This is a genomic window from Dechloromonas sp. CZR5 (assembly GCF_008711155.1).
In the GTDB taxonomy this organism is placed as follows: domain Bacteria; phylum Pseudomonadota; class Gammaproteobacteria; order Burkholderiales; family Rhodocyclaceae; genus Azonexus.
On the sequence record NZ_VUYQ01000005.1, the window covers coordinates 167,517 to 224,410 of the forward strand.

Consider the following 56,894-nt stretch of genomic DNA (forward strand, 5'->3'; position numbering starts at 1 on the left):
TGGCGGACGGCCGAGGCGGCGACCTTCCAGGCGTCGTCCAGCTTGCGGTTTTCCAGGAAGACCTCGTAGCCGAGCGTGTAGGTCTTGTCGTCAAAGGGCAGCTTCGGACCGCCGCCGGACTCGCTCCGCAGAGAGACCTTTTGCGGGAAGGCTTCGCCATGCGCTTCGGCGAAGCGCACCTGCTCCAGTTGGCGCAACAGGCTGAGGCGTAGCAGGCGGCGCACGTAGCGGTCGGCGAGATCGGGGCGGCCGGCGGCGCGAGCCAGCCGGGTGGCGAAATCGAGCATCTCGGGGTCGTTTTCCTGGTCGCCGATTTCGCGTTCGAGGAGGCGCACGGCATCGCCGAGCAGGTTGCCCGATTGCAGGGTGCGCAGGGCATCCAGGCGGTAGGCGTTGGCCTCCTTGCGTTCCGGGCTGCGGGCGCTGGCCAGCAGGGAGAGTTCGGCGCTGCTGCGATAGTCGCCATGCGCCAGGGCGATGGCCGCGCCGCGCGCGAAGTGGCTGGCCGCCTCGCGGTTGCCCAGCCCGCTCGCGCCCTTGCGGTAGAGGGCCAGGGCGCAGGTGGTGTCGCCGATCTCGAACGCCTGTTCGGCCATCGTCAGGAGACGCTCGTCCGGCCAATTTTCCTGGGCCAGGCGGTCGAGTTGCGCCGATAGTTCGCGCTTGCGCGCCTGGCGCTCGGTGCTGGCGCCGGGCGGCAGAGCGCGGAATTCGCGGGCGGCACCTTGCCAGAGTATCCATTGCGCTTCGCGCTGGAGTTCCTTGTCCTTGCTGGCGAGCACAGGTTGCAGCGTGGCTCGTAGCGACGCCGTGTCGCCATGGCGCAGCGCCTGGGCGGCGACCAGCAGGCGCAGCTTGGGGTCGTCGGGGTTGCTGCGCAGCAGGTTGCTGAGATAAGCGCTGCTCAACTCGCTCTCCGGTGCCCGGCCGATGCGTTCGAGCAGCGCCTTCTGGGGATAGACGAGCACCAGTGCGAGCAGGATCATTGCGGCCAGCACGAGCAGCACCCAGGGCGGGGCAAGGCTGGGGCGGTCAGCGCCCGGCGCAGGCGATTTCGATTTGCGCAGCGGCATGGTTCAGCTTGAAGCCGGAAACGGGCGTGCCGTCCAGGCTTTCCTTGCGGGCGACAACGGCCGGCTTGCCGTCGATCAGGGTCTGGCAGCCGGCGACATTGGCCAGGCGAAAGTCCAGCGCCTGATGTCCCTTGAGCGCAAAGCGCAGGCGCCCGGCGGCGCTCTCCCAGCTGACGATGCGGGCGTTGGCGTCGAGCAGGTAGGGTGCTGCCGACGTCCCGGCGGCTTCCCCGCTCAGCGCGAAGCGCGCGGTGGCGCCGGTCAGGTGGAGGTAGTTGCCGCTGCCATCCTTGTGGAAGCCGGCGACGCCGTCAGCGCCATCGAGCCGGGGCCGCCAGTCGTCGGGCAGGCGCAGGGTGCGGAGGTCGCCGTTGCCGCGGATGCGCCAGCCGTCGTCGTCGCGCCCGATGGCCAGGGTGTGGAAATCGTGGACCTTGGTGATGTATTCCGAGGCGAACACGGGGTGCAGGGCCTGGCGCTCCGTCCAGGCGAAAACCTTGTGCAGGGCGTTCAGGGCGGCGGGCTTGCTGGCCGAATAGGTATGGTAGTAGATGTTGACCGGCTTCAGGCGGCGGGGGAGTTCGGTCATCTCGAAGGTTTCGACGACACGCTCGTAGCCGTAGAAGGGGCCGTGCCACAGGTTGGTGTAGATGTTCTCGTTGGTGATCGGAGCGTAGACCTGCAGGAATTCCCCTTTCCGGATGCCCAGTGCCCCGACGGCGGTGAGCGACGGATTGCTGCGCGAAATCGAGGTGTCGCCGCCGTTCATGTTGAGGAAGCCGGCCTCGTTGGTGATTTTCAGCGCTTCCTCGCCGGGGGCGGTGTCTCCCGACCAGAGCAGGATGCGCACCGGCTTGTCCGGCGGCGCGAGGTGTTGCCGGATGTAGTCCATCGAGCCGACGATTTCACGGTTGAGGTCGAAGCGATAACCCGGAAGGTCGAGGTGGTAGGTTTCCTCCTTGCCGTCCTTGAAGATGCCGTGGCGCACCGAATGATCCCAGCGGAACGGGTGGGCATAGGTGTGGCTGGCGATTTCGACGTGGGGCAGCCGGAACATTTTTCGGGCGCTTTCTTCCAGCCGGGGGCTGAGCTTCGGGTGCAGCCCGCCGGCGGCAATCTCGCCCTCGATTACCGATACCGTGGTGGGGATGCGGTACTTGAGCAGCACCTTGTCGAGCAGTACCTCGGCCGCTGTCGGCGCGCCGGGGAATTCGGCGAGGGAGGGAAAGCCGTCGCCGTCGATGTGGGAGAAGAACAGACGGCGGCCGTTTTCGGTGGTCACGTCGGGCATCGGCATGCCGGGCAGGCGCAGGCTGGCCTGCAGGAAGGCAAAGGGATCGATCACCCAGCGGCTTTGGTCGTTGCCGGGAACCTCGTGCAGCGCGAATGGCTCGAAAATGAAACCGCCCCAAGACATCAGCGCGCCGCCGCTGTAACGCTCGCCGCTTTCGTCGCGCAGCTCGATAAGGGGGGCGGCGTCGTCGCCGATCGTGCGGATGGCGGGCGCCTCGCCCGGGCGAGGCTGGGCACGCGCCTCGAAGCCGATCATCGGGTGCTGGCGGGTGATGCGCAGGGTGCCGCGCGGTTTGGCCGGTACCGCCTCCAGGTTGAAGCGCCGGCCGAAGCTGCGATCGGCAATGAAGCCGAGTTCGCCGACGATGGCGATGGGCAGCTTGTCGTCCTGCCGGCCCGTCAGCCAGCGGCTTAGCGCCGTGCTGTGCGGGGCGGGCAGCCCGCCGGACAGCCAGACGACAACCCCCGCGTAGCGGTCGGGCGCGACATCGGGCAGGGGTTGGCGGACATCGGCGTAGTCCACCACATAACCGAGGTGGTTGAGCGGCATCTGCAGGTAGCGGTGGGCATTGCTGTAATTGAGTGCCGGCGATTCGGCGCTGTCATAAAGCATCATCACGCGTCGAGGCTGGGATTCGACGCTGCCGATGCCCATCGACTCGAGCTGGCTGTCGGTGACCCAGGGGATGAAACCGTGGCTTTTGATCTTGTTGGCGGTTTCGCGGCGGAGCGCGCGCTGGCCGGCGGCGACGTAGTCGATGACCAGAACCTCGATCCCGTGCTGTTCGCGGATGGCCTTGAGCTGTCCGAGCAGCCATGCGCGATCGTTTTCGCGGACAGCTTCGTAGCGCCGGGCCGAGGCGTTCCAGCCTTGGTAGAGCGATTCGGCGGCGACCATGAAGACCTTGTCGCGCACCCGGGGAACGATCTCGAAGCCGCGGTTGAGGATGAGCTGGATGCCCGGGAAACGGCGGTGCAGCGTTTCGATGACCCGGATCAGGCCTTGCTGCTGTGCCGCTTCGTCGAAATTCCTGGCTAGGCGATACGAGTCCAGGGTGTCGAGGAAAAAACCGCGGTATCCCTTTTCCCAGAGGGGGGCGACGACCCGGCTGGCGAAGAAATCGGGCCAGGCCTCCGGTGTCTGGTCGATGACTTCCGAACCCCAGTCGCCGTTGCGCGCCATTTTCCACAGGCTGGGGATGTCCTTGAAGTAGCTGCGCCCGGGGTGTGCCTCGGCTACCGAGACGTAGGCGAACAGGCGACTGTCAGGGCGCGCGTAGGTCTTCGGGTCATGGCCGTGGTCGGGCTCGACGACGACGATATCGAAAATACGGAATTCATGCAGGGCGGCTTGCTTGCCGTAGTACAGCGCAACGGCTGGCGAGGCGCAGGCCAGGCCGGCGGCGGCCCAGACGGCAAGGGCAGCGAAAATGCGGAGGAGTGCCACGCGCGGACATCTTGTTTTTCAGGATGACAAGATTAGACCGCAGGCACCGGCCGGGCAGAAAGGAAATATTGCGAAGAATTGTGAGCTAGGTCACGGTACCTGCGAGAAAGCCGGCGATGCCGCTGGGGGTGATGCGTTCGGCATGCTGCCGGGAGGGCGTGTTGTCTGGTAACACAGGCTATTCAGGAAATGGCCAGCATCCGGTCAAGCGCCAGCTTGGCCAGCTTGGCTTCATGTTCCGGCACGCGGATGGCGTTCACCACCTTGCCTTCGGCGAGGTTTTCGAGCGTCCAGGCCAGGTGCTGCGGGTCGATGCGCTGCATGGTCGAGCACATGCAGATGGTGGTCGCCATGAACTGCACAATCTTCTTTTGCGGCAGCACTTCCTTGGCCAGGCGGTCGACCAGATTCAGTTCGGTGCCGACCAGCCAGCGGGTGCCTTCCGGCGCTTCCTTGATGGTTTTGACGATGTGCTCGGTCGAGCCGACGTAATCGGACGCGGCGCACACCTCGAAATTGCATTCCGGGTGGGCGATGACCTTGCCGTCCGGATACTTGGCGCGGAAGGCATCGATGTGCGACTTCTGGAACATCTGGTGCACCGAGCAGTGGCCCTTCCAGAGCAGGATGCGCGCCTTCTTGATCTGCGCCGGGGTCAGGCCGCCGAGTTCGAGGTCGGGGTCCCAGACGACCATTTCATCCATGGCAAAGCCCATCTGGTGGCCGGTCCACCGGCCGAGATGCTGGTCGGGGAAGAACAGCACTTTCGGGCGACGCTCGAAGGCCCATTTGGCGATGGTGCCGGCATTCGAGGAGGTGCAGACGATGCCGCCGTGCTCGCCGCAGAACGCTTTCAGGTCGGCGGCCGAGTTGATGTAGGTGACCGGGGTGACTTCCTCTTCGGCATTCAGCACTTCGTTCAGTTCGCGCCAGCAGCGCTCGACCTTGGCCAGGTTCGCCATGTCGGCCATCGAGCAGCCGGCGGCGAGGTCAGGCAGGATGGCCGTCTGGTTCGGGGCGGTCATGATGTCGGCGACTTCGGCCATGAAATGCACGCCGCAGAAGACGACGTATTCGGAATCGGTCTGCGAGGCGAGGCGCGACAGCTTCAGCGAGTCACCGGTCAGGTCGGCGTACTGGTACACGTCGGCGCGCTGGTAATGGTGGCAGAGGATGACGGCCTTCTTGCCGAGCTTGGCACGGGCGGCGCGGATGCGCTCGTGGCAGGCCTCGTCGGACAGGGCGTTGAACGGGTCGAAAGAAATGGTGGCAGTCTGCATCGCTGATCTCTGAATGGCGCCGTTGAATTCGGACGCGCGGTATTATCCCTGAATCCACGGCAAGCCGGCTTTGCGCCAGCCGCCAATATTTCCACGATGCCCGTTGGCATCCTTGTCACCCTCGAAGCCCTCGAGGATGTTGTAGCTGTTGTTGTAGCCGACTTCCGCGGCAGCGTTCGCGGCGCCGATGGAGCGTACGCCGCTGCGGCACAGGAATAGCACCAGCGCTTCCGGATCGACCTGGCGCTTGAGTTCGGCGACGAAATTGGGGTTGCGCACGCCACCCGGGTACTGGTTCCACTCGATTTCGACAGCGCCGGGTACGCGGCCCACCCAGTCCCACTCGGCACGGGTGCGGACATCGACCAGCCTGGCACCGGGCGCCAGCTGCAACAGCGCGTGAGCCTCTGTAGGGGTCAGTTCCCCCTGGTAGGGGCGTTCGAGTGCGCGGCCCCGCTCGGCGGCGAGGGTCAGAATTTCCGTTAACTTTCCCATAATGTCCAACTGCTAGAATCTCAGGCCAATAGTATAGGGTACAGCACATGGCACAAGGGGATCACCCGGCAGCGGCATCGTTGGCGGAACGGGCTGCCGAGGCGCAGAAGGCAACCTGGGTCAGCGTCGCCGTCAATCTGGTGATGACCGTTGCCCAGCTTGTCGTCGGCTGGATGGCGCATTCTCAGTCGCTGGTGGCGCACGGCCTGCATTCCTTTTCCGATCTGCTTTCCGACTTTCTGGTCATCTACGCCAGCCGCCAAAGCGCCCATCCGGCCGATGAGGCCCACCCCTACGGTCACGCCCGCATGGAAACCGGCGCAACGCTGGTGCTCGGGGCGTCGCTGGCCCTGATCGGCGGCGGCATCCTCTGGGAATCGGGAATGCGGCTGCAGCATATCGAGTCCTTGCCGGTGGTCGAGTTGTCTGCCTTGTGGGTGGCGATCGCTACCGTGGTGTCGAAGGAAGGCCTGTATCGCTACCTGATCCGCGTTGCCGAACGCCAGCGCTCGCAATTGCTCACGGCGAATGCATTGCATACGCGGGCCGATGCGGCGTCGGCGCTGGTCGTGGTGGTCGGCATCGGGGGCGCGCTGATGGGCTGGTCTTTCCTCGATCTGCTGGCGGCCGCGCTGATGGGTTTCATGATCCTGCGCATGGGGGTGGAACTGTCGTGGGGCGCCTTCCAGGAGCTGATCGATACCGGACTCGATGCGACACAGGTCGAGGCTATCCGCCAGACGCTGGTGGCGACGCCGGGCGTTCTCGGCCTCCATCAGTTGCGCACGCGCCGCATGGCGCATCAGGCACTGGTCGATGCCCATGTCCAGGTCGATGCGCGGATCAGCGTTTCCGAGGGGCATCGCATTGCCGAGTCGGCGCGGGCGCGCGTCTTGCGCGAGCATCCCGAAGTGCTGGATGTGCTGGTTCATATCGATCCGGAAGATGATGGAGATCCCGATCTTGTGGTCCCGCGATTGCCGGCACGCGAGGTGTTGCTCCGCGAATTGCAGCCGTTGTTGGCGGATTTGCCGGTGCCGGAGAAAATCTTGCTGCATTACCTCAACGGCAAGGTCGAGGTCGAGATTTTCCTGAGGCATGCATTTTTCGAGAATGGCGAAGCGCTCAGACTGGCGGAAGAGGGAATTGCCGAGCGCCTGCGCAACCATGCCGTGGTGCGCAGTATTTCGCTGAATTGCATGATCGCACCAAAGTAGTGCGTGTTTTTGCTTCCTGGCACTGTTGTGGTGCGCCCATTCTCTGCTTATCGCGGGCATCTCGTTGTGGCAGAATAGAAAAATTGACTTCAGCGGCTGGCACGTAATCTGCTAAAAGCCTGGGGCTGAATTTTGATTGTCGCCGGTTTTGCCGGCACCTTGTTTTCTTTGGAGACTGACTCTTATGGCAACCCCGCAAGACGTGATGAAGATGGTCAAGGAAAACGACGCCAAGTTCGTCGATTTCCGTTTCACCGACACCCGTGGCAAGGAACAGCACGTCACCGTGCCGGTTTCCCATTTCGACGAAGACAAGTTCGAGAGCGGCCACGCTTTCGACGGTTCGTCCATCGCCGGCTGGAAGGGCATTCAGGCTTCCGACATGCTGCTGATGCCGGACCCGGCCACTGCCTACATCGACCCGTTCTTCGACGAAACCACCGTCGTCCTGACCTGTGACGTCGTCGATCCGACCGACGGCCGTGGTTACGACCGCGATCCGCGCTCCATCGCCAAGCGCGCCGAAGCCTACCTGAAGTCCTCCGGCCTGGGCGATACCGCCTACTTCGGTCCGGAACCCGAATTCTTCATCTTCGACGGCGTCGAATGGTCTGTCGACATGTCCGGCTGCCAATTGAAGATTCACTCTGCTGAAGCCTCCTGGGGTGCCGGCGAGAAGAACGAAGGCCAAGGTGCCACCGGTCACCGTCCGGCCGTCAAGGGCGGCTACTTCCCGGTTCCGCCGGTCGACAGCCTGCATGACATCCGTTCCGCCATGGTCCTGACCCTGGAAGCTCTGGGCGTGCCGGTCGAAGTTCACCACCACGAAGTGGCCAACGCCGGCCAGTGCGAAATCGGTACCAAGTTCAGCACGCTGGTTCAGCGCGCCGACTGGACCCAGGTCCAGAAGTACGTGACCCACAACGTGGCTCACCAGTACGGCAAGACCGCCACCTTCATGCCGAAGCCGATCGTTGGCGACAACGGTTCGGGCATGCACGTTCACCAGTCCGTCTGGAAGGACGGCAAGAACCTGTTCGCCGGTGACGGCTATGCTGGCCTGTCCGAATTCGCGATCTACTACATCGGCGGCATCATCAAGCATGCCAAGGCCCTGAACGCGATCACCAACCCGGGCACCAACTCCTACAAGCGTCTGGTCCCGCACTACGAAGCCCCGGTCAAGCTGGCTTACTCCGCCAAGAACCGTTCCGCTTCCATCCGTATCCCGTTCGTTGCCTCGACCAAGGGTCGTCGCGTCGAAGCCCGCTTCCCGGATCCCCTGTCCAACCCGTACCTGTGCTTCGCTGCCCTGCTGATGGCCGGCCTGGACGGTGTTCAGAACAAGATCCACCCGGGCGATCCGGCTTCCAAGAACCTGTACGACCTGCCGCCGGAAGAAGACGCACAGATCCCGACCGTCTGCGCTTCCCTCGAAGAAGCGCTGGAAAATCTGGACAAGGATCGCGAGTTCCTGACCCGTGGCGGCGTCTTCTCCAACGACTGGATCGATGCCTTCATCGCCCTGAAGATGGAAGAAGTGAACAAGGTTCGCATGACGACCCACCCGGTCGAATTCGACCTCTACTACAGCCTGTAATCGGCGCAGTTGAAAAAGGGCGGGTTTCCCGCCCTTTTTTTGTCCACTTTTTCCTGGCTCTGGCGTTAAGTCCGTTACACTGAAAAAGTTACAAGGATTGATGACGATGATGCGCAGTTCACTTGCCTTGCTGATTGCCTTGATTCCCTTTTCGGTTTCGGCGCAGAGCATTTATAAATGTACCGACGTCAACGGCAGCACGACCTATTCCAGTTCGCGGCTCGACAAGAACTGCAAGGTGATCTCCAGTGGTCCCGAGAATTCCCTGCCGGCCCCCAAGGCCAGGCCCGCCGGCGCGGCTGCAAATCCTTCGCCGAGTGGCTTTCCGCGCGTTGCCGAGGATGCCCAGAAGGCCCGCGACGGCGACCGTCGCCATATTCTCGAGCAGGAACTGGCGGGCGAGCAGCGCAGCCTTGAGCAGGCCAAAAAGGAACTGGCCGAGCAGGAAGCGACACGGGGTGGTTCCAGCGACCGGAGCGCACCGTATCGCGACCGTGTTGGACAGCATGAGCGGAACATCCAGGCCATCCAGAAGGAGCTGGGAAATCTGAAGTAGCTGTTTGGGTGAGGGTCGAGCGGTCAGTTTGAGATTTGAGGGCGCCGAGGCGCCCTCTGTCTTTTACTCAAGGCTAAGCGTGCGATTCGCTCCTGACTTTGTACCAGGCCGCATAAAGGGCTGGCAGGAAGAGCAGCGTCAGGGCGGTGGCAACGATCAGGCCGCCCATGATGGCGACGGCCATGGGGCCGAAAAAGTCGTTGCGCGACAGCGGAATCATCGCCAGCACGGCAGCCGCGGCAGTCAGGACGATGGGGCGGAAGCGCCGGACGGTCGATTCGATGATCGCTTCCCGCCTTGCCTTGCCGGCGGCCAGATCCTGTTCAATCTGGTCGACGAGAATGACCGAGTTGCGCATGATCATGCCAAACAATGCGATCGTGCCGAGTAGCGCCATGAAGCCGAAGGGCTTGTTGAAGACCAGCAGGAAGAGCGCGATGCCGATGATGCCGAGAGGAGCCGTCAGCAGCACCATGGCGACCCGCGAAACGCTTTGCAGCTGGATCATCAGGATGGTGACGACAGCCAGCACAAAGAGCGGGATGCCGGCCATGACCGAGTTGGAGCCCTTGGCCGATTCCTCCACGGAGCCGCCGGTGGCGATGCGGTAGCCGTCGGGCAGTGCCGCCTGGATGGCGTTGATATCCGGCTTGATGCGGTCGACAATGGTCGCCGGTTGCGTCTTGCCGTACAGGTTGCCGCGTACCGTGATCGTCGGCAAGCGGTCACGCCGCCAGATCAGCCCGGGCTCGAAGCCGTGCTTCAGGCGAGCGACCTGGCTGAGCGGCACGCTCTTTCCGGAGCGCGTCGGTAGCGAAAGGTCGGGCAGTGCCGAGAGAAAATGGCGCTCGTCCCGGTCGCCGCGCAGAACCACGTCGATGGTTTTCTCGCCTTCGCGGAAGCTGGTTATGACAAAGCCGTTCAGCGACATGTTCAGCAGCGCTGCGATGTCCTGGCTGGAAACACCCAGCACGCGCGCCTTGTCCTGGTCGATCTCGATTTCGATCGATTTCGACAATTCGCTCCAGTCCAGATTGATGTTGCTCAGTTCGGGGGCCTTGCTCATAACCGCAGCGATATCGTTCGCCGTCTTGCGCAGGATTTCCGTATCCTCCCCGGAGATGCGGTATTGCACCGGGTAGCCGACCGGCGGTCCGTTCTCGATGCGACTGATGCTGGCGCGGGCGCCGAAAGCTTCACTGTCGTACAGCCGGATCAGGCGCTCGCGCAAGGCTTCGCGGGATTCGACACTATTCGTCACAATGACGAACTGGCTGACGTTGTTGGATGCCAGTTGCTGGTCGAGACTCAGGTAGTAGCGCGGCGTGCCGGAGCCGATATAGGCGATGTAGTGCCCAAAATCGTCGTGTTCGGTCTTGTCCTGCTCCAGCCATTGCTCAAGGCGCCGGGTTTCGGCATCGATGGCCGTGAGCGAGGCGCCTTCCGGCAGGCGCAGCTCGACGTTGAGTTCGAGGCGGGTCGAGTTCGGGAAGAACTGTTTCTGTACCTTGCCCATGCCGACGATGGACAGCACGAACAGCAGGACGGTGATGCCGATGACCAGCCAGCGACGCCGTACGCACCAGGCGACGAGGGCGCGGAAGCGGGTATAGAACGGCGTGCCGTAGACGTCGTGGTCCTCGGCATGGGCCGGGCCGCTGAGGCCGATCCTGGCGATCAACCTGGCCAGGCCGGGTGCCTTGCGTTGCAGCATGCCGGGCGGGCGCGCGGCGCGCGGGTCGGGGAGCAGCTTGTAGCCAAGCCAGGGAATTGCGATCACGGCGGCCAGCCACGAAATGAGCAGGGCGACGGCGTTGATCTGGAAGAAGGCAAAAGCGTATTCGCCGGTCGACGACTTGGCCAGCGCAATGGGAATGAAGCCGGCGACGGTGACCAGGGTTCCCGAGAGCATCGGCCCGGCCGTGCTGGTGTAGGCAAAGGAAGCGGCCCGGGTGCGTTCCCACCCCTGTTCCATCTTCACCCACATCATTTCGACGGCAATGATGGCATCGTCCACCAGCAGGCCGAGTGCCAGGACCAGTGCGCCGAGCGATACCTTGTGCAGGCCGACGTTGAACCACGACATGGCGAGAAAGGTCGCGGCCAGCACCAGCGGAATGGAGATGGCGACGACGAGGCCGGTACGTATGCCCAGGCTGATGAAGGTGACCGCCATGACGACCAGAACCGCCTCGGCCAGCGACTGGACGAAAGCCTGCACCGAGCGCTTGACGGCGTCGGGCTGGCTGGCCGCCTCGCCGATCTCGACGCCGACCGGCAGGTTGGCCTGCAGGGCGGCGATCCGGGTTTTCAGGTCTTTGCCGAGCTGGATGATGTCGCCGCCCTTGACCATGGAAACCCCGATGGCCAGCGCCTGCTTGCCGCCAAAGCGGACCTGGGTGGCCGGCGGATCGCTGGTGCCGCGCCGGACGCTCGCGATGTCGCCGAGGCGGAAGCTGCGATTGTCGGCGCGTATCAGCGTGTCGGATACCGCCTGGACCGAATCGAATGCACCGCTCGGGCGAATCTGGATGCGTTCCTGCTGCGTTTCGAAAAACCCGCTGCCGATGACGGCATTCTGCTGGGCCAGCGCCTGGACGATGATCGACTGGTCGATGCCCAGTGTGGCCAGCTTGCTGTTCGACAGTTCGACGAATATCTTTTCCTCCTGCACGCCAAAGATGTCGACCTTGCCGACATTGGGGACGCGCAGCAGTTCATCGCGGATGCGTTCGGCACGATCCTTCAGTTGCGGATAGTCGAAGCCGTCGCCGGTCAGTGCGTAAATATTCCCATAGACATCGCCGTATTCGTCGTTGAAGAAAGGGCCTTGAACGCCGGCAGGCAGGGTGTGGCGGATATCGCCGATCTTCTTGCGTACCTGATAGAAGACATCGGGTACGCTGGCTGCCGGCGTGCTGTCCTTGGCAAAGAACAACACGGTCGATTCGCCGGGCCGGGAAAAGCTCGATACACGGTCGATGTAGGGGGTTTCCTGCAATTTCCGTTCGATCTTGTCGGTCAGCTGCTGTTCGACCTGGCGTGCCGTGGCGCCCGGCCAGAAGCTGCGTACGACCATGAGCTTGAACGTGAAGGGCGGATCCTCGGCCTGGCCCAGCTTGCCATAGGCCAGTGCGCCCATCAGCGCGATGGCCAGCAGGAAAAAACCGACCAGCGTACGGTGGTGAAGGGTCCAGTCGGACAGATTGAAGCGTTGGCTCACCGCAAAGCCCTAGCGTTGCCTGGCCGGTGGCGTGATGGCCCTGGCCTGCACCGCCTGCCCGTCGACCAGCTTGCCGGCGCCGCTGACGATCACTGCGTCGCCGCCGTCCAGTCCGCTGGCGACGACGGCGCCATCTTCGCGGAATGTCGCAATCTTGACCGGTCGGGACGCCACCTTGCCATCCTTGGCGAGCCGGACGAAGGGTCCCTGGCCGGTGTCGAGCACCGCACTCAGTGGAACAAGCAACTCGTTGCCGGCGCTACCGCCGAGACGTACGCGGGCGGTCATGCCCAGGCGCACCTCGGGCGGCGGGGCGATCAGGCGAATGCGTGCTGCATAGGTGCGGGTTGCCGGGTCGGCGGCCGGCGACAGTTCGCGCAGCTCGCCGCGCAACACCGTATCGGGGTCAGCCCAAAGGCCGACCTGGATGTTGCGTGCTGCACGCATCTCGGCGATTCGGCTTTCCGGAACGGCAATGGCCACTTCCTTTTCTTCGGGGCGGGCAATTCGCAACACCGGCTGTCCGGCGGAGACGACCTGTCCGGCATCGGCCAGCACCGCCATCACTACCGCCGGTGTCTCGCTGCTTAGCGTGCCGTAAGCCGCCTGATTGCTGCTGATCCGGTTCTGCGAGCGCGCTTGCTCCAGGCGAGCCTGGGCACCGTTGAAGGCATTGTCCTTGGCTTCGAAGGCCGTTTGGCTGACGAATTTCCTGGCGACCAGGCCGGCGTAGCGTTCGCGCTCGGCACGGGCGGTGGCCAGTTCACTCTCGGCGGCGGCCAGCTGGGCGCGCGCTCCGTCGGCGGCCAATTGCAGGTCGTTGGGGTCGAGTCGGGCCAGCGGCTGGCCGGCCTTGATTTCGCTGCCGGCATCGACGAGGCGGGCGGCAATCTTGCCGCCAACGCGGAAGGCCAGATCGACTTCGTGGCGGGCGCGGATTTCGCCGGTGTAGGCCGCAGCCTGGGCGGTGGCCGCGGCGGCCGGTTGCACGAGGACGATGGGCGGCGGAGGCGGGGACGGGTCGCCACCTTGGCAGCCACCCAGCGCCATGCCGGTCGCGAGTGGCAGCAGTGACAGAAGGGCGGGAGTTTTGTGCATCGTGACGGAGGCGGAATGGGAGCGAGGAGCGATTCGGCATGATAATGAACGATCGGTCATTAACGCAAGTTGTATGGGGCAAGGGGAGGCGAGTCGCTACAATGGCATCATGAACCTGACACATGCTTCCTTTGCCGGCCTCGATCTTCTGGCCTCGGCGGTGCTGCTGATCGATGAGGGCCAGATCGTCCGCTACATCAACGCAGCGGGGGAAAACCTGCTGGCGGTGAGCAGTCGCTCGGTCGTCGGCAAGACGCTGGCCTCGTTCTGTACCTGCTCGGCAACCCTGCAGGGGGCGCTGGACAACGGCCTCAACAACAATTGGGGTTACACCGGGCAGAACATCGAACTGCAGCGTTGCGACGGTGAGACTCTGCATATCAATTGCACGGTGACGCCCCTTCGCCCCGATGTGGCGGCCGGCGTGCGGTTGTTGCTCGAGCTGCAGCCCATCGAGCATCACCTGACGGCAACCCGCGAAGAGCGCCTCATCGAGCAGCAGCAGGCCAGCCGCGAATTGATCCGCAATCTGGCGCACGAGATCAAGAATCCGCTGGGCGGAATCCGCGGTGCCGCGCAACTGCTGGAGCACGAACTGGCGCATTTGGCCAATGCGCCGTCGCTCAAGGAATACACGCAGGTCATCATCAAGGAGGCGGACCGCCTGCAGGACCTGATGCAGCGCCTGCTGACCCCGCATCGGGCGATGCTGCCGGCAACGGTCAATATTCACGAGATACTCGAGCGGGTGCGCAGTTTGCTGCGGGCGGAGTTTCTGGGATCGTTGTCGGTCCGCCGGGACTACGACACCAGCCTGCCGGAGTTGGTCGGCGATCGCGAGCAATTGATCCAGGCCGTGCTGAATATCGCACGCAACGCGGCGCAGGCAATGAACGGCGAGGGCGAGATCATCCTGCGGACCCGTTCGCTGCGGCAGGTCACGCTGGCCAAGAAGCGCTATCGCCTGGCGATGGAGATCAAGGTCATCGACAACGGGCCGGGTATCCCGGATGCCATCCGCGAACGGATGTTCTATCCGCTGGTTTCGGGCCGGGAGGGCGGCAGTGGCCTGGGGCTGACCATCGCCCAGAATTTCATCCACCACCATCACGGCAGCATCGATTGTGCCAGTCGGCCGGGTAATACGGTCTTCACGCTGCGCCTCCCCATCGAACAGGCCTGAGTCTTGCTTCGGAAAAGGCCATTCTGACAACGAGATGAGCCAATCAAACATGAAACCGGTCTGGATCGTTGACGACGATCGTTCCATCCGCTGGGTCTTGGAAAAGACCCTCTCCCGCGAGGGCATTCCGTTCAAGAGCTACGCGTCGGCCACCGAGGCCATCTCGCAGCTGGAGCAGGGCATTGAGCCGCCGCAGGTGCTGCTGTCTGACATCCGCATGCCCGGCCAGTCGGGCCTGGAGTTGCTGCAGGAGGTGAAAACCCGCTTTCCGTCGGTGCCGGTCATCATCATGACCGCCTATTCGGATCTCGAAAGTGCCGTTGCCGCTTTTCAGGGCGGGGCCTTTGAATATCTGCCCAAGCCCTTTGACGTCGATCAGGCGGTCGAACTGATTCGCCGTGCCATCGACGAATCGATGCACCAGAACGGTGCGTCCGAAGAGGAAGGGTTGGTCCCAGAGATTCTTGGCCAGGCGCCGGCCATGCAGGAGGTTTTCCGGGCCATCGGCCGCCTGGCGCTGTCGCATGCGACGGTCCTGATCACCGGCGAATCCGGTTCCGGCAAGGAACTGGTCGCTCGCGCCCTGCACCGGCATAGCCCGCGCGCCGACAAGCCCTTCATCGCCATCAACACGGCGGCGATTCCCAAAGATCTGTTGGAGTCCGAACTGTTCGGCCATGAACGGGGAGCCTTTACCGGCGCCCAGGCGCAGCGGCGCGGTCGTTTCGAGCAGGCCGAGGGCGGGACGCTGTTCCTCGACGAAATCGGCGACATGCCGTCCGAGCTGCAGACCCGCCTGTTGCGGGTCCTGTCGGATGGACATTTTTACCGAGTTGGCGGGCATTCGCCGATCAAGGCCAACGTCCGCGTCATCGCGGCAACGCACCAGAATCTGGAAACCCGGGTCAAGGATGGCTTGTTCCGCGAGGATCTTTTCCATCGCCTCAACGTCATCCGCATCCGCCTGCCGGCCTTGCGCGAACGGCGCGAGGACATTCCGCTGCTGACCAGGCACTTCCTGCAGAAGAGTGCGCGCGAACTGGGGGTGGAAGCCAAGCGCCTGTCCGACGCCGCGATCAAGTACCTGGCCGGCTTGGAGTTTCAGGGTAACGTCCGCCAGCTGGAAAACCTGTGCCACTGGCTGACCGTGATGGCGCCGGGGCAGCAGGTGGAGATTGGCGATCTGCCGGCCGAGTTGCGGGAAACCGCCGCGGTGTCGCTGGCGACCGATTGGGAGAGTTCCTTGCAGGGCGAAGTCGAGCGATTGCTGGCGCGTGGCGTGCCGGATGTTCATGGCATGCTGTCGCAGGTCTTCGAGCGTATCCTCATTTCCCAGGCGCTGGCGCACACCGGCGGTCGGCGGATCGAGGCCGCCCAGGCGCTGGGCATTGGCCGCAACACCATTACCCGCAAGATCGCCGAACTGGGGATCGATGGCGGCAAGGAGCATCCGGCGGAGTAAAATCCGCGGCATGACCCTGATCGATCCTGTCTTGCTCAAATCCCGGCTCGGGCAACTGGCCGGGCGTTTCGACGTCGACGCAGTGCACGAATGCGATTCGACCAGCAGCGAACTGATGCGTCGTGCCGACCGCGGCGCACCGGCGGGTAGCGTGGTGGTCGCCGACCGTCAACATGCCGGACGTGGGCGACGCGGTCGCAGCTGGCTGTCCTCGCCGGAGGCCAGTCTGACCTTCTCCGTCCTGTGGCGGTTTCCGGGCGGCGCAACGCGCCTCAGCGGCCTGTCGCTGGCAGTCGGCGTGGCGCTGGCGAGAGCCCTGGAAAGTCTCGGGGCGACCGGCGTTCGCCTGAAGTGGCCGAATGATGTGCTGCTCGAGGCTGACGGTGATTTTGCCAAGCTGGCGGGCATCCTGATCGAGCTGTCGTCGGATCGCAGGGGTGTGCAGACCGTTATCGGCATCGGTCTCAACCTGCGGGCGCCGGCAGCGGCCGATTTGCCGCAGCCGGCTGCCGGATTGTCGTTGGCGGGCGTCAAAGCGGACCGGCACGAGATTCTGGCTGCCATCCTGCTGGAGCTGGCCGGCGTGCTGGATGGTTTTGGCGAGCAGGGTTTTGCCGGCCTGAAGGCTGCCTGGCAGGGCTATCACGCCTGGCAGGGGATGCCGGTGCAGATACTCGGCGATGCCGAAGCGCTCCACGGGCTCTGTCTGGGTGTCGATGACGACGGCTCGCTGCTGCTGGATACCGGCAAGGGCGTGGAGCGCATCATTTCAGGCGATGTCAGCCTTCGCCGGGCGGGGGAACTCCCGGGGGCGGGAACAGCGTGATCGTCTGTCTCGACAGCGGCAACTCCCGGATCAAGTGGGGGGTGCATGATGGAACTGGCTGGCTGGCGCAGGGCGCGGTGACGCATGACCAGCCGGAGTGTCTGACGCAATTGCTGATCGACTGGCCGCAACCGGAGCGGGTAATGCTGGCCAATGTTGCCGGCGCCGAAGCCTATGCGCGGATTCGCCGACAGCTGGCGCCCTGGCATGCCGTTTGGTGCGACGTGAAGTCCTCGCCGGCGGCACAGGGCGTGAGCAACCTTTATGATGCCCCGGAACGGCTGGGAGTCGACCGCTGGTGTGCCCTGATCGGGGCGTGGGCACTGCATCGCTCCCCAGCTGTCGTGGTCATGGCCGGGACGGCGACCACGATCGATACGCTGGATGCCGCCGGCCGTTTTGTCGGCGGTTGCATTCTGCCCGGCGTCGGTCTGATGTTGCGTTCCCTGGCCGGAGGAACGGCCGGACTTCCGTTTGCCGACGGTCAATATTCGCCCTATCCGCGCTGCACCGACGATGCCATTGTCTCCGGTGCGCTGGAGGCGCAGGCGGGCGCCATCGAGCGTGCCTTTGCCCGCTTGCCGGGCGATGCCGGTATCTGCCTGTTGTCTGGCGGCTATGGAAATCGAATATCGCCTTGTCTTGCGATTCCTCACCAACTGGCCGACAATCTGCCTCTCGAGGGTTTAAGACAGATCGCACGCCAAGTGTGACGAAAGAATGGGAAGAGCGTGGAAATCATTTCAGTCAGCGAACTGAAAATCGGGATGTTCGTCAGCGAGCCTGATTGTCCTTGGTCGGATTTTTCCTTCGCGCTGCAAGGCTTTGTCGTTTCGACACCGGATCAGATCGAGATTTTTCGCCGGAAATGCCGCTTCGTATCAATTGATCGCTCGCGCTCCCTCGATGAGCATTACGCGCCGACCAAGCACGGTCGGGACCGGCCGCTCAAGGCTGCGCCGCTGACTGTCGCCGCCAGCGAAGAGTCGGCAACGACAAGGCGGCGCTTCCTTCCTCCGCCCAACGCCGAGCCGCGTCAACTCCGTCGCGTGCGTTTCCTGAATTTCCTCCATGACCAGCAGGAAAGCGAACCCGCCATCGAGCTTGCCGGGGAAATCGCCTATATCGAGCCGCGCTACGAATTGCTGACCAATTCGCTCTTCGATGCCTTCGATGTCATTGCGCGGGGCAAGGAAATCGATCTGGTATCGATTCGCGCCGGTTTGCGCGATATTGCCGGTAGCCTGCAGCGCAATCCGGATGCAGTGCTCTGGCTGTTGCGTCTGAAGCGGCGTGATGAATACAGTTTCGACCATGCCATGGATGTGGCGGTGACGATGTTGATGCTGGGCTCCCACATCGGTTGGCGCGGGCCACAGTTGATCGATCTCGGCATGATCGGCATGTTTCAGGACGTGGGTAAGGTCGAACTGCCCGTCGACCTGCTCAACAAGAAGAGCGAACTGAGCGAGGAAGAGCGGCTGTTGGTGCGTTCGCACGTGGCCAGTTCAATGGAAATCCTGCTTTCCCAGACAAAGGTGGCCAACGATGTGGTTCTTGCCGTCGCTCGTCATCACGAACGATGGGATGGCAGCGGCTATCCGCAGGGCCTGAAGTTCGAGCAGATCGGCAAGCCGGCCGAAATAGCCGGATTGGCCGACTCGTTTTGCGCGATGTTGCGCGACAAACCCTATCGCAACGCGCTCGGCCACCAGGAGGCGCTTGAGGAACTGCACGGCCTGCGCGGCAAACAGTTCAATGGTGCGCTGGTCGAACAGTTTGTCCAATGCGTCGGCCTTTATCCCATCGGCACCCTGGTCGAACTCGATACCGGCGAGGTCGGGGTGGTGATCCAGCAGAACCGGGTACAGCGCTCGAGGCCGCGGATCGTCGTCATGCTTGATGCCGACAAGCAGCGCGTCCGGAACTATCGCGTCATCGACTTGCGTATCGATGCCAACGCCAAATTGCGCATCGCCAAGGCGCTACCGCATAACGCCTATGGTCTGGCAGCCAATGACTACTATCTCGGATAACACCGGCTATATCGACTATGCGGCATTTTCGGTGAGTGCCGACGATCTGCACTCGTTGCGGGCACTCATCGACGTCTGGCGGTTGGCGATGGATCGGGTGGCTGCTCGTTATGCGCCGACCCCCTTGCTCGGGGAGTTCGTCGAGCTGAGCAAGACACTACCGTTGCGCATCGACGAACTCGTCTGGCAACAGCACTGGATGCACGCATGGCACAAATTGAGCCGCCGGGGATTTTCGTCGGCGGATCTCTTCGGGTTCTTCAGTCACGCAATGGCCGAAGCCGAGATGGAGCTGTTCGACGGACTGCCCCAGGTTGGGCGCGTGCAGCTCAAGTTGTTCGCCATTCTGCGGCGCTGTGTCGTGGCAGCCGTCAGTTGCGCGATCGAAGTGGGCGAAGAGGCGCATGGAACGGATGCCGGGTTGCCGGGCGAGTGGGCCGCCATGCGCGCCTTGCGCGAGTGCGGGGAGAGCGGCCGACAGGTGGCTGTGCTTTCCGTTTCGATGATCAACCGCCACGCCCGTTCTCACCTGACGGCCAGTGATCTGCAAAGCCTCCCCGCGCTGTTGTCCGAACAGCTGGGACGCCTGCTCAGGCCGCAAGACCTGGCTTTTGTCGGACACGAGGGAGAATGGCTGTTGCTGCTGACGGATGTTTATTCGATGGCTCAGCCTGCCCTGGCGGCAACCCAGATCGCGCGGGTCTTCGATCACCCTGTGCGCTTGCTCGGCGGGCGTGCCGTTTCGCTCGATACGGCCATCGGTATCGCTCTCTTTCCCGATCACGGCGGCGATCCCGAGGAGGTTATCCAGGCAGCCCGCCTGGCACGTTCGAGCCTGCTCGTCAGCGGCGAACCCTTCACGATGTTCGACTGGATGATGAAAGTCGATTGGCAGGCGCGCCATCAGTTGTCCGAGGAGCTTCGCGAAGCCTTGCGCACGGATCGCCTGCAACTGTATCTGCAACCGCAGGTAGAGCTGGGTGGCGAAACGCGTTGCGTCGGGGCCGAACTCCTGCTGCGTTGGCGACGCAGCAACGGGGAATGGGTGCAGCCCCCTCTGATCATCGAATTGATCGAGGAATACGGCTGGCGCTCACAGCTCACCGACTGGCTGGTGAGGGCGGCTCTGCGCTGCAGTGCGGAACTGGAAGCCGAAGGCATCGAAATGCCGTTGTCGTTGAACCTGACGGCCGGAGACCTGATCGACAGTGATTTGCCGGAACTGGTCGGGCAATGCCTGGAGACCTGGCAGCTTCCGGCCGAGCGTTTCACCTTCGAATTGACCGAATCGGCGATGATGTACGACCGCCAGCGCAGCCTGGATATCATGATGCGGCTGCGCAATATGGGCATACGCTTCGCGCTCGATGATTTCGGCACCGGTTATTCATCATTGAGTTATCTGGCGACCTTGCCGGTCGACGAGATCAAGATCGACCGCTCGTTCATCGATGGCATGCTGTCGTCGGTGGACAAGTTGCGTATCGTCAAGACCATCGTCGACCTGACGCACGACCTGGGTATGCTCTCCCTGGCCGAAGGGGTCGAAGTGGTCGGGCAGTGCGATGAACTCCGGGCGCTCGGTTGTACCCGGGTGCAGGGCTATCTGTACGGCAAACCCATGCCGATTGCCGCATTCATCGACTGGTATCGCGCTTTTCGGGCTTGAACAAAGCGCGCCCAGCGGAGACAATCCGCTGTCATTTCGCTCTCCCGGGGTGTTTTCATGTTCGATCCGGTCATCAACAGCTTGCCCGCGTTCGCCGGCTACTTCGCTACCGCATTGGCCCTGCTTGCCTTGTTCGTCGTCCTCTATCTGTTCACGACGCCTTATAACGAAATGGCCCTGATCCGCGAGGGCAACACTGCCGCCGCCGTCAGTCTGGGCGGTGCCATGATCGGCTATGCCTTGCCGATCGCAGTGTCCGTAGCGACCAGCCACAACATCGCCAGCATGGTCGGCTGGGGTGTGGTTGCCTGCATCGTGCAACTGCTGGCTTATATCGTGGCGCGTCTGGTGCTGCCGCAAATCGTGCAAAACATCCCGCTCGGCAAGGTGGCCTCGGGCATTTTCCTCGCTTCGCTTTCGCTCGGCACCGGCATCCTGAATGCCGGCTGCATCATCTGATCACACAAGGAGATAGTCATGGCACTGATGGATTTCATCAAGAAACAGTTTATCGACATCCTGCAGTGGACCGAAGATGGCGACGGCACGCTGGCCTGGCGTTTTCCGATGGCCGAGATGGAGATACAGAACGGCGCCAGCCTGACGGTGCGCGAGTCGCAGGTCGCCATGTTCGTCAACGAAGGGCAGATCGCCGATGTGTTCGGCCCCGGGATGTACAAGCTGACGACCCAGACCCTGCCGGTCCTCACCTATCTGAAGAACTGGGACAAGCTGTTCGAGTCCCCGTTCAAGAGCGATGTCTATTTCTTCTCGACGCGCACCCAACTCGATCAGAAATGGGGGACACCCAACCCGATCACCATCCGCGACAAGGAATTCGGCATTGTCCGGATGCGGGCTTTCGGCATCTATGCCTATCATCTGACCGATCCCAAGGTTTTCTACCAGAAGATTTCCGGTACGCGCGACGTGTATTCCCGCGAGGAACTGGAAGGGCAGCTGCGCAACACCATTGTGGCCGGTATGACCGACCTGTTCGGCGAGTCGGGCAGTTCCTTCGTCGACATGGCCGGCAATCAGGACGAATTCGGCATGGCGATGATGGTCAAGATGAAGCCGGTGTTCGCCGAATACGGCCTGACGCTGGATTCGCTGGTCGTCCAGAACGTTTCGCTGCCCGAAGAGCTGCAGAAGGTTCTCGACCAGAAGATCGGCATGAACATGGTCGGCGACATGCAGCGTTACACCCAGTACCAGGTCGCCAACAGCATTCCTGATGCGGCGAAGAACGAAGGCGGCATGGCTGCCATGGGCGTTGGCCTGGGGGCCGGTGTCGGATTCGGCCAGGTCGTCGGTCAGGCAATGGCCTCCGCCATGCAGCCGGCTGCGGGTGCCGCGCCGACAACCGGCACGGTATCGGCCGACGACGTGGTGTCGACATTGGAAAAGCTGCATGGTCTGGTGGCCAAAGGCATTCTGAGCCAGGCCGAATTCGATGCGAAGAAGGCGGAACTGCTCAAGAAGCTGAACTGATCGGCGGTCGATGGCCCTGTCCGCCTCCTGTCCATCCTGTGGTGCGCCGGTCCTCTTCAAGTCGGCCTCGTCGATCTTCGCCGTTTGCGCGTATTGCCAGAGCACGCTGGTCCGCCACGATCAGGCGCTGGAAGATATCGGCAAGATGGCGGCGCTGGTCGAGGATCGCTCGCCGCTGCAACTGGGCTCGGAGGGGCAATACAAGGGCGTGCATTTCGCCCTGATCGGACGCATCCAGCTCAAGTACAGCCAAGGCACCTGGAATGAGTGGCATCTGTTGTTCGACGACATGCGAACAGGCTGGCTGTCAGAGGCCAGTGGAGAGTATGTACTCACCTTCATGGAGCAGGCCCGGGAGCCGCTCCCAGCGTTTGCGGCGCTGAAAATCGGCCAGCGGCTTCAGGTGGCCAGCCGGGCATGGACGGTCAGCAACCTCGAAAATGCCGAATGTATCGCCGGACAGGGCGAGTTGCCGTTCAAGGTCGGTGCCGGCTACCCTGTGGCGGCGGCCGATCTGCGCAACGAAAGCCATTTTGCTACCCTGGATTATTCCGAGACGCCGCCCCTGTTCTTTGTCGGCGAGGCGGTCGAATTCAAATCCCTGCGCATGGCGAACCTGCGCGACGGGATGGCGTTACCGGATCGCACGGTTCCGGTACAGGTATTCCGCTGCCCGGCCTGCGGGGTGCCGATGCAGGCCCGTTCGAAGGACATCGTTGCCGTCGGCTGCGCCAGTTGTGGCATCGTGGTCGATACGACCGACCGGAACTACAAGGTGCTCTCCAAGGGGGCGGCCATGCGGGAAGCGCCGTATGTACCCCGCCTGCCGCTCGGCAGCAAGGGAAGCCTCGAAGGAAAGCCGGCGGAAGTGATTGGTTTTCTGGTCAAGCGCAGTGTCGAGGCAGGCATGAGCTACGCCTGGCGCGAATACCTGCTGGCCGGCGAAAACGGAACCTACCGCTGGCTGACCGAATACAACGGCCACTGGAATATTGTCGACGTGCTCTCCCGGCCGCCGGCAACCACCAAGGTGCTCGAGGTGACCGGGGTGAGTTTCGGTGGTCGGCATTTCAAGCATTTTGCGACGACCGACCGCGCCGAGGTGGTTCAGGTTCAGGGGGAATTTACCTGGAAGGTCCAGAGGGGAGAAACCAATCGTGTCGATGATTTTGTCGCGCCGCCGTTGATGCTGTCGCGGGAGCGAAGCGGCAAGGACATGAGCTGGTCGCAAGGGTGCTACGTCCAGCCCGCTACGATCGCCTCCGCGTTCGGCTTGCCGGGAGGGCTGCCCGAGCCGCTAGGTGTCTTTGCCAATCAGCCTAACCCATGGGCCGATACAACGCGGCGCATCTGGTTGCTGTTCGCCAAACTCCTGCTGGCGGCCGTTCTGGTGCAAGCATTCTTCATGCTCGTTTCTCCCGAAAAGCTGTTGTTGCGCCAGGACTTCACGTTCGAGCCGCGCAGCAACGAGGAGGTGCAGACCCGGGAGTTCCAGATAACCGGCAAGCCGCGCAAGATAGCCGTCCGCCAATCGACTTCGCTGGACAACAACTGGATCGGCATCGACCTGCTGCTGGTGAACAAGACAACCGGTACCGCCTGGCCGGCGGCACGGGAGTTGTCGTACTACTGGGGCTACGACGACGGTAGCTGGACCGAGGGGAGCCGGAACGACGAGGTCGTGTTCCTGAACATTCCGGCCGGAACCTACTACCTGACGCTCGATCCGGACATGGCGCCGGACAAGTACGTTGCCGTGCGCGATCAGCTCGAGGTCGTGACGCCGCGGACCGGCTGGTCTAATCTCGTATTGCTGACCCTGTTCCTGCTGGTTTTTCCGGTATTCGCGACCCTGCGCCGCGCCGCGTTCGAAACCCGGCGCTGGGCGGAAAGCGACCACGCACCAGCGGGCAGCGACGACTCCGGCGGAGATGACGACTGATGTTCGATAAATTCAATCTGATCGCCGGCATCTTTGCGGTCGTGCTCTTCGCCTATGCACAGCAACAAGGCTGGAGCCTGTTCGACAACGTGGCGAATTCGGGACACGGCAGTTCGGGTAGCAGCCGCAGCTATCACAAGTAGCCACTCGCCGCGCAAGCCCGCAGCACTGAAATCGTACCGAATGGCCCGGCCAACTGATCCATCGCCTACCGCTTGCTACTTGAAAAAAATAGTGAAAACGTTAAGTTATGGTTTGTTTCAAGAAATGACTTTAGCTTGATGCGCCTTTTTTCGTTTGTACCCGTTTGCCTCGTCGTTGTGTTGCTTGCTGCTTGCAGCGGCCCGGGGCCGCGTTCGACCGCAACAACCGAGCCGGCAGAGCAATCCGCCCGTGCCGGCAGCGACAAAGGCAACGAAATCGTTTTCTACGCCATGGGCCTGATCGATACCGGTTATCGTTTTGGCGGCAAGAACCCCGAGGCGGGCCTCGATTGCAGCGGCATGGTCAGCTATATCTACGGCCAGGCAGCCGGCTTGAAGGTTCAGGGCAGTGCGGCCGACATTGCCCGCAGCAGCAGGCCGGTCGACAGGAATTCCCTGCGTCCCGGCGATCTTGTTTTCTTCAATACCCTGAATCGCTCGTTTTCGCACGTCGGCATTTATATCGGCGACACGCGCTTCATTCATGCGCCGTCGAGCAATGGCAAGGTACGTATCGATCGCTTGAGCGACGCTTACTACGCCCGACGTTTCGAGGCTGCCCGCACCTTCTTCGACTAGTCCGCGCGCCATGTTGCTCCTCATTGCCGGGCGGCTGGCGACTCGCTCGCCCCGGCCCGGTGACGCCGCCATGGACGCACGGCATCACAGCGGGTAGAATGCCTCCCTCCCAAGCGCCCATAGCTCAGCTGGATAGAGTACTGCCCTCCGAAGGCAGGGGTCGTGCGTTCGAATCGCGCTGGGCGCGCCAAGCATTTCCGAAACGGCACTTCGTCACGAAGTGCCGTTTTGCATTTCGGGGAACGGATTCCTTCCGGACCTAGAGATTGCCGCTTTCGTATGCCGAGAGCGTGACGCCGGCATGGGTCAGGACTTCGCGGATACTCTTGATGTCGGTCCGGCTGCAGGTGCTGCTGTTGTGCGGATGGTGCAGAAAGGCCTCGACCTTGTTCAGCGTGACCTTGAAGCGGGCGCCATGCGAGGGTTCGATATCGGCGCCGAGGTGGTGGAGCAGGGATTCGATCTCGCGCCAGTGGATGTTTGCCGAGGGCGGGTCCTGGAAGATGCTGCGCATCAGGTGGGCATGCTTGTGACTCATGATGAAGCTCCAAGCGGTTTGTGCTTCACCATTCTATGCCTTCGTCGGCGGGGGCGTTAGGCAAAAACGATTTTCAGCAGGGCCAGTGCGAACAAAGTGTACCCGGCCGCAACAAGATCGTCGGCCATGACCCCGAAGCCGTTCTTGACGTGTTCGTCGAAGTAACGCGCGGGCTGCGGCTTGGTGATGTCGAAATAGCGGAAGAGCATGAAGGCGGCGAGCTGCCAGAAGAAAGTATCCGGCGTCATCAGCAGCACCAGCCAGAAGGGTACGATCTCGTCCCAGACGATGCTGCCGTGGTCGGGGTCACCCAGCGCCCTGCCAGTGACGTCGATGAACCAGATGCCGCCGAGATAGGCAGCGGCCAGCAGGCCGAGCAGCGGCAATTCCTCGAAATAGGGGCGGAAGAGCACGAAGCTCAGCCACGCGAACAACGTGCCGAAGGTGCCCGGGGCCTTGGGGGCCAGGCCGCTGCCGCAACCCAGCGCGAAGAAGTGCGCCGGGTGGGCGAGCAGGAAGGCGAAATCCGGCTTACGCGGCAAAGTGGTCGTATCCGTGACGGTCGAATGAGACCGGATTGAAGTCCGGGTCGTAGACCGTGACTGCACCGGCCTCGCCGGCAACGATCTCGCCGATGTGCCAGAGCGGCAACTCCAGGCGGGCCGCGATCTGCGCGATGGTCAGGCTGAGCGAGCCTGGTGCGGTGAAACACAGTTCGTAGTCGTCGCCGCCGGCCACCTGGCATTCGAGTGCGATGCGGCGCAAGTCGGCATCGTAGGTTCCGCCGCTTCCGGCCAGATCCTTCAGTTGCGGCAACTGGACCAGCTTGACGGCAGCGGCGCAGCCCGAGCGTTCGCAGATATGACCAAGATCGGCGAGCAGGCCGTCGGAGACGTCGATGGCGGCGGTGGCGATGCCAACCAGCGCCTGCCCGAGAGCGACCCGGGGACGCGGTCTTTCCAGTGCCGCAATGCACAGGCGCGGCCAGGGAGCCGGTAATTCAATCTTGCCCTGCAGGTGGGCGAGGCCCAGTGCGGCGAGGCCGGGGCGGCCGGAAACCCAGATCTGGTCGCCGACCTGGGCGCCGTCGCGACGCAGGGCACGGCCCGGCTCGACTTCGCCCATGGCGGTGATGCAGACGTTGAGCGGCCCCTTGGTGGTGTCGCCGCCGATCACGTCGACGTCGTATTCCCTGGCACAGGCGAAGAAGCCATCGGCGAAGGCGGCGATCCACGCTTCGTCGACCGTCGGCAGGGCGCCGGCCAGCGTCACCCAGCGCGGCGTGGCACCCATGGCGGCGAGGTCGGAGAGGTTGACGGCCAGCGCCTTCCAGCCGAGGTTCTTCGGGTCGGTGTCGGGCAGGAAGTGCGTACCGGCGACCAGCATGTCGGTGGTGACCGCCAGTTGTTTGCCGGGTGTAGTCTGGACCAGCGCGCAGTCGTCACCGGGGCCGAGAACAGCCGAGGGCGTAGGCCGGGCGAAATACTTGTCGATCAGCGCGAATTCGCCGGCCATCGCCTTACTTTTTGGCTTGCTTGCGGGCGGCGACTTCGTCCGGGCGCAGGATGGCAGCGACCTTGTCGAGCACGCCGTTCACGTATTTGTGGCCGTCGGTGCCGCCAAACGCCTTGGTTAGCTCGATGGCTTCGTTGATGATCACGCGGTAAGGCGTTTCCGGGTGGTTCAGCATCTCGAAGGTGCCGAGCATCATGACGCAGGCTTCGATCGGCGACAGTTCGCCGAAGGGGCGGTCGATATGGACGGCGACGCGCTCGACCAGCGTGGCCTGCTGGCCGATCACGCCGCGCAGCGTACCGACGAAGAAATCGCGGTCGGCCTTGGCGAAACCTTCCATTTCCGGTGCGTAGGCTTCGATGGCGGCTTCGTCGGCGCCACCGACACGCCACTGGTACAGGCCCTGCAGCACGAACTCGCGGGCCCGGCGGCGAGCCGATTTGGGGGGCGCCTTGACGTCTTGGGGATGTTCGCTGTCGCTCTGGAAGGTGGTCATTGGTTCAGGGCCTTTTGCAGGTTGGCCATCTCGACGGCAGCCTGGGCGCAGTCGGCACCCTTCGGCTGCATGCGGACTTCGGCCTGTTCGTCGGTGTCGCAGGTCAGGATGCCGTTGGCGATGGGGACGCCGGTATCCAGTTGCACTTCCATGATGGCACGGCAGGCGTCGTTGGAGACGACCTCGAAATGATAAGTGTCGCCGCGGATGACGGCGCCGAGCGCCACCAGCGCATCGAAGCTGCCACTCTGCGCCATGGTTTGCAGCACCAGCGGCGCTTCCAGAGCGCCGGGCACGGTGGCGATGGTCATGTCGGCATCGGCCACGCCGAGGCGCTTCAGTTCGGCGATGCAGGAGGAGAGCAGGCCTTCGCAGACCGGCAGGTTGAAGCGACACATCACGACGCCGACCTTGAGGCCGGCACCGTTCAGGTTGCTGTCGAATTCGAAAACATTGTCGAAGCGGGACATGGTTTAGAGCTCCGCAGGAGAAGAGACGAAGCCGGTCACTTCGAGGTCGAAGCCGGCCATGGAAGGCATCTTGCGCGGGCTGGAGAGCAGGCGCATCTTGGTCACCCCGAGGTCGCGCAGGATCTGGGCGCCGATGCCGTAGCTGCGCGGGTCCCACTTGGCCGGGGTGCTCGGGGCGGTGCCGGTGAGGCGGGTGAGGATCGCCTCGCCATCTTCCGGACGGTGCATCAGCACGATGGCGCCGTGGCCGTTCCGGGCCAGCGCCGCCTGGGCTTGATCAATGGAGAAAGCCTGGCGCTTGCTGGCCGGATCGAGGAAATCGAGTACCGACAGCGGCTCATGGACGCGGACCAGCGTTTCGCCCCCGGCCGGGATCGTACCCTTGACCAGCGCCAGGTGCGTCGCGCCGCTGGCCTGGTCGACGAAGGCGTGCAGCGTGAATTCGCCGTGCGCGGTGGCAATGGGTTTGCTCGTCATGCGCTTGACCAGTGTTTCGGACGAAGCGCGGTAATGGATCAGGTCGGCGATGGTGCCGATCTTGATGCCATGTTCCTTGGCGAACTCGATCAGCTCGGGCAGGCGTGCCATCGTGCCGTCGTCGTTCATGATTTCGCAGATGACCGAGGCGGGCTCCAACCCGGCCATGCCGGCCAGGTCGCAACCGGCTTCGGTGTGGCCTGCGCGAACCAGCACGCCGCCTTCGCGGGCGGTGATCGGGAAAACGTGGCCGGGTTGCACGATGTCGTCGGCGACAGCGTTCTTGGCCACCGCGACCTGGATGGTCTTGGCACGGTCGGCGGCGGAAATGCCGGTGGTGACGCCTTCGGCGGCCTCGATGGAGACGGTGAAGGCGGTGCCGTAGACGGTCCCGTTGCTGCGTGCCATCTGGGTCAGGCCCAGCTTTTTGCAGCGTTCGGCGGTCAAGGTCAGGCAGATCAGGCCGCGGCCGTACTTGGCCATGAAATTGATGGCTTCCGGCGTGATGTGCTCGGCGGCCATGACGAGGTCGCCTTCGTTCTCGCGGTCTTCTTCATCGACCAGCACGACCATGCGGCCGGCCTTGAGTTCGGCGACGATTTCGGCGGTGCTGGCAATGGCTTGATGGGGGGGCATGGGGGTATTCCGGGGAACAGCAGAAGGGGAGCTATTTTCGCAGAAACAGCGCGTTAGCACATGACTTTAGTGAGCGACAGGCTATTTAGGGCAGGTAGGCTTCGACCTGGATGCGCAGGCGGACCTCGTCGCCAATGAAGGGCAAGCCGTTGTTCAGGCCGAAGTCGGAGCGGCGCAGGCTGGCCTGTGCGTCGGCGCCGCAGCCGCGCTTGCGGTTGGCCAGATTGAGTCCGCACTTGAAGCGAAGGATTTCCAGGCGTATCGGGCGGACTTCGCCGCGCATGACCAGGTTGCCGTCGACAGCGCTGAGTTTGTCGCCGTCGAAGATCAGTTTCTGGCTGCGAAACAGGATGTCGGGGAACGAGCGCGTATCGAACCAGTCTTCGCCGCGCAACACGTTGTCGCGCAGGTCGAGGCCGGTGTCGAGCGATGCCGCGTCGATGCGGATGTCGATATGGCCGCTCTTTCGTTCGGGGTCGAATTCGACCGTTCCGCTGCTGCGGTTGAATTGCCCGCGCTGCATCGAGAAGCCGAGGTGGTCGATCTCGAAACTGGCGTAGGTGTGGCCGGGGTCGATGACATATTCGGTGGCCTGGGCACAGGTGACCGAGGCAGTCAGCAACAGGGCGGGAATCAGGCGACAGGTGAACATGGGTTTTGTCTTGTGCAGCGGTGTCCCTCTGACCGTGCGGGTGCTGCGTCGTTCCGCGCATTTCAGGTAGCATCGCTGCCCATGCGTCATGCCCTTCTCTTTTCCGTCTTCGTCATTGCCTCCTGCGGCCTGGCCTACGAGTTGATCGCCGGCGCCCTGTCGTCCTATCTGCTGGGCGATTCGGTGATGCAGTTTTCGACGGTGATCGGCACCTACCTGTTCGCCATGGGGGTCGGTTCCTGGCTGTCCAGGTACATTACCCGCGACCTGATCGGCCGCTTCATCCAGATCGAACTGATGGTGGGCCTGCTCGGCGGCTTCTCGGCGGTCGGCTTGTTCCTGGTCTTCACCTGGCTGTCGGCTCCGTTCAAGCTGGTGCTTTATCTCGTGGTGTTCGGCGTCGGTGTGCTGGTCGGGCTGGAGATTCCGCTGGTCATGCGCATCCTCAAGCGCGAGCTGGCGTTCAAGGATCTGGTATCGCAAGTGCTGACCTTCGATTATCTGGGGGCGCTGGCGGTATCCATCCTGTTTCCGCTGATCCTGGCGCCGCACCTGGGCATGGTGCGTACCGGGCTGTTGTTCGGCCTGCTCAACGTCGGGGTCGCGTTATGGGCGCTGCATCTGTTCCGGGAGCAGTTGCCGGCCCATCGCGCGCTGCTGGCGCAGAGCTGGGGAGTATTCGGCTTGCTGCTGGCCGGTTTTGCCGGCGCCGGCCAACTGACGAGCATGGCCGAAGCGCATGTGTATGCCGACGAAATCGTCCATGCCGAGTCGACGCCCTATCAGCGTATTGTCGTCACCCGCTGGCGCGACGACCTGCGCCTGTTCCTGAACAACAATCTGCAATTTTCGTCGCACGACGAATACCGCTATCACGAGGCGCTGGTCCATCCCGGCCTGTCCAGCCTGCCCGGAGCGAAGCGCGTGCTCGTCCTGGGCGGTGGCGATGGTCTCGCAGTGCGTGAAATCCTGAAGTATCCGGGGGTCGAGTCGGTCACCCTGGTCGATCTCGATCCCGGCATGACCGACCTGTTCTCGACGGCCCCGGCGCTGGTGGCCCTGAATGAGGGGGCGCTGAAATCGGATCGGGTGACCGTCGTCAATGCCGATGCCGTGCAGTGGCTGGAGGAGAGCAGGGATTACTTCGATTTCATCGTCATCGACTTTCCCGATCCGTCGAATTTCGCGCTCGGCAAGCTGTATACCGCGGCCTTCTACCGCCTGATCGAAAAGCGCCTGTCGGCCAACGGCTTGCTGGTTGTCCAGTCGACATCGCCGCTTTATGCCCGGCAGTCGTTCTGGTGCGTGGTGACGACGCTGGAAAGCGTTGGCTTCAAAACTTCGCCTTACCACACGCAAGTGCCGTCGTTCGGCGAGTGGGGCTATATCCTTGCCGGGCGACGATCTTTCGTTCCGGGGGGGCTCGAACTGCCGAAGACGCGTTACCTGACGCCCCAGATCATCCCGGGAATGTTCGTCTTTCCGGCCGATATGGGACGGGTGCCGGCTGAGGTCAATCAGTTGAATAACCAGGTTCTGGTGCGCTACTTCGAGGCCGAGTGGCGCAAGGTCATTCGCTAGCGGAGCGGCATTCCTTCAGGTAGGCGAGCGTTTCGTCGAAGGGCATGGGCTTGCTGTACAGGTAGCCCTGCAGGACGTCGCAGCCGAGGTGGGTCAGGAAGGCGCGCTGTGCTTCCGTCTCCACCCCTTCGGCGACCAGTTCGAGGCCGAGGCTGTGTCCCAGCGCAATCGTGGCGGTACAGATGGCGGCATCGTTGGGGTCGGTTTCGATATCGGTGACGAAGGAGCGGTCGAGCTTCAGGCGGTTGATCGGCAAGTGCTTGAGGTAGGCCAGCGACGAGTATCCCGTCCCGAAGTCGTCGATGGCCAGCATGATGCCCATGGCGGATAGCTGGTCGAGAATCGACAAGGTGATTTCCGGATTCTGCATGGCCGTGCTTTCCGTCACCTCGAGTTCGATGTCCTGAGGCTTCAGGTCATAGCAGGCCAGGGCGCCCTGAATGAGCAGCAGCAGGTTTTCGTGGCGGAGCTGTTGCGCCGAGATATTGATCGCCAAGCGCACGTCGTCGATGCCGTGGGTGCGCAGCTGGTGGGTGATCCGGCAGGCTTCCCAGATTACCCAGTCGCCCAGCGGCTGGATCAGGCCGGTTTCTTCGGCAATCGCCACGAAGCGCATGGGCGAGACCATGCCATAGGTCGGGCTTGTCCAGCGTAGCAGAGCCTCCAGGCCAACAACGCGGCCTGTTGTCGTATCGATCTGCGGCTGCAGGTGCAGCGAGAATTCGCAGTTTTCGGGGGAGATGGACGAGATTGCCTGGCGCAGCTCGTTTTCCAGCTGCAGACGTTCGCCGGCCGCTTCGTTCATTCGCGAGGCGTAGAACTGATGGTTGTTCCGGCCGGCGTTCTTGGCGTGGTACATCGCTGAGTCCGCATTGCGCAGCAGGATGCCCGGATCGGTGCCGTCGCCCGGATAGAGGCTGATGCCGATGCTGGGCGTGGTGTACAGCAGGTGCTCGCCCACCCAGTAGTTCTCGGCAACGGCAACCTGGATCTTGTTGGCGACCCGGGCGGCTGTCTGCGGGCCTTCGATCTCGGGCAGAACGACAACGAACTCATCGCCGCCGAGGCGGGCGACGAGGTCGCTGGCGCGTACCGACTCGCGCAGCCGACGGGCAACCTGCTGCAGCAGTTCATCGCCGGTGTGGTGTCCCAGGGTGTCGTTGATGTTCTTGAAATTGTCGAGATCGATCAACATCAGGGCCAGCTGGCGGCCTTCCCGTTCGCAGACGCGCAGGGCGTGGGCGAGTTGGGACTCGAAGGCCAGGCGGTTGGGTAGATGGGTCAGGACGTCATGGTAGGCGAGCTGGGCCAGCCTGTCGGCCGCCTGCTTGCTGGCGCTGATGTCGGTGAAATTGGCGACGTAGTTGCTGATCAGGCCGCTGGCGTTGCGGACGACCGAGATGCACAGCCATTTCGGGTAAATGCTGCCGTCCTTGCGCCTGTCCCATATTTCGCCTTCCCAGGCATCGTACTGGGAAAGGCTTTCCCACATGCCGTTGTAGAACTCGGGGCCGGCATTGCCGGAGGCCAGGATGCGGGGATTCTGGCCGATCACTTCCGCGGCCGTGTAGCCGGTCAGTCGCGTGAAGGCTGCGTTGGCCGCGATGATCCGGTTTTCCTTGTCGGAAATGAGCACCGCTTCGTGGCTTTGCTCATAGGCACGCCACAAGATGGCTGACGAGAGCGGAAAGCCGTCGTCGGCATCGGTCGGCGGCGGCTTTTCCGGGGGCAGCATCGGTGGCGGAGCTTAGACGTTGAACAGGAAGTTCAGGACGTCGCCGTCCTTGACGACATATTCCTTGCCTTCGGCGCGCATCTTGCCGGCTTCCTTGGCGCCGGTTTCGCCCTTGTAGGCGATGAAGTCGTCGAAAGCGATGGTCTGGGCGCGGATGAAGCCGCGCTCGAAGTCGGTGTGGATCACCCCAGCCGCCTGCGGTGCGGTGTCGCCGGCATGGATGGTCCACGCGCGGACTTCCTTGACCCCGGCCGTGAAATAGGTCTGCAGGCCGAGCAGCGTGTAGCCGGCGCGGATCAGGCGATCGAGGCCGGCTTCGTGCAGGCCCATCGACTCCAGGAAATCGACCTTGTCGGCGTCGTCGAGGTCGGCAATTTCGGCTTCGATCGAGGCGCACAGCGCGACGATCTGCGAGCCTTCCTCGGCGGCGTGGGCTTCCACCTTGGCCAGCAGCGGGTTGTCGGTGAAGCCGTCTTCGGCCACGTTGGCGGCGTAGAGCACCGGCTTGGCGGTGATCAGGCAGAAGGGCTTCAGGCTGGCCCATTCCTCCTTGGAGAGGTCGAGCGCGCGCACGGCCTTGCCCTGGTCGAGCTGGGCGAAGCATTTCTCCAGCACGGCGACCAGGATCTTGGCTTCCTTGTCCCCCGAGTTTGCCGGGCGCTTGTAGCGGTTCAGCGCCTTCTCGACGGTCGCCATGTCGGCCAGGGCCAGTTCGGTATCGATGACTTCGATGTCGCGCAGCGGATCGACGCTGCCGGAGACGTGGATCACGTTCGGGTCATCGAAGCAGCGCACGACATGCACGATGGCGTCGGTTTCGCGGATGTTGGCCAGGAACTGGTTGCCCAGGCCTTCGCCCTTGGAGGCGCCGGCAACCAGGCCGGCGATATCAACGAACTCGACGATGGCCGGCTGGATTTTCTGCGGCTTGACGATCTCGGACAGCTTGGCGAGGCGCGGATCCGGCACTTCGACGATGCCGACGTTCGGTTCGATGGTACAGAAGGGGTAGTTTTCAGCCGCGATGCCCGACTTGGTCAGGGCGTTGAAGAGGGTGGATTTGCCGACGTTGGGCAGGCCGACGATACCGCATTTCAGAGACATGTTTTTTCCTTAAACGGCTTTGCCGTGCAACTGTTGCTGGGCGCCGGCAAAGTCCCCGGCAGAGAGTTTGGGCCAGGCCAGCTGGCAACGGTGCAGCGCCTGTTCGATATCCGGCAATTCTTCCTTGCGCGGTTGATGCAATACAAAATCGGCGACCTGCTGCGCCAGGCCGAGGGTGCGCGGATGGCCGATGCCGAGGCGCAGACGCCAGAAATCGGGGGTGCCGAGCTTGGCCTGAATGTCCTTCAGACCGTTATGGCCGCCATTCCCGCCGCCTTGCTTGAGGCGGATACCGCCCGGCGGCAGGTCCAGTTCGTCATGCACGACCAGAATCTCGGCCGGCGCAATCTTGTAGAAATTGGCCAGCGCCGCGACCGCCTGGCCGGAGCGGTTCATGAAGGTGGTCGGCTGCAGTAGCCAGAGCTCGCCGGCACGGCCGGCGCGACCGTAGAACTTGCCCTGCGGGGCAAGGGACACCTTCAGCTTGTCGGCCAGCTGGTCGACAAACCAGAACCCCACATTGTGGCGGGTGGCTTCGTATTCGGGGCCCGGGTTGCCGAGGCCGACGATGAGACGGGGAGCGGTCATGCGTACAGTCGTGAAAAGGCCGCCGGGGCAGAAAGCCTGCGGCGGCCAAAGTATAGCGGAGCGCGCGGATTACTCGGCGGCAGCTTCGCCTTCGGCAGCCTGGGCGCCGCCCTTGCCGACGATGCTGACGACGATCGGATCGTCGCTGCCGTGCTGGACGAGCTTGACGCCCTTCGGCAGCTTGACTTGCGAAGCGTGGATGTTGTCGCCGACGTTCAGGGCGCCGAGGTCAACTTCGATGAACTCCGGCAGGTCCTTGGCCAGACAGTGGACATCCAGTTCGGTGGTGACGTGGTTCACCAGGCCGCCATTCAGCTTGACACCCGGACCGGCTTCTTCGTTGGTGAAGTGCAGCGGTACCTTGATGTGCAATTCGTGGGTGGCATCGACGCGCTGGAAGTCGATGTGCAGGATCAGCTGCTTGTAGGCGTGCGTCTGGTAATCGCGCAGCAGGACTTGTTCCTTCTTGCCGTCGATGACGAGAGTGATGATGGAAGAGTAGAAGGCTTCCTTCTTCATCTTCAGCAGCAGGTCGTTGTGGTGGGTTTCGATGGCGACCGGAGCGGCCTCACCACCGTAGACGATGCCGGGCACCGTGCCGGCGCGACGCAGGCGGCGGCTCGCACCCGTTCCCTGCAACGACCGCGCATTGGCGATAACTTCGAATTGCATGTTGATACTCCAGAATGTTTCCCGGTCCGCGACCAGAACGGGAAGGTTAAAAAAACTTAATCGATGAACAGCGACGAGACGGAGTCGTCGTTGCTGATGCGGCGAATGGTTTCGGCCATGATCTCGGCGACCGACAGCTGGCGGATGCGCGGCGAAGCGGCGGCATCATCGCGCAGCGGAATGGTGTCGGTAACGACCAGGGCGTCGAGGTCGGACGTATTCACGCGCTCGACAGCCGGGCCGGACAGGACCGGGTGGGTACAGTAGGCGACGACCTTCTTGGCGCCGTTGGCCTTCAGGGCGGTGGCGGCCTTGCACAGGGTGCCGGCGGTGTCGACCATGTCGTCCATGATGATGCAGGTGCGGCCGTCGACTTCGCCGATGATGTTCATGACTTCCGAGACATTGGCCTTCGGACGACGCTTGTCGATGATTGCCAGGTCGCATTCGAGGCGCTTGGCCAGCGAACGGGCGCGGACGACGCCGCCGTGGTCGGGCGAGACGACCATCGGGTTTTCGTAATTCTGCTTCTTGATGTCGTCGAGCAGGATGGGCAGGGCGTAGATGTTGTCGACCGGAATGTCGAAGAAGCCCTGGATCTGTTCGGCGTGCAGGTCCATGGTCAGCACGCGGTCGACGCCGGAGGCGACGAGCATGTTGGCGACCAGCTTGGCGGCGATGGGCACGCGCGAGGAGCGCGAGCGGCGGTCCTGGCGGGCATAGCCGAAATACGGGATGGCGGCGGTGATGCGGCCGGCCGAGGCGCGCTTCAGCGAATCAACGATAACCAGCAGTTCCATCAGGTTGTCGTTGGTCGGGGCGCAGGTGGATTGCAGCACGAAGATGTCGCGGCCGCGAACGTGTTCCTGGAGTTCGACGGATACTTCGCCGTCGGAGAAGCGACCGACATTGGCGCGACCCAGGTCGACATTGAGCTGTTCAGCGACGTCGGCGGCCAGTTTGGGGTTGGCGTTGCCGGTGAAGACCATCAGGCTGTTGTAGGCCATTTCCACATCCCTTCGGACTCGATGCATGCGCACTGCATTTTTGCCCGCCACAATGAAAATCGGGCAGGCTTTTGACGACCTGCCCGAAGGAAGCTTGGCTGGGGAAGAAGGATTCGAACCTTCGAATGCCGGAATCAAAATCCGGTGCCTTGACCAACTTGGCGACTCCCCAACGGGTCACTTGAACGGGTTCGCGTCCAAGCGAGGCGCGAATAATACAGGAGTCGTTTCTGGAAATCCAGCCTTTTTATTCAATTTCTGCCAGCGGATGTGCCGGCAGGCCGTCGGCGACCCAGCTGCGCATGCCGGCGGGCAGCGCAGCAAGGGCCGCTTCGGCCGCGTCGCGGCTGGCAAAACCGGCGAAGACACAGGCGCCGGAGCCGGTCATCATGGCATGCGGCGCTTTCGTCTTCAGCCAGGCCAGCGCTGCGGCGACGGCGGGAAATTTGGCGCAGGCGACGGTTTCCAGGTCGTTGTGACCGTCGCCGTGGCGCCAGTCGGTGGGGTGCATGGCCGGTGTGTCGCGCTTCAGTTCGGATGCGCCGAAGATGGCGGCGGTCGGCACGTGGGCGTCGGGATGGAGGACCAGATAGCTTTCCGCCGGCAGTTCGACGTCGGTGAAGGCCTCACCGATACCTTCGGCAAAGGTGTTGCGGCCATGGACGAACACCGGTACGTCGGCGCCGAGGGCGAGGCCGAGTTCTTCCAGTCGCTTGCGACTCAGGCCGGTCTTCCAGAGGTGGTTGAGGGCGAGCAGTACCGTGGCGGCATCGGACGAGCCACCGCCCAGGCCGCCACCCATGGGCAGTCGTTTGTCGAGATGGATGGTTGCGCCCTGGCGGCAGGCGGTGGCCTGTTGCAGCAGGCGGGCCGCTCTTACAGTCAGGTCGTGCTCGGGGGCGACGCCCGGGATCGGCGTGGCGAGTACGATGTCGCCGTCGTTGCGCGGGGTGAAGCGCAGGGTGTCGGCGCGGTCGATGAAGCGGAATACGGTTTGCAGCAGGTGGTAGCCGTCGTCGCGGCGTCCGACGACGTGCAGGAACAGATTCAGTTTGGCGGGGGCTGGCCAGTCGCTGTCCCAGGTCAGTCTGTTCACGGCGTTTCTCTCCATTCCTCGATGCGCAGCTTGAGTTCGACTTCACCGGGACGGATGATGGTCAGCCTCGCCGGCAGGGCTGCGGCCCGGTCGTTGTCGTAGGCGTAATCGATCTGCCAGCCGGATTCGATCAGTCGGCCGGGGCGTCCCCGGGCATCGGGTTCGACGGTGGCTGCGCTGCCGCTGCGACCGAGTAGCCAGGCCGGCAGGCGGGATACCGGCAGGGGCAGGCCGGTGGCGGTCGTGATGAGCTCCTCCGGGTCGGACGATTCGCTCTCCTGTCCGTCGCCGGTGCGCAAGGTGGATCGTTGCGGGGTGATGTCGATCTCGGCAAGGCCGTAGCCAAGGGGGCTGGCGAGCAGCACGCGGTCGCGCTGCCCGGTGTGGGTCCAGGTCAGGCGTCCGTTGGCACTCTGGGGCGACTGTCCGGAAGGCGTGGCGCGCAGGGCGAAACGCGCCTCCAGCGCAAAGTCGCGGATGCTGTCGCGGTCGAGCGGTGCAGCGGGGGGGAGACCGGCGCAACCGGCCAGCAGGCCCAGCGCCAGTAGTGGAATGCAGCGCCGAATCAAGGCAGGAATTTCTTGACGGTTCCCGCCAGCGCTTCGTTTTCCGGATTGGCCTTGTATGCCTCGCGCAAAATGCGCCGGGCCTCGTCCTTGCGCTCCAGCACCCAGAGTACTTCGCCCAGGTGGGCGGCGATTTCCGGATCGGCCTTGATGCGGTAGGCACGCTCCAGCGTCTGCAAGGCTTCGGCGAACTTGCCCTGGCGGTAGAGAACCCAGCCCATGCTATCCATGATGAAGGGATCTTCGGGCGCCAGCGCGAGCGCCCGGGCGATCAGGTCATGGGCTTCGGGAAGCCGGAGATTGCGTTCGGCCAGCGAGTAGCCTAGGGCATTCAGGGCGTGGGCATGGTCCGGCTTGAGGCTGAGCAACTGTTTGAGATGCGTTTCCAGCAGCTCCGGTTTGCCGATTCGCTCAGCCGTCAGGGCCGCTTCGTAGAGCAGCTCGGTATCGTTTGGCTGGGCGGTCAGTGCCCGGTCGAGAACGATATAGGCATCGTTGTGACGACCTGCTTCGCGCAGCAGTTGCGATTCGGCCAGGATGAGCTGGGTCCGTTCGGCGGGCGTGCCGCCGCGCGTGTCGCGCAGCAAGGCTCGCGCGTCGTCGGGCTTGCCCTGTTGCATCAGGATCTGCGCGGCGCGTGAGCGGGCCGGGACGTACTGTTCGCCGCCCGCTACCTGGCGGTAATGGGCGAGTGCTGCTTCCGGCTTCTTCTGTTCCTGGTCCAGCTGGCCAAGGAAGAAATGGATGGCGTTCTTGTCCGGAAAATCGGTTTGCAGCAGATGCTCCAGCTGACTGCGGCCGGTGGTCGTGTCGCCTTGCTGCAGGGCGAGCATGGCAACCGGGTAGATGACATCCGGGCTGTCGGGATTGGCGGCGATCAGTCGATCGAAATGGCGACGCGATTCGTCGTACCGCTTTTCGCTGATCAGCAGACGGGCCAGGGTCAGGCGGGCATCGTTGGCGCTCGGGTTGCGGCCGACGAATTCGTCGAGGCTGTCAATGGCGGTCTTGGCCGACTGTCTGGCCTGGAGCTGGGCGCGGGCAATGGCCGCGGTTTCCCAGCCGGGGCGCAGTTGCAGCGATTTTTCGGTTTCGATCAGCGCGCGCAGGTTATCACCGGCGTTGGCGGCGGCCTGGGCCATGGCGAAATGCGCTTCCGGCAGCGTGTCGTAGGGTGCGGCGACCTTGTCGATCAGGCTCTGCACGGCTTTCTTGTCATTGATTTTGCCGAGCATGCGGTTGAGGTGCAGCAGGTTGCCTCCGATGTTCGGCTTGTCCTGATCGAGCAATGCAGCCAGTTGCGGCGCAAGGTCGTCGAGCCGGTTGGCCATGACCAACAGCGAGGATTGCGTCTGGCGAGCCTTCGCCGAGTCCGGTTCGACTTCGAGCCATAGTTTGGAAAGTTCCAGCGCACGGTCGTACTGGCGCGCGAAACCGGCAATTTCGGTGGCCCGGGCGATGACCTTGGGGTCGCGCGTACGGACGGCAAGGTCCGACCAGGCATCGGAACCCAGTTTGGGGTCGCCGCGCTGCAAGGCGAACTCGCCGACGAGCGCCTGGAATACCGTACGGGCGAGGACATCCTCGCTCGAGGCTGGTACGCCGGTTCGCTTGCCGCCTGGGCGCGCGGGCGGGTCGCCTGCGGCCAGGCCGAGTCCGCTGTGGGTCAGTCCCAGCGCGAGGGTAAGGGCGGCGACGAGAAACTTCGATGACATGGACGGCTTTCGTTCGAGTGGGTGCGAATCTGCTGCTTGGAGCGCATAAAATCCAATTAGTTTGCGATGTTATTTGGGTTTGCGCGGAGGAACAAGCAATGCCGGAGTTGCCGGAGGTCGAAGTCTGTCGTCGCGGTATCGCGCCGGAACTGGTCGGGGAGGTCGTGCGGGGTGTCGTGATCAGGGTGCCCAAATTGCGGCACGAGATACCCCGGTTGTTGGCCGATTTGCTTCCGGGGTGCGAGATCGTCGCCGTGCGGCGCCGTGCCAAGTATCTGCTGATCGATTGTCGGAGGGCGGGCGTCGAGGGAAGCCTGATCATTCACCTGGGTATGTCGGGAAACTTGCGCTTCGTGCCAGGCGACCTGCCGCCGGAGAAGCACGATCATTTCGATCTGGTCCTGACAAACCAGATTCTGCGCTTTGCCGATCCTCGCCGCTTCGGGGTTGTCCTATGGCAACCGGGGCCCCCGGCCTTGGCCGAGCGGCATCCCTTGCTGGCCTCGCAAGGACTCGAGCCACTCTCCGGGGATTTCACCGTCGACTGGCTCTACGCCGCCCTGGCCCGGCGCAGTGGCCCGATCAAGCCGGCCTTGATGGATAGCCATCTGGTGGTCGGGATAGGCAATATCTACGCCTCGGAGAGCCTGTTCCGGGCAGGTATCTCTCCATTGCGGGCGGTAAACCGGATCAGCCGCGCCCGCTACGGGATTCTGGTGCCGGCGATACGCGAAACGCTGTCGGATGCCATCGCTGCAGGCGGTAGCAGCATTCGGGATTATGTGCATAGCGATGGCGGTGCAGGGTGTTTCCAGATTCAGGCGGGGGTTTACGACCGTGCCGGCGAACCCTGCCTGCGCTGCGGCGGCGTGGTCAAACAAGTTCGCCAAGCCGGGCGCAGCACCTATTACTGTTCGGGGTGCCAGCATTAAATCTCTTCTGCAAGCCCCTGTTTTTATGCTAGATTGGGGATTCTGTTAGCACTCGGGAATGCAATTATGTCGCTGGCTGATCAATTCGCCGCCTATTCTGCCTGGCGTTCGCGCCTCGCCGCCCATGTCGGCGAACTTCAGAACTGGCTGGGCCAAAACGAACTTTCCGATGCCCAGAGCGATCTGCGTCTGACCCAACTGCTTGATCGGCTGCGCGAGGATCGTCTGAACGTCGCCTTCGTTGCCGAGTTCTCGCGGGGCAAGTCCGAGCTGATCAATGCCATTTTCTTCGCCGACTACGGGAACCGGATGCTGCCCTCGTCGGCCGGCCGTACCACGATGTGTCCGACCGAACTGCTGTTCGATGGCAACAAGCTGCCGTGCATCGAGTTGCTGCCGATCCAGACGCGCTCCTCGAATTCCAGCGTCAGCGAATACAAGCGTTTCCCCGACGAATGGACGCAGGTCCCGCTCGATACCAACTCGCCGGATGCCATGCAGGATGCTCTGCGCCATGTCAGCGAGACGACCCGGGTGACCCCGGCGGAGGCGACGCGACTGGGATTCGCCGTCGGCGAGGCGCAGGCCGATCTATACACCGTCGGCAGCGATGGCCTTGTCGAGGTGCCGCGCTGGCGCCATGCCATGATCAACTTTCCGCATCCCTTGCTCAAGCAGGGGCTGGTCATTCTCGATACGCCGGGCCTGAACGCCATCGGCGCCGAACCCGAACTTACGCTGTCGCTCCTTCCCAATGCGCACGCGGTGTTGTTCATCCTGGCGGCCGACAGCGGGGTGACGCAATCGGATATGGCCATCTGGCGCGAGCATATCTGCGGTGGCGGCGTGGCCAGGCGCGGCCGTATGGTCGTTCTGAACAAGATCGATGGTCAGTGGGACGAGTTGAAAGCGCAGGATGAGATCGATGCCGAGATCCAGCGCCAGGTCGAGGCGAGCGCGGACATCCTCGAATTGCCGGTCGGTCAGGTGTTTCCGGTGTCGGCCCAGAAAGGCCTGGTTGCCAAGATCAACGGCGATGCCGCCTTGCTGGAAAAGAGCCGTCTGCCTTTGCTGGAGGCGGCACTCTCCAAGGAGCTGATTCCGGCCAAGCGCGACATCGTTTGCGACAGTACGGAAGGCGAGTTTGGCGATGTCAGCCGTCGTGTGCGCGGCCTGCTCGATTCGCGGATGGACGGCTTGCGCGAGCAATTGACGGAGCTCACCGAATTGCGCGGCAAGAACAAGGGCGTCGTCGAATACATGATGGGCAAGGTGCGGGCGGAAAAGGACGAGTTCGAGTCCGGCCTGCAGCGTTACTACGCCGTGCGCAGCGTGTTCTCGACGTTGACCAACAATCTGTTCGGCCATTTGGGGCTCGATGTCCTGCGCCAATTGACGCACGAAACGCGTGCGACCATGGACGAAGCGGTTTTCTCGAAAACCCTGTCCGACGCGATGGCCAATTTCTTTGCCCGGTCACGCGAGGCGCTGACCAAGTCGAGTGGTGAAATTGGCGAAATTCTCGCCATGATGGAGGCGGTCTACAAGAAATTTACGGTCGAGCATGGTCTGAAGCTCGGTTCGCCGACCAGTTTTTCGCTGTTGCGCTACGAAAAGGAGCTCGACCGCCTGCAAGCCTGGTGCAATGATCATCTGAATACCATGATCAGCTTGATGACCCACGACAAGAAAAACATCACGCAGAAGTTCTTCGAGGAAGTCGCAGTCCAGGTGCGTCGCGCCTTCGAGCACGCCAACCGGGATGCCGAAGTCTGGCTGCGCGCGGTGATGGCGCCGATGGAGACGCAGGTTCGCGAACACCAGATCCAGCTGAAGCGCCGTCTGGAAAGCATCAAGCGCATTCATCAGGCTACCGACACGCTGGAGGATCGTATCGCCGAACTGGAAGGCGTCGAGGCTACCCTGAAGCAGCAGATCGCGGCACTCGAAGAGATTATCGGTCGCGTTCAGGAAATGCTGGTGCCGCTCGGCGACCGGGAGTTGCGCGCTGCCTGACCGGGCGGATCGGCAGGCAAAGCATAAAAAAACCCGCGATATTCGCGGGTTTTTTTATGGGGCAGACTGTGCTCAGGCGCGCTTGTTGCCCGTCAGCTTTTCGTACTTGGCCCAGAGCTGGTCTTCGTTTTCGACGTTGCCGGGATCCTTGGGGATGCAATCGACCGGGCAGACCTGAACGCATTGCGGTTCATCGTAGTGACCGACGCATTCCGTGCACTTGTTCGGGTCGATAACGTAGATTTCCTCGCCCTGGGAAATGGCCTCGTTGGGGCACTCCGGCTCGCACACGTCGCAGTTGATGCACTCGTCGGTAATAATCAGAGACATAGCTGTTCCTCTCTCGGTTAAGCGGTAATTTTCGCCCGCAGGCGCTTTTCTACGCAAGGTTGTACAAATTTACTGACATCGCCGCCCAGACGTGCAATTTCGCGCACCATGGTAGCGGAGATGAACATGTATTGCTCGCCTGGGGTCAGAAACACCGTTTCGACTTCAGGGTAGACGCTGCGGTTCATGCCCGCCATCTGGAATTCATACTCGAAGTCGGAAACGGCGCGCAGGCCGCGGACGACGACTTTGGCGTTCATCTCGTGCACAAAGTCCATCAACAGTGTGTTGAAGCCGACGATTTCGACATTCTTCAGGTCACCCAGGATTTCCTGCGCCATCTGGACGCGGTCGGCGAGCGGGAAGCGCGGCTGCTTGGACGGGCTTTCGGCAATGGCCAGGATCAGGCGGTCGAACAGCGTGGCGGCGCGCCGGACGAGATCTTCGTGGCCCCGGGTGATCGGGTCGAAGGTGCCGGGGTAGATGGCAACGCGATGATCGAGTTTTTTCAAGTGGTTTGTCGCCGCAACAAGTGAAAGTGGACTTCCCCCGCCTTGCCCTGGCGCACTGTGCGCCAATCGCCAAGCGATTCTATTTCGTTTTCTGCTTCGACGTAGATCGCCGCATCTTCGTTCAGTGCACCGGCAAGGAGTGGCTCCAGGCGGGCAATCCAGCCTTTTTTATAGGGTGGATCGAGAAAGATTAGGTCGAATTTTGCTGTCGTCGAGGCCAAATATTGTATCGCATCCGCGCGAATGATCTCTACTGCGCTCGGTTTATGGAGCAATTCGTGGTTTTCATGCAATGCGGCGAGCACTTTGGGCATTTGCTCAACCATCACGACCCGCGTGGCGCCACGCGACGCGGCTTCGAAACCCAGGGCGCCGCTGCCGGCAAACAGGTCGAGGCAGTGCCAGCCGTCGAGATCCTGGCCCAGCCAGTTGAACAAGGTTTCCCGGACACGGTCCGGCGTCGGGCGCAGTCCGATGCTGTCCGGAAAACGGAGAACGCGTCGGCGGAACTCGCCGCCGACGATACGGACGGCGTTCAATCGGCGGCCACCGTCACGGTGATCAGGTTTTCCGGGCGAACGCGGCGAGCGAATGCCTGCTTGACGTCTTCGGCCGTAACCGCCTGAACCTTGGCCTGGTACTGGTCGAGATAGTCGAGCGGCAGGTCGAAGAAACCGATGGCGGCGACGTTGTCGAGGATCTTCTTGTTGCTGTCCAGGCGCAGCGGGAAACTGCCGATCAGATTGGCCTTGGCGGCGGCCAGCTCTTCTGCGGTCGGCCCTTCCTTCAGGAAAGCATCGAGGATGTCGCGGGAGACCTTGATGGCATCCTTGGCTTGCGAGCGCTTGGTCTGCAGGCCGATCTGAAAGGGACCGGTCTGGCGCATGGGGGCGAAGTAGCTGTAGACGCTGTAGGCGTAGCCGCGCTTGTCGCGGACTTCCTTCATCAGGCGGGAGACGAAGCCGCCGCCGCCGAGTGTGTAGTTGCCGACGAGGAGCGGGAAAAAGTCGGGGTTGCCGCGCTCGATGGCCGGCAGGCCGATGTAAACGTGAGCCTGGCTGGCCGGGTGGGCAATCCGGGTCTGGCCGCCCTTGGGCTGCTCGGGCATGCCGGGCAGGGTTGCTGCCTGGCCCTTGGGCATGCCGGCGGTGATGGCATCGGCGATCTTTTCCGCTTCTTGGCGCGACAGGTCGCCGACCAGCGTGATGCTGGCGTTGGCGGCGTTGTAGTAGCGGGCGTGGAAGGCCGCCATGTCGTCGCGGTTCAGCGCGGCCACGCTCTCCGGCGTGGCTTGCCGGCCGTAGGGGTGGTCGGGGTAGAGGGCAGCCCAGAAAGCCTTGCCGGCAATGCTGTCGGGGCGGGTCATCGCTTCCTTGAGGCCGGCGATGGTGCGCGCTTTTTCGCGTTCGAACACGGCAGCGTCGAAATGCGGTGCCTGCAGCACGTCCTTCAGAATGGCCAGCGCCGTGTCGCGCTTGTCGCGGGCCGACAGCGTGCGCAGCGAAACGCTGGCGCGGTCGGTGTCGGCGCTGCCGCCCAGATTGGCGCCGATGTCGGCGAGCTGTTCGGCAATGGCCGTCTCATCGAGCTTGCCCGCGCCGTTGTCGAGCGTTGCCCGGGTCAGCGCGGCGAGACCGGCCTTGCCGACCGGGTCGAACATCGAACCAGCGGCGAAATCGACCTGCACGTCGAGCATCGGCAGGACGCGACTTTCGACGAAATAGACACGGGCGCCGGAGGACGACACCCAGTGCTCGATCTTGATTCCGGCCAGGGCGCTCTGGGTGAGCAGGAAGGCGAAGGCGGCGACGATCAGTCTGGTCATGGCGGTATTCATCAATGGCGGGTGGCGGCGGCCGGACGGCGGGGCTTGCCATCGAGCGGTTGCGGATCGAGGACGCCGACGGTCAGCGCGTCGTCGTTGAAATATTTTTTGGCGACGGCCTGGATCTGCTCGGCGGTGACCTGCTGCAGTTTCTCGAGCATGCGGTCCAGTTTCCGGTAAGGCAGGCCGGCGGACTCGATCTGGCCGATTTCCATCGTCTGGCCGAACATCGAATCCTTCTTATAGACTTCGCTGGCGATCAGTTGGGCCTTGGCACGCTTCAGCTCGGCTTGGCTGACGCCATCCTGCTGGACGCGGACGATTTCGGCGCGCAGGGCGGCTTCCAGGTCGGCCACCGTCTTGCCTTCCGACGGGGTGGCATGCAGGTAGAGCGTGCCGGGGCCGCGGGCGGTGCTGTCGTAATCGATGCCGGCTGCCAGGGCGACCTTGTCTTCACGCACCAGCTTCTTGTTGAAGCGGGCCGCATCGTGGCCATCGAGAATGGCGGAGAGCATTTCCAGGGCGTAGGGGTCGCTGTCCTTTTCCACGTCGCGCAGGATGGGGGCCTTGTAGCCCATGATCAGCACAGGCAATTCGGCCGGCGCCTTGACCGTGATGCGGCGGGTGCCTTCCTGCTTCGGCTCGATCTGCTGGCGGCGAATCGGCAGCGGGCGGCCTTCGAGCGGGCCGTAATACTTCTCGGCGAGCGCGAAGACGGCCTGGTGGTCGACATCGCCAGTGATCACGACATAGGCGTTGTTCGGCACGTACCAGGTGTCGTACCAGGCCTTGGCATCGGCCGCGGTCATCGTTTCGAGATCGTTCATCCAGCCGATGATCGGGCGGCGGTAAGGGTGGGCCTGGAAGGCGACGGCGTTCATCTGCTCGAACAGCTTCGATTGCGGGTTGTCATCGGTGCGCATGCGGCGCTCTTCCATGACGACCTTGATTTCCTGCTCGAATTCCTTGGCGTCGACGTTGAGATGGCGCATCCGGTCGGCTTCGAGCTGGATCACGTCTTCCAGCTTTTCCTTGGGAATCTGCTGGAAATAGGCGGTGTAGTCGCGGCTGGTAAAGGCATTGTCCTTGCCGCCAGCCGCGGCGACGCGCTTGTTGAACTCGCCGGGACCGACGCTCGGCGTGCCTTTGAACATCATGTGTTCGAGGACGTGGGCGACGCCGGACTGGCCATCGACCTCGTCCATGCTGCCGATGCGGTACCACACCATCTGGACGGCGGTCGGCGCACGCCGGTCTTCCTTGACGATGACGCGCAGGCCATTCTTCAGCGTGGTTTCGTAAGGGTTGGCCAAGGCTGCCGAGGACAGGCCGGCAGCAAGCAAAACGGAGAGCAGGTATTTGTGGCGCATGGGGGTACGAGGGCTTTCTGCTAGAATTTGCGGCTGATTTTGCATCCAACCGGACGGCATCTTAACGGCTAGCCGTCCGCCTGTCAGCAAGGCCTGAGACCAACTATTCCATGTTCAGTTTCCTGAAAAAATCCTCGTCCGACGCCAAGCCGGAAGTCCCGGCCGCCGCCGCTCCTGCCGAGGCCGCCAAACCCTCGTGGCGCGAGCGCCTGTTTCAGGGGCTGGCCAAGACCCGCGCACAGTGGGGCGGCAAGCTCAAAACCATCTTCTCGCGCGGCAAGGTCGATGACGAACTGCTCGAGGAACTGGAAACCCTGCTGCTGACCAGCGATGTCGGTATCGAGGCGACCACCCACCTGCTCGACGAACTGAAGAAAGCCGCCAAGCGTGACAAGCTGGAAACGCCTGAGGCGATCCAGAAGGCGCTGGCCGACGCGTTGCTGGAAACGCTCAAGCCGCTCGAGCAGCCACTCGATTTCAACACCCACAAGCCCTACGTGATCATGATCGCCGGCGTGAACGGCGCCGGCAAGACGACGTCGATCGGCAAGCTCGCCAAGTATTTCCAGACCCAGGGCAAGACCGTGCTGCTGGCCGCCGGCGATACCTTCCGCGCCGCCGCCCGCGAGCAGCTGCAGACCTGGGGCGAGCGCAACAACGTCACAGTCATCGCCCAGGAGTCCGGCGATCCGGCGGCGGTCATCTACGATGCCATCGCGGCCGCCAAGGCGCGCGGTATCGATATCGTGCTGGCCGATACGGCCGGCCGCCTGCCGACGCAACTGCACCTGATGGAGGAAATCGCCAAGGTGCGCCGCGTGATCCAGAAGATCGAACCGGAAGGCCCGCACGAAACCCTGCTCGTCCTCGACGCCAACATCGGCCAGAACGCGCTGCAGCAGGTCAAGGCCTTCGACAAGGCGATCAACGTGACTGGCCTGGTCCTGACCAAGCTCGACGGGACGGCCAAGGGCGGCGTCGTCCTGGGGATCGCCCGTCAGTGCCCGAAGCCGGTCCGCTTCATCGGCGTCGGCGAGCAGATCGACGATCTGCGCCCCTTTTCCGCCAAAGACTTCGTGGACGCCCTGTTCGAGCAATGATCGAAGCCAGCAATCTGACCAAGCGCTATCCGGGCGGCCTCGAGGCCGTGAAGGATGCGAGCTTCCGCATCGATGCCGGCCAGATGGTCCTCATCACCGGCCATTCAGGCGCCGGCAAGACGACGCTGGTCAAGCTGGTATCGACCATCGAACGGCCGACCTCGGGAAGCCTAGTGGTCAACGGCCAGAACCTGACGGCCCTGCGGCGCAGCGCCATGCCGCACGTACGCCGGCATTTCGGCATGGTTTTCCAGGATCAGAAGCTGCTGTTCGATCGCTGTGCGCTCGACAACGTGCTGCTGCCACTGCAGATTGCCGGTTTGCCGCATCGCGAGGCGGTGCGTCGGGGCCGGGCGGCGCTCGACAAGGTCGGCCTGCTGGCGCGCGAGAAAGCCAACCCGATTGCCTTGTCCGGCGGGGAGCAGCAGCGCCTGGCGATCGCCCGTGCCGTGGTTAATCGGCCGACCGTGCTGATTGCCGACGAACCGACCGGTAACCTCGACAGCGAATCGGCGGCCGAGATCCTCGAGATATTTGCCGACTTCCATCGTGTCGGCGTCACCGTCGTGGTGGCCACGCATGATCAGACCTGGATCGAGCGTTACCACCCCAACGTGCTGCGCCTGGACCGCGGGAAGGTGGTCGTATGAACGCCTGGTTCTCCCAGCACCGCGCGGCGCTCGGCCTGGCTTTCCGCCGCCTGCTGGCTTCGCCCCTCAACACGCTGCTGTCGCTGCTCGTCATCGGTATTGCCCTGACCCTGCCGGCCTTTGGCTACGTCGCCCTCGACAACTTGCGCGACCTCGGGCGCAACGCAACCGGCGTCCAGCAGATCAGCCTGTTCCTCAATCTGGAGGCGGGCAAGAAGGATGTGGCCGAAATCGAAAATCGCTTGCGGGCGGCATCGGCCGGCACGTGGCGCTTCGTCCCCAAGGAGGAGGCGCTGAAACGCATGCAGGCCAGCGAAGGGATGGCCGAGATCGTTGCCAGCCTGCCGCGCAACCCCTTGCCCGACGCATTTGTCATCGAGCCGAAGAACACCGAGCCGGAAGCGCTGGAGATCATGCGCAAGGAAATCGCCGGCTGGCCCAGGGTTGCCCACGTTCAGCTCGATTCGGCCTGGGTCAAGCGCTTCGACGCCTTCCTGCGCCTGGGCAAGCTGGCGCTGTGGATGCTGGCCGGGCTGTTCGCTGCCGGCCTGGTCGCCGTCACCTTCAACACCATCCGCCTGCAGGTCATGGCCCAGTCGGCCGAGATCGAGGTGGCGCGGATGATCGGTGCCACCGATGGCTTCATCCGCCGGCCCTTCTATTACTTCGGCGCCCTGCAGGGCGCCCTGGGCGGCTTGCTGGCTGCCGCGCTGGTCATCGGCGGGCTCTACCTGCTGGCGGCGCCGGTCGGCGAACTGGCCGCGCTCTACGGCAGCGCCTTTGCCTTCCGGCGGCCCGCTGTTGGCGAGGTGGTCGTGCTGGCCGGCCTGGGCGCGTTCCTTGGCTGGCTGGGCGCGCAGCTGTCGGTCAGCCTGTCGCTGCGGAAGTTTGACTAGCCGGCGGGCGTTTCTGGCCACCGTCGGGGCTGCCGCCCTGGTCGGTTGCGCTCCTGCCGGAAAACCGCCGCTGCCGCCGGGCGACCTGCTGGGCATGAATGTCGCGCGCGGCCATCGTCTGCGCGACGCGCCGCTGCCGCCGCCGGCAGCAACCAGGCAAACCGGGGTTCTGATCGTCGGCGGCGGTATTTCGGGCCTCTCCGCCGGCTGGTGGCTGGCGCGCCACGGCTACGATGATTTCACGGTGCTGGAGATGGACGATGTTCCGGGAGGAAACTCGCGGGGCGGTCAATCGGCGACGCACACCTATCCGTGGGGGGCCCACTACCTGCCCTTGCCCGGCCCGGAAGCCTCGCTGGTTCGCGAACTGCTGGCGGAGCTGGGGGTTTTGCAGGGCGACCCGGGCGCGCCGAGGCCGATCTACGATGAGCGCTATCTGTGTGCCACGCCGCAGGAGCGGGTTTATCGCAACGGCCTGTGGGAAGAGGGACTGCTGCCGCATCGCGGTCTGGATGCCGGCGAGCGTGCCGAGCAGCAACGCTTTCAGGCGCGGATGAATGAACTGAAACGGCTGCGAGGGCGCGATGGCCGCCGCGTTTTTGCCCTGCCCATGGAGTTTTCCAGCGGGGATGCTGAATGGCGTGCGCTGGATCGCCTGTCGTTCCGGCAGTGGCTGCTCGACAACGGATTCAAGGCGCCCACGCTGCACTGGCTGGCCAATTACGCCTGCCGCGACGACTATGGTTGCGATTACGCGCAGACCTCGGCCTGGGCCGGTCTGCATTACTTCGCCTGCCGCGACGGCGAAGCCGGCAATGCGACCGGCGATACCGTCTTGACCGCGGCGGACGGCAACGGCTGGCTGGCGCGCGGATTGGCAAAAGCCGTGGGCGAGCGGCTGCGCTGCGGCGCCTCGGTAGCCCGCATCGAAACGGATCGGGCGGGCGTCAGCGCCGATGTCAGGGTGGGCGACGAGGTCGTGCGCTATCGGGCCAGGCAGCTGATCTGGGCGGCGCCGGCATTCGTCCTGCCCCATGCCTGGCCGGAGATGCCGGCCGAACTGAAGACGGCGGCCCGGGCCGGCGACTATGCGCCCTGGCTGACCGCCAACCTGCACCTTTCGTCGCTGCCGGAGGAGCGTTACGGTGCGCCGCCGGCCTGGGACAACGTGTTCTACGACAGCCCGGGGCTGGGGTACGTGACGGCCAGCCACCAGCTGCTGCGCCGCCAGCCGAGCGGAACGGTATTCACCTATTACCGGGCGCTCAACGATGTGGCCCCGGCCGAAGGGCGCCGCCTGCTGCTGGAGACGCCGCGCGAAGCTTGGGCAGAGGGAATACTAGCCGAGCTTGAGCTGGTGCATCCGGATATTCGCCGCCTGGCCGCGCGTCTTGACGTCTTTCGCAACGCACACGCCATGCGCCGCCCGGTGCCGGGGGCGCTGTTCGGCGGTGGCCGCGCCTTGCTGGCGAATTTCCGCCACCCGCGCATTTTTCTGGCGCATGCTGACCTGTCGGGATTTTCCCTGTTCGAGGAGGCCCAGTATCGCGGCGTTGTCGCCGCCCGGCGGGTGTTGGCGCAGGCCGGTTGAACGCGCCGGGGTGTCGGTTCAGATGGTCAGCTGGCGCAGCAGCAGCGACTTCAATTCGTCCGGTTCAACGGGTTTGGTCAGGAAGTCGTTCATGCCGGCAGCCAGGCAGCGTTCACGGTCCTCGGCGAAGGCGTTGGCCGTCATGGCGACGATGGGCAGCAGCATGAATTCCGGCATGGCCCGGATACGTCGGGTGGCTTCCAGACCGTCCATTTCCGGCATCTGCATGTCCATCAGCACCAGATCGTAGGGCTGCCGCTGGATCAGTTCGATGGCCTGCACGCCGTTGCCTGCCGTATCGGCGGTGACGCCCAGTTCGGCGAGCAGTTCGCGGGCGATCTCCTGATTGATGAACTCATCCTCGACAATCAGGACATGCCGGCCGGCCAGGGTGGAGTGGACGGCTTCCGGAGTGAGTCCGGCAATGGTCGAGCGCAGCGACTCCATGGCTTCGTCATTGGGCTTCAGCCGGGCGGTGAACCAGAAGCGGCTGCCCTTGCCGACCTGACTGCTGACGCCCACCGTGCCGCCCATCAGTTCGGTCAGGCGGCGCGTGATCGCCAGGCCAAGGCCGGTGCCGCCGAATTTGCGGCTGGTCGAACTGTCGGCCTGCTCGAAATTCCTGAAGAGGCGCGCGATGGACTCTTCCGGAATGCCCGGGCCGGTGTCTTCGACCTCGAAGCGGATTTCAACCTTGTCGTCGCTCTCGGAGACACGCCGGGCGCGGATGATGATCCGCCCTTGCTCGGTGAATTTGATCGCATTGCCGACAAAATTGATCAGGCATTGCGAAATGCGGGTCGGGTCGCCGATCAGCGAATGCTTGAACTCGTCGGACTCGATCTGCAACGCCAGACCCTTTTCCCGGGCGCGTTCGCCGAGCACGGAGACTACACGCGACAGAATGCTTTTGATGTCGGCCGTTGTTTCGTCGAGAACCAGCTTGCCGGCTTCGATTTTCGAGATGTCGAGAATATCGTTGATGACTGCCAGCAGGTGTTGCGAGGCGGAATCGATCTTGTCCAGACGGTCGAGTTGTTCGAGGGTCGGCGCATCGCGGCGCAGCAGATGCACCATGCCGAGCACGGCATTGAGCGGGGTACGGATCTCGTGACTCATGTTGGCCAGAAAGGCGCTCTTCGAACGGCTGGAGGCTTCGGCCCCGAGGCGGGCCACCTCGAGCTGCTCGGTTCGTTGCCGGACCTGCTCTTCCAGATGGTTGCGGTGTAGTTCCAGTTCGCGGGTGATGCGCTGGCTTTCGCGGATGTCGGAAAAGGCCGTGACGGCCCCGATGATGGCGCCGTTGCGGGTAATGGCCGAGATGGTGACCCGGGCGGGGAAGCCGCTGCCATCCTTGCACCAGAAGTAGTCGTTGTTGCGTCGGGTCTGCCCGTCCCGGATGGTTTGCCGCAGTGAGCAAGTATCGCGTGGAAAAGGCGTTCCGTCGGCATGGTGGTGATGGAAGAGCGCATGCGTGTCGTGGCCGATCACTTCGTCTTCCTCGAACCCGAGCAAGGCCAGTCCGGCCGGATTGATGAAGGTGCATATGCCATCGACGTCGGTGCCGTACACCCCTTCGCCCAGCGTGCGCAGGATCATCTGCTGCTTCGATTCGCTATGGATTAGGGCCTGCTCGGTGCGTGACAGCTCGCTCAGGTCGATGTCCAGGCAATACATCGTCGGTCCGGTATCGGTCATGTCGACGATGGTGTGGCTGGAATAGACGTCGACCGGGCTGCCATCCTTGCGCATCAGGGTCAGCCGGCTGGCAGGCATGCCGGCCTTGTTCTCGAACATCCAGCGCACCGCCTCCCTGGCATCGCTGCGCATGCCGGGCGGGATGATCAGTTCGAACAGCGACTGGCCCACCGCCTCCTCTGCCGTATAGCCGTAGATAATTTCCGAGGCATGATTCCAATAGTGGATGGTGCCATCCGGCAAATAGGCCTGAATGGCCAGGGCGTCGACATTTTCGAAAATCGTGCGGAAGCGGTTCTCGATGCCCCGAATCTTGTCCAGGGCGGCGGCTGTACAGGCGCGTTCGGCATTGAGCTTGCGGACATTGCGGAGCAGGCTGACGACGATCAGCAGCAAGGCCAGCACGCCCGTCGCGGTTGCGACGGCGATTCCGATTCCATACTGCCGCGTGACATCGACCCAGGTGAATTGCGGCGGGCTGTCGAAGGGAGGAAGGCGAAACTGCTGCATCAGCCTGTCCACCGGCCGGTAGTCGCCGGGGACGGTGAAACCGTAAATTCGCGCGGCTTGCGCCCCGGGGCTGTTGGCCGGCAGCGAGAGGAGGGCAGCGGCAATTTGCCGGGCCAGGTCGTCGTCGGTCCATGGCATGGCGGCCACCGGCCATTCCGGGTAGAGCCGGGTCGACAAGGCTTGCGGGTAGCGGTCGTCGGGCTGTCTGTTGATGATGCGGAATTGCGACGGATCGAGCTTGTTTTCCCGTTGCATGTTCTCGAAAACACCCGTGCGGACAAAGGCAGCGTCAACCCGGCCGGCGAGCAGTTCCTCGATGGCCTTGTCCTGGGGCTGGCCGGTTTCGACAACCTGCGCATCCCGTGGCAATTCGATGCCGACAAGATGCAGCTCATAGGCCTGCATCAGGTAGCTGCCAAGCGAGGTACGATTGCTGGTCGCGATACGTTTGCCGCGCAAGTCGCCAAGACGCTGGATATCCCGGCGGTCACTGCGGCTAAGGATGACGCCGCCGAAAGTGGCCAGGTGTGTATCGCCGACATGCTCGACCAGGGTGGCCAGCGGCGACGGCAAGTTCTGCTCATGAGCCAGCTGGGCGTAATGAACCGGCTGGGTGAGGACGAAGTCGACCCGCTTGTTCTTCACCGCCTCGGCAAGTTCCGGGTAATGCAAGGGAACCAGGACGAGCGGCCGGCTGGGTTGCGTGCTGTTGAGGTGATCGATCAGCGGTTGCCAGCGTGCCGCGGTTTCAGCGATCGGCCGGTAAGCCAGTACGCCAAAGCGGGCAGGCGCTTGCGCAGCGGCGTCGTCCCCTGCTGCACAGCCCATGCTCACGCACAGGAGGATTGCCGCAACGATGCATGATGTCCAGTTTTCCCGAAGGAAGCGGTAACGATGGGCCACGCCAGCCTCGTGTCGATATGACAGTTAACTCCAATATGTCATATTAGCAACAATTGATGCTTTGGTGACTATTGCGATGCGAAATCCGTGCGATAGCGCAGATGAGCCTCGCGTACCGCGCACCAGTCGGCTTCGTCGGCAGCGGCCAGGCGCTCCAGGTCGTGAGTGTCCGCCGCCGTATCGTCGACCCATTGGCGCAGCAGCGGGGAGCCGTTGATCAGGTCGATGGCCAGACGGTCGAATTCGTATTCGTAGCCGAAATCGCGCCACAGCGGATAGTCCGGGTAGAGGTGGCGGATGGCCTTGAAGGCGAGCGCCTGGATGCGCCAGGGCTTGAACGCGGCATGGTCGTAGTAGGGGCCTTCGCAGTGAATCTGCACGCCATGGTTGAGTTTGCCGGCATGCTTGTGGAAGGTCGGCTCGAACCAGATTTCGCGCAGCTTGCAACCGGCCAACCAGTGCGGTGCACGCGCCTGCATGTCGGCGATGACCGCACGGGCGTCGATGTCCGGTGCGCCGAAAATCTCCAATGGTCGCGTCGTGCCGCGTCCTTCGCTCAGCGTCGTGCCCTCGAGCAGCACGGTGCCGGCATAGGCACGTGCCATCCACAGGTTGGGGGCGTTGGGGCTGGGGTTGATCCAGGTGCGTGCGCCGAGCGGCCAGCCGTGGCCGGGCGCGGCATCCGGTTGCCAACCCTGCATCGCGATGACGCGGTAGTCGACAGTCAGGCCCAGTTCCCGGATGAACCAGTCGCCGAGTTCGCCCATGGTCAGACCGTGGCGCATCGGCATCGGCCCGGCCCCGACGAAACTCTCCCAGCCGGCGCGCAGGGTGAGGCCCTCGACCGGCCGGCCGGCCGGGTTCGGGCGGTCGAGTACCCAGACGCTCTTGCCGTGTTCGGCCGCTGCTTCGAGCACGTAGCGCAGCGTGGTGATGAAGGTGTAGATGCGACAACCGAGATCCTGCAAGTCGACCAGCAGCACGTCGAAGCTGTCCATCATCGCGGCAGTCGGCCGGCGAACCTCGCCGTACAGGCTGAAGATCGGAATACCGAATTGCGGATCGATGAAATCGGGCGATTCGACCATGTTGTCCTGCTTGTCGCCCTTGATTCCGTGCTGCGGGCCGAAGGCTGCGCTGAGCTTCAGGTCGGGCAGGGCCGCCAGTGCATCCAGGCTGTGCGTCAGATCGGCGGTGACGGAGGCCGGATGGGCGAGCAGGGCGATACGGCGGCCGGCAAGGGGGCGGCGCAGGTCGGGGTCGGCGATGAGTCGGTCGATGCCGAATTGGATGGCTTGGGTCATGAGGCGTGGCGGGTCAGGGTTAGCGTGAAGCTGGCGAGCGGATGAAAATCGGGGCGGTCGGCCGTATGCGCGAGTGCCCACCAGGATTTGTCGCCGGCGACGGATTCGAGGACGACCGTCAGGCCGACCTGCCAGGTGTCGGCCGGCGGCAGCAGGGCGGCGGGCAGCCTGCTTCGCAATGCCAGTCCCCGGACACTCGCCTCGCAGCTTATCTGCGGGACGATGGCGGGGGGCGGTGTGTCGATCCGTTGCCGGTAGTCGCTGAAGTCGTAGATTGCCCAAGCCCCGGAGGGCGAGAGGTTGAACTCGCGATACGCCTTGCCGCCTGCCGCGGCGACAAACGCTTCGCAGCAGGTGTGCTGCCAGAGCCCGTCGGTGAAGGCGGGGACTGCCGGGGACGGCACCCGCAAGACGCCGGCAGGGGCGGCGATGAGGTAATCGAGAAGCAGCGCCCCGTCGGCATCCAGCCGGGCCGATGAGCGCACCGGGCCAAACGGGGGGCTGGCGATGGCCGGATGGGGGGAGAGCTCAAGCAAAGGAAGGGACTTCATGCGAGGGAGAAACGATAGGCAGGCCATACTTTAACCGTACTCGTCGGCAAGCGCTGAATTGAACCGGCAAGTTCGCCCCGGAAGCATGGCTGGGGACATGCTGTCGGCTTGGGATTGGCGCCCTTTTGGAGTAATTTAGCGCTTTTCTAAAAATATCGAGCAGCAGGGAGAGAGACCAGCATGACGCCGCTTCGCATCAATCTTGATCACGACGACATCCCCACCCATTGGTACAACGTCGTTGCCGACATGACCAATCCGCCGGCCCCGCCGCTCGGCCCGGATGGCAACCCGGTGCCGCCGGAAGCGATGGGGGCGATCTTCCCTGATCCGATCCTCGAGCAGGAAATGAGCGCCGAGCGCTGGATTCCGATTCCCGAGGACGTGCGCCAGATCTACGCCCAATGGCGTCCGGCACCGCTCTGCCGCGCCTTGCGCCTGGAGCAGATGCTGGGCACGCCGGCGAAGATTTTCTTCAAGTACGAAGGCGTTTCGCCGGCCGGCTCGCACAAGCCGAACTCCGCCGTGCCGCAGGCCTACTACAACAAGCTGGCCGGTACCCAGAAGCTGACCACCGAGACCGGCGCCGGCCAGTGGGGCTCGTCGATTGCCTACGCCGGCCAGATGTTCGGCCTGCCGGTGCGTGTTTACATGGTCAAGGTCAGCTACGGCCAGAAGCCGTTCCGCCGCTCGATGATGCAGACCTGGGGCGCCGAGGTGTTCGCCTCGCCGACCAACCTGACCAACGCCGGCCGCGCCGCGCTGGCCGCCGACCCGGATTGCCAGGGCTCGCTCGGCCTGGCCATTTCGGAGGCGGTCGAGGAAGCGGCAGCCGATCCGAATACCTGCTACACCCTCGGTTCCGTGCTCAACCACGTGCTGCTGCACCAGACGGTGATCGGCCTGGAAGCCAAAAAGCAGTTCGACAAGATCGGCCTCTACCCGGACGTGATCTTCGGCCCCTGCGGCGGCGGCTCCAGCTTCGGCGGCATCGCCTTCCCCTTCCTGGCCGACAAGGCGGCCGGCGACAAGCGCGCCGCCAACCTGCGCTGCGTCGCGGTCGAGCCGACCTCCTGCCCGACGCTGACCAAGGGCGCCTACACCTACGACTACGGCGATGCTTCCGGCTATACGCCGATCATGAAGATGTACACCCTCGGCCACGACTTCATGCCGCCTGGC

Annotated in this window: 51 protein-coding genes and 2 tRNA genes (2 of these 53 cut by a window edge); 23 read left to right on the plus strand and 30 right to left on the minus strand. The window is 63.4% G+C overall.

The genetic code is table 11. The features are described from left to right. The 4 genes from F1002_RS14560 to F1002_RS14575 form a co-directional block, all read right to left on the minus strand. Nucleotides 1–1,073, minus strand: the 5' end (the start) of a protein-coding gene (locus F1002_RS14560; RefSeq protein ID WP_223879617.1) for a tetratricopeptide repeat protein. It extends 2,719 nt beyond the left edge of the window; only the first 1,073 of its 3,792 coding nucleotides appear in the window; it begins with the start codon at nt 1,071–1,073; the stop codon falls past the left edge of the window. After that, entirely contained in the window at nt 1,033–3,813 is a 2,781-nt protein-coding gene (locus F1002_RS14565; protein WP_150429774.1) for a bifunctional glycoside hydrolase 114/ polysaccharide deacetylase family protein, read from the minus strand. The genes F1002_RS14560 and F1002_RS14565 overlap by 41 nt, the downstream gene beginning before the upstream one ends. Nucleotides 3,814–3,995: 182 nt before the next feature. Beyond that, entirely contained in the window at nt 3,996–5,093 is a 1,098-nt protein-coding gene (gene nadA, locus F1002_RS14570; RefSeq protein WP_150429775.1) for a quinolinate synthase NadA, read from the minus strand. A gap of 42 nt (nt 5,094–5,135) precedes the next feature. Beyond that, on the minus strand, nt 5,136–5,588 hold the full coding sequence (locus tag F1002_RS14575) for a rhodanese-like domain-containing protein (protein WP_150429776.1): 453 nt from the start codon (nt 5,586–5,588) through the stop codon (nt 5,136–5,138). Nucleotides 5,589–5,635: 47 nt separating this feature from the next. Between F1002_RS14575 and F1002_RS14580 the strand changes: the two genes are divergently transcribed. From F1002_RS14580 to F1002_RS14590, 3 genes are all read left to right on the plus strand, one after another. Beyond that, nucleotides 5,636–6,805, plus strand: a complete 1,170-nt coding sequence (locus F1002_RS14580) for a cation diffusion facilitator family transporter (RefSeq protein ID WP_150429777.1) — start codon at nt 5,636–5,638, stop codon at nt 6,803–6,805. 184 nt (nt 6,806–6,989) lie between these two features. Next, nucleotides 6,990–8,405, plus strand: coding sequence for a type I glutamate--ammonia ligase (gene glnA, locus F1002_RS14585; RefSeq protein ID WP_150429778.1), 1,416 nt, complete (start codon nt 6,990–6,992; stop codon nt 8,403–8,405). A gap of 106 nt (nt 8,406–8,511) precedes the next feature. Next, complete coding sequence (locus tag F1002_RS14590; protein WP_223879618.1) at nt 8,512–8,961, plus strand: DUF4124 domain-containing protein; 450 nt, start codon at nt 8,512–8,514, stop codon at nt 8,959–8,961. Nucleotides 8,962–9,034: 73 nt separating this feature from the next. Here F1002_RS14590 and F1002_RS14595 read toward each other — a convergent pair whose 3' ends face one another. Together F1002_RS14595 and F1002_RS14600 are read right to left on the minus strand one after the other, a co-directional pair. Then, nucleotides 9,035–12,184, minus strand: coding sequence for an efflux RND transporter permease subunit (locus F1002_RS14595; RefSeq protein WP_150429780.1), 3,150 nt, complete (start codon nt 12,182–12,184; stop codon nt 9,035–9,037). A gap of 9 nt (nt 12,185–12,193) precedes the next feature. Beyond that, the gene (locus F1002_RS14600; RefSeq protein ID WP_191090415.1) at nt 12,194–13,282 is read right to left on the minus strand and encodes an efflux RND transporter periplasmic adaptor subunit; all 1,089 of its coding nucleotides are present in this window, start codon (nt 13,280–13,282) and stop codon (nt 12,194–12,196) included. Nucleotides 13,283–13,391: 109 nt separating this feature from the next. On the opposite strand from F1002_RS14600, the gene glnL reads away from it, so the two are divergent. The 12 genes from glnL to F1002_RS14655 all read left to right on the plus strand — a co-directional run bounded on the left by glnL (nt 13,392) and on the right by F1002_RS14655 (nt 24,866). Further along, the gene (gene glnL, locus F1002_RS14605; RefSeq protein WP_150429782.1) at nt 13,392–14,465 is read left to right on the plus strand and encodes a nitrogen regulation protein NR(II); all 1,074 of its coding nucleotides are present in this window, start codon (nt 13,392–13,394) and stop codon (nt 14,463–14,465) included. Between the two features lie 49 nt (nt 14,466–14,514). Continuing rightward, on the plus strand, nt 14,515–15,927 hold the full coding sequence (gene ntrC, locus F1002_RS14610) for a nitrogen regulation protein NR(I) (RefSeq protein WP_150429783.1): 1,413 nt from the start codon (nt 14,515–14,517) through the stop codon (nt 15,925–15,927). Between the two features lie 10 nt (nt 15,928–15,937). Continuing rightward, a complete protein-coding gene (locus F1002_RS14615; RefSeq protein ID WP_150429784.1) occupies nt 15,938–16,753 on the plus strand; it encodes a biotin--[acetyl-CoA-carboxylase] ligase in 816 nt (271 codons plus the stop codon). Continuing rightward, a complete protein-coding gene (locus F1002_RS14620) occupies nt 16,750–17,466 on the plus strand; it encodes a type III pantothenate kinase (protein ID WP_150429785.1) in 717 nt (238 codons plus the stop codon). The genes F1002_RS14615 and F1002_RS14620 overlap by 4 nt, the downstream gene beginning before the upstream one ends. Nucleotides 17,467–17,484: 18 nt before the next feature. Continuing rightward, nucleotides 17,485–18,789 (plus strand): HD-GYP domain-containing protein, encoded by a 1,305-nt coding sequence (locus tag F1002_RS14625; protein ID WP_150429786.1) that lies wholly within the window; start codon nt 17,485–17,487, stop codon nt 18,787–18,789. After that, nucleotides 18,770–20,458, plus strand: coding sequence for a bifunctional diguanylate cyclase/phosphodiesterase (locus F1002_RS14630; RefSeq protein ID WP_191090416.1), 1,689 nt, complete (start codon nt 18,770–18,772; stop codon nt 20,456–20,458). Before F1002_RS14625 ends, F1002_RS14630 begins: the two co-directional genes overlap by 20 nt. Before the next feature lie 57 nt (nt 20,459–20,515). Beyond that, nucleotides 20,516–20,917 (plus strand): DUF350 domain-containing protein, encoded by a 402-nt coding sequence (locus F1002_RS14635; protein WP_150429788.1) that lies wholly within the window; start codon nt 20,516–20,518, stop codon nt 20,915–20,917. Nucleotides 20,918–20,935: 18 nt separating this feature from the next. Further along, nucleotides 20,936–21,952: an SPFH domain-containing protein gene (locus tag F1002_RS14640; protein ID WP_150429789.1), complete on the plus strand. Its 1,017-nt coding sequence runs from the start codon at nt 20,936–20,938 to the stop codon at nt 21,950–21,952. Nucleotides 21,953–21,962: 10 nt separating this feature from the next. Continuing rightward, nucleotides 21,963–23,894 (plus strand): DUF4178 domain-containing protein, encoded by a 1,932-nt coding sequence (locus F1002_RS14645; protein WP_150429790.1) that lies wholly within the window; start codon nt 21,963–21,965, stop codon nt 23,892–23,894. Beyond that, a complete protein-coding gene (locus F1002_RS21030) occupies nt 23,894–24,037 on the plus strand; it encodes a hypothetical protein (RefSeq protein WP_191090417.1) in 144 nt (47 codons plus the stop codon). The genes F1002_RS14645 and F1002_RS21030 overlap by 1 nt, the downstream gene beginning before the upstream one ends. A 138-nt stretch (nt 24,038–24,175) precedes the next feature. Next, nucleotides 24,176–24,676, plus strand: coding sequence for a C40 family peptidase (locus F1002_RS14650; RefSeq protein WP_150429791.1), 501 nt, complete (start codon nt 24,176–24,178; stop codon nt 24,674–24,676). Nucleotides 24,677–24,789: 113 nt separating this feature from the next. Next, nucleotides 24,790–24,866, plus strand: a tRNA-Arg gene (locus tag F1002_RS14655). A gap of 69 nt (nt 24,867–24,935) precedes the next feature. On the opposite strand, the gene F1002_RS14660 is transcribed toward F1002_RS14655, so the two are convergent. The 7 genes from F1002_RS14660 to F1002_RS14690 form a co-directional block, all read right to left on the minus strand. Continuing rightward, nucleotides 24,936–25,214, minus strand: a complete 279-nt coding sequence (locus F1002_RS14660) for a type II toxin-antitoxin system HicA family toxin (protein WP_150429792.1) — start codon at nt 25,212–25,214, stop codon at nt 24,936–24,938. Between the two features lie 56 nt (nt 25,215–25,270). Then, on the minus strand, nt 25,271–25,756 hold the full coding sequence (locus F1002_RS14665; RefSeq protein ID WP_191090418.1) for a phosphatidylglycerophosphatase A: 486 nt from the start codon (nt 25,754–25,756) through the stop codon (nt 25,271–25,273). Beyond that, nucleotides 25,746–26,729 (minus strand): thiamine-phosphate kinase, encoded by a 984-nt coding sequence (gene thiL, locus F1002_RS14670; RefSeq protein WP_150429793.1) that lies wholly within the window; start codon nt 26,727–26,729, stop codon nt 25,746–25,748. The genes F1002_RS14665 and thiL overlap by 11 nt, the downstream gene beginning before the upstream one ends. A gap of 4 nt (nt 26,730–26,733) precedes the next feature. Further along, nucleotides 26,734–27,225, minus strand: coding sequence for a transcription antitermination factor NusB (gene nusB, locus F1002_RS14675; protein ID WP_150429794.1), 492 nt, complete (start codon nt 27,223–27,225; stop codon nt 26,734–26,736). Then, entirely contained in the window at nt 27,222–27,695 is a 474-nt protein-coding gene (gene ribH / locus F1002_RS14680) for a 6,7-dimethyl-8-ribityllumazine synthase (RefSeq protein ID WP_046535934.1), read from the minus strand. The genes nusB and ribH overlap by 4 nt, the downstream gene beginning before the upstream one ends. 3 nt (nt 27,696–27,698) lie before the next feature. Beyond that, nucleotides 27,699–28,808 carry a bifunctional 3,4-dihydroxy-2-butanone-4-phosphate synthase/GTP cyclohydrolase II gene (ribBA, locus tag F1002_RS14685; RefSeq protein ID WP_150429795.1) on the minus strand — a complete coding sequence of 370 codons (1,110 nt, stop codon included), beginning with the start codon at nt 28,806–28,808 and terminating at the stop codon, nt 27,699–27,701. An 85-nt stretch (nt 28,809–28,893) separates the two neighbouring features. Further along, a complete protein-coding gene (locus tag F1002_RS14690) occupies nt 28,894–29,460 on the minus strand; it encodes a YceI family protein (protein WP_191090419.1) in 567 nt (188 codons plus the stop codon). An 81-nt stretch (nt 29,461–29,541) separates the two neighbouring features. Here F1002_RS14690 and F1002_RS14695 point away from each other — a divergent pair, with 81 nt between their 5' ends. After that, complete coding sequence (locus F1002_RS14695; RefSeq protein WP_150429797.1) at nt 29,542–31,041, plus strand: polyamine aminopropyltransferase; 1,500 nt, start codon at nt 29,542–29,544, stop codon at nt 31,039–31,041. Here the strand turns inward: F1002_RS14695 and F1002_RS14700 are convergent. From F1002_RS14700 to F1002_RS14740, 9 genes are all read right to left on the minus strand, one after another. Further along, nucleotides 31,031–32,776: a bifunctional diguanylate cyclase/phosphodiesterase gene (locus F1002_RS14700; RefSeq protein ID WP_150429798.1), complete on the minus strand. Its 1,746-nt coding sequence runs from the start codon at nt 32,774–32,776 to the stop codon at nt 31,031–31,033. The two genes, F1002_RS14695 and F1002_RS14700, sit on opposite strands and share 11 nt — an antisense overlap. A 12-nt stretch (nt 32,777–32,788) precedes the next feature. Further along, complete coding sequence (gene ychF, locus F1002_RS14705; protein ID WP_150429799.1) at nt 32,789–33,880, minus strand: redox-regulated ATPase YchF; 1,092 nt, start codon at nt 33,878–33,880, stop codon at nt 32,789–32,791. A 9-nt stretch (nt 33,881–33,889) separates the two neighbouring features. Further along, complete coding sequence (gene pth / locus F1002_RS14710) at nt 33,890–34,468, minus strand: aminoacyl-tRNA hydrolase (RefSeq protein ID WP_150429800.1); 579 nt, start codon at nt 34,466–34,468, stop codon at nt 33,890–33,892. A gap of 69 nt (nt 34,469–34,537) precedes the next feature. Next, on the minus strand, nt 34,538–35,140 hold the full coding sequence (locus tag F1002_RS14715; RefSeq protein ID WP_150429801.1) for a 50S ribosomal protein L25/general stress protein Ctc: 603 nt from the start codon (nt 35,138–35,140) through the stop codon (nt 34,538–34,540). A gap of 56 nt (nt 35,141–35,196) precedes the next feature. After that, nucleotides 35,197–36,147 carry a ribose-phosphate pyrophosphokinase gene (locus F1002_RS14720; protein WP_150429802.1) on the minus strand — a complete coding sequence of 317 codons (951 nt, stop codon included), beginning with the start codon at nt 36,145–36,147 and terminating at the stop codon, nt 35,197–35,199. Between the two features lie 95 nt (nt 36,148–36,242). Beyond that, nucleotides 36,243–36,319, minus strand: a tRNA-Gln gene (locus tag F1002_RS14725). Nucleotides 36,320–36,394: 75 nt separating this feature from the next. Further along, nucleotides 36,395–37,258, minus strand: coding sequence for a 4-(cytidine 5'-diphospho)-2-C-methyl-D-erythritol kinase (gene ispE / locus F1002_RS14730; protein WP_150429803.1), 864 nt, complete (start codon nt 37,256–37,258; stop codon nt 36,395–36,397). Continuing rightward, complete coding sequence (lolB, locus tag F1002_RS14735) at nt 37,240–37,812, minus strand: lipoprotein insertase outer membrane protein LolB (protein ID WP_191090420.1); 573 nt, start codon at nt 37,810–37,812, stop codon at nt 37,240–37,242. The genes ispE and lolB overlap by 19 nt, the downstream gene beginning before the upstream one ends. Continuing rightward, nucleotides 37,809–39,524: a tetratricopeptide repeat protein gene (locus tag F1002_RS14740; protein ID WP_150429805.1), complete on the minus strand. Its 1,716-nt coding sequence runs from the start codon at nt 39,522–39,524 to the stop codon at nt 37,809–37,811. Before F1002_RS14740 ends, lolB begins: the two co-directional genes overlap by 4 nt. A 98-nt stretch (nt 39,525–39,622) precedes the next feature. Here F1002_RS14740 and mutM point away from each other — a divergent pair, with 98 nt between their 5' ends. Together mutM and F1002_RS14750 are read left to right on the plus strand one after the other, a co-directional pair. Continuing rightward, complete coding sequence (mutM, locus tag F1002_RS14745; RefSeq protein ID WP_150429806.1) at nt 39,623–40,456, plus strand: bifunctional DNA-formamidopyrimidine glycosylase/DNA-(apurinic or apyrimidinic site) lyase; 834 nt, start codon at nt 39,623–39,625, stop codon at nt 40,454–40,456. 66 nt (nt 40,457–40,522) lie between these two features. After that, a complete protein-coding gene (locus tag F1002_RS14750; protein ID WP_191090421.1) occupies nt 40,523–42,472 on the plus strand; it encodes a dynamin family protein in 1,950 nt (649 codons plus the stop codon). A 72-nt stretch (nt 42,473–42,544) separates the two neighbouring features. On the opposite strand, the gene F1002_RS14755 is transcribed toward F1002_RS14750, so the two are convergent. The 5 genes from F1002_RS14755 to F1002_RS14775 are packed head-to-tail and all read right to left on the minus strand — an operon-like array spanning nt 42,545 to nt 46,509. Then, on the minus strand, nt 42,545–42,802 hold the full coding sequence (locus F1002_RS14755; RefSeq protein ID WP_150429807.1) for a YfhL family 4Fe-4S dicluster ferredoxin: 258 nt from the start codon (nt 42,800–42,802) through the stop codon (nt 42,545–42,547). Nucleotides 42,803–42,819: 17 nt separating this feature from the next. Then, nucleotides 42,820–43,314, minus strand: coding sequence for a pantetheine-phosphate adenylyltransferase (gene coaD / locus F1002_RS14760; RefSeq protein WP_150429808.1), 495 nt, complete (start codon nt 43,312–43,314; stop codon nt 42,820–42,822). Next, a complete protein-coding gene (gene rsmD / locus F1002_RS14765) occupies nt 43,311–43,853 on the minus strand; it encodes a 16S rRNA (guanine(966)-N(2))-methyltransferase RsmD (protein ID WP_150429809.1) in 543 nt (180 codons plus the stop codon). Before rsmD ends, coaD begins: the two co-directional genes overlap by 4 nt. Further along, entirely contained in the window at nt 43,850–45,139 is a 1,290-nt protein-coding gene (locus tag F1002_RS14770) for a pitrilysin family protein (RefSeq protein ID WP_223879619.1), read from the minus strand. The genes rsmD and F1002_RS14770 overlap by 4 nt, the downstream gene beginning before the upstream one ends. Nucleotides 45,140–45,150: 11 nt before the next feature. Next, a complete protein-coding gene (locus F1002_RS14775; RefSeq protein WP_223879620.1) occupies nt 45,151–46,509 on the minus strand; it encodes a pitrilysin family protein in 1,359 nt (452 codons plus the stop codon). Between the two features lie 110 nt (nt 46,510–46,619). On the opposite strand from F1002_RS14775, the gene ftsY reads away from it, so the two are divergent. Genes ftsY through F1002_RS14790 form a run of 4 tightly spaced genes read left to right on the plus strand, consistent with a single transcriptional unit; the run spans nt 46,620 to nt 50,746 of the window. Beyond that, nucleotides 46,620–47,609 (plus strand): signal recognition particle-docking protein FtsY, encoded by a 990-nt coding sequence (gene ftsY, locus F1002_RS14780; RefSeq protein WP_150429812.1) that lies wholly within the window; start codon nt 46,620–46,622, stop codon nt 47,607–47,609. Further along, nucleotides 47,606–48,259, plus strand: coding sequence for a cell division ATP-binding protein FtsE (locus F1002_RS14785; RefSeq protein ID WP_150429813.1), 654 nt, complete (start codon nt 47,606–47,608; stop codon nt 48,257–48,259). The genes ftsY and F1002_RS14785 overlap by 4 nt, the downstream gene beginning before the upstream one ends. Continuing rightward, nucleotides 48,256–49,155, plus strand: a complete 900-nt coding sequence (gene ftsX / locus F1002_RS21270; RefSeq protein WP_223879621.1) for a permease-like cell division protein FtsX — start codon at nt 48,256–48,258, stop codon at nt 49,153–49,155. Before F1002_RS14785 ends, ftsX begins: the two co-directional genes overlap by 4 nt. Next, the gene (locus F1002_RS14790; RefSeq protein WP_223879622.1) at nt 49,148–50,746 is read left to right on the plus strand and encodes an FAD-dependent oxidoreductase; all 1,599 of its coding nucleotides are present in this window, start codon (nt 49,148–49,150) and stop codon (nt 50,744–50,746) included. Before ftsX ends, F1002_RS14790 begins: the two co-directional genes overlap by 8 nt. A gap of 18 nt (nt 50,747–50,764) precedes the next feature. Here the strand turns inward: F1002_RS14790 and F1002_RS14795 are convergent, their stop codons facing one another. The 3 genes from F1002_RS14795 to F1002_RS14805 form a co-directional block, all read right to left on the minus strand. Continuing rightward, nucleotides 50,765–53,857, minus strand: a complete 3,093-nt coding sequence (locus tag F1002_RS14795) for a PhnD/SsuA/transferrin family substrate-binding protein (protein WP_150429815.1) — start codon at nt 53,855–53,857, stop codon at nt 50,765–50,767. A gap of 68 nt (nt 53,858–53,925) precedes the next feature. Next, nucleotides 53,926–55,161, minus strand: coding sequence for an exo-beta-N-acetylmuramidase NamZ domain-containing protein (locus tag F1002_RS14800; RefSeq protein ID WP_150429816.1), 1,236 nt, complete (start codon nt 55,159–55,161; stop codon nt 53,926–53,928). Beyond that, on the minus strand, nt 55,158–55,712 hold the full coding sequence (locus F1002_RS14805) for a DOMON-like domain-containing protein (protein ID WP_150429817.1): 555 nt from the start codon (nt 55,710–55,712) through the stop codon (nt 55,158–55,160). The genes F1002_RS14800 and F1002_RS14805 overlap by 4 nt, the downstream gene beginning before the upstream one ends. A gap of 180 nt (nt 55,713–55,892) precedes the next feature. Between F1002_RS14805 and F1002_RS14810 the strand changes: the two genes are divergently transcribed. Then, a protein-coding gene (locus tag F1002_RS14810; protein ID WP_150429818.1) for a TrpB-like pyridoxal phosphate-dependent enzyme crosses the window boundary here: on the plus strand, nt 55,893–56,894 show its 5' portion. It continues 363 nt past the right edge of the window; only the first 1,002 of its 1,365 coding nucleotides appear in the window; the start codon lies at nt 55,893–55,895; its stop codon lies beyond the right edge, outside the window.

Excerpts from the sequence above, each read along its gene's own strand:
- nadA (WP_150429775.1), bottom strand. The coding sequence starts at position 5,093 with ATGCAGACTGCCACCATTTCTTTCGACCCGTTCAACGCCCTGTCCGAC.
- F1002_RS14575 (WP_150429776.1), bottom strand. The coding sequence starts at position 5,588 with ATGGGAAAGTTAACGGAAATTCTGACCCTCGCCGCCGAGCGGGGCCGC.
- F1002_RS14580 (WP_150429777.1), top strand. The coding sequence starts at position 5,636 with ATGGCACAAGGGGATCACCCGGCAGCGGCATCGTTGGCGGAACGGGCT.
- glnA (WP_150429778.1), top strand. The coding sequence starts at position 6,990 with ATGGCAACCCCGCAAGACGTGATGAAGATGGTCAAGGAAAACGACGCC.
- F1002_RS14590 (WP_223879618.1), top strand. The coding sequence starts at position 8,512 with ATGATGCGCAGTTCACTTGCCTTGCTGATTGCCTTGATTCCCTTTTCG.
- F1002_RS14600 (WP_191090415.1), bottom strand. The coding sequence starts at position 13,282 with ATGCACAAAACTCCCGCCCTTCTGTCACTGCTGCCACTCGCGACCGGC.
- glnL (WP_150429782.1), top strand. The coding sequence starts at position 13,392 with ATGAACCTGACACATGCTTCCTTTGCCGGCCTCGATCTTCTGGCCTCG.
- ntrC (WP_150429783.1), top strand. The coding sequence starts at position 14,515 with ATGAAACCGGTCTGGATCGTTGACGACGATCGTTCCATCCGCTGGGTC.
- F1002_RS14615 (WP_150429784.1), top strand. The coding sequence starts at position 15,938 with ATGACCCTGATCGATCCTGTCTTGCTCAAATCCCGGCTCGGGCAACTG.
- F1002_RS14630 (WP_191090416.1), top strand. The coding sequence starts at position 18,770 with ATGACTACTATCTCGGATAACACCGGCTATATCGACTATGCGGCATTT.
- F1002_RS14635 (WP_150429788.1), top strand. The coding sequence starts at position 20,516 with ATGTTCGATCCGGTCATCAACAGCTTGCCCGCGTTCGCCGGCTACTTC.
- F1002_RS14640 (WP_150429789.1), top strand. The coding sequence starts at position 20,936 with ATGGCACTGATGGATTTCATCAAGAAACAGTTTATCGACATCCTGCAG.
- F1002_RS14645 (WP_150429790.1), top strand. The coding sequence starts at position 21,963 with ATGGCCCTGTCCGCCTCCTGTCCATCCTGTGGTGCGCCGGTCCTCTTC.
- F1002_RS21030 (WP_191090417.1), top strand. The coding sequence starts at position 23,894 with ATGTTCGATAAATTCAATCTGATCGCCGGCATCTTTGCGGTCGTGCTC.
- F1002_RS14650 (WP_150429791.1), top strand. The coding sequence starts at position 24,176 with ATGCGCCTTTTTTCGTTTGTACCCGTTTGCCTCGTCGTTGTGTTGCTT.
- F1002_RS14660 (WP_150429792.1), bottom strand. The coding sequence starts at position 25,214 with ATGAGTCACAAGCATGCCCACCTGATGCGCAGCATCTTCCAGGACCCG.
- thiL (WP_150429793.1), bottom strand. The coding sequence starts at position 26,729 with ATGGCCGGCGAATTCGCGCTGATCGACAAGTATTTCGCCCGGCCTACG.
- nusB (WP_150429794.1), bottom strand. The coding sequence starts at position 27,225 with ATGACCACCTTCCAGAGCGACAGCGAACATCCCCAAGACGTCAAGGCG.
- ribH (WP_046535934.1), bottom strand. The coding sequence starts at position 27,695 with ATGTCCCGCTTCGACAATGTTTTCGAATTCGACAGCAACCTGAACGGT.
- ribBA (WP_150429795.1), bottom strand. The coding sequence starts at position 28,808 with ATGCCCCCCCATCAAGCCATTGCCAGCACCGCCGAAATCGTCGCCGAA.
- F1002_RS14690 (WP_191090419.1), bottom strand. The coding sequence starts at position 29,460 with ATGTTCACCTGTCGCCTGATTCCCGCCCTGTTGCTGACTGCCTCGGTC.
- F1002_RS14695 (WP_150429797.1), top strand. The coding sequence starts at position 29,542 with ATGCGTCATGCCCTTCTCTTTTCCGTCTTCGTCATTGCCTCCTGCGGC.
- F1002_RS14700 (WP_150429798.1), bottom strand. The coding sequence starts at position 32,776 with ATGCTGCCCCCGGAAAAGCCGCCGCCGACCGATGCCGACGACGGCTTT.
- ychF (WP_150429799.1), bottom strand. The coding sequence starts at position 33,880 with ATGTCTCTGAAATGCGGTATCGTCGGCCTGCCCAACGTCGGCAAATCC.
- pth (WP_150429800.1), bottom strand. The coding sequence starts at position 34,468 with ATGACCGCTCCCCGTCTCATCGTCGGCCTCGGCAACCCGGGCCCCGAA.
- F1002_RS14715 (WP_150429801.1), bottom strand. The coding sequence starts at position 35,140 with ATGCAATTCGAAGTTATCGCCAATGCGCGGTCGTTGCAGGGAACGGGT.
- F1002_RS14720 (WP_150429802.1), bottom strand. The coding sequence starts at position 36,147 with ATGGCCTACAACAGCCTGATGGTCTTCACCGGCAACGCCAACCCCAAA.
- ispE (WP_150429803.1), bottom strand. The coding sequence starts at position 37,258 with ATGGAGAGAAACGCCGTGAACAGACTGACCTGGGACAGCGACTGGCCA.
- F1002_RS14740 (WP_150429805.1), bottom strand. The coding sequence starts at position 39,524 with ATGTCATCGAAGTTTCTCGTCGCCGCCCTTACCCTCGCGCTGGGACTG.
- mutM (WP_150429806.1), top strand. The coding sequence starts at position 39,623 with ATGCCGGAGTTGCCGGAGGTCGAAGTCTGTCGTCGCGGTATCGCGCCG.
- F1002_RS14750 (WP_191090421.1), top strand. The coding sequence starts at position 40,523 with ATGTCGCTGGCTGATCAATTCGCCGCCTATTCTGCCTGGCGTTCGCGC.
- F1002_RS14755 (WP_150429807.1), bottom strand. The coding sequence starts at position 42,802 with ATGTCTCTGATTATTACCGACGAGTGCATCAACTGCGACGTGTGCGAG.
- F1002_RS14770 (WP_223879619.1), bottom strand. The coding sequence starts at position 45,139 with ATGACCAGACTGATCGTCGCCGCCTTCGCCTTCCTGCTCACCCAGAGC.
- F1002_RS14775 (WP_223879620.1), bottom strand. The coding sequence starts at position 46,509 with ATGCGCCACAAATACCTGCTCTCCGTTTTGCTTGCTGCCGGCCTGTCC.
- ftsY (WP_150429812.1), top strand. The coding sequence starts at position 46,620 with ATGTTCAGTTTCCTGAAAAAATCCTCGTCCGACGCCAAGCCGGAAGTC.
- F1002_RS14785 (WP_150429813.1), top strand. The coding sequence starts at position 47,606 with ATGATCGAAGCCAGCAATCTGACCAAGCGCTATCCGGGCGGCCTCGAG.
- ftsX (WP_223879621.1), top strand. The coding sequence starts at position 48,256 with ATGAACGCCTGGTTCTCCCAGCACCGCGCGGCGCTCGGCCTGGCTTTC.
- F1002_RS14800 (WP_150429816.1), bottom strand. The coding sequence starts at position 55,161 with ATGACCCAAGCCATCCAATTCGGCATCGACCGACTCATCGCCGACCCC.
- F1002_RS14805 (WP_150429817.1), bottom strand. The coding sequence starts at position 55,712 with ATGAAGTCCCTTCCTTTGCTTGAGCTCTCCCCCCATCCGGCCATCGCC.